Source organism: Sphingomonas pituitosa NBRC 102491 (assembly GCF_001598435.1).
GTDB classification, from domain to species: Bacteria; Pseudomonadota; Alphaproteobacteria; order Sphingomonadales; family Sphingomonadaceae; genus Sphingomonas; species Sphingomonas pituitosa.
The window spans coordinates 1-57,453 of the sequence record NZ_BCYY01000023.1 but is presented as its reverse complement, the minus strand read 5'-3'; the positions used below and the strand labels follow the sequence as shown (position 1 = coordinate 57,453).

Sequence of the window (57,453 nt, the reverse complement as noted above, 5' to 3'; positions counted from 1 at the left end):
GCCGGCGGTGATCTTCTCCGGTCTGGCACTCTCGCCGGGCATGGACGCGGCATGGCCCTGGCTGACCGCGATCTTCGGCGGCCGGCAATCGGCGCGCTCGGTCCATTTCCTCGCGATGGGGGCGATCCTCGCCTTCCTGCTCGTCCACCTGACGCTGGTGCTGCTCGCCGGGCCGATCAACGAGCTGCGCTCGATGATCACCGGCTGGTGGCGCGTGCCTGCGGAGAAACAGCCATGATCCTGACCCGCCGCAACCTGCTCGTCGGCGCCGCGGCCGGCCTTCTCACCGGCTGCGACCGCTTCACCGACAGCCCCGTGCTGGCGAGCGCCGAGGAGGCGCACCGCTTCCTCCAGCGCGCGATCGGCCGCGGATCGCTCGCCACCGAGTTCCGCCCCGAGCAGCGCAGCCCGATCTTCCGGGTGAACGGCACCCACCATCCGAACACCCCCGAATACAACATCTGGGCCGGCACCCGCTTCGCCGACTGGCGGCTGAAGGTGGGCGGCATGGTCGCGCGGCCGATGCAGCTCACGCTCGACCAGCTTCAGCGCCTGCCGCAGCGCGCGCAGATCACCCGGCACGACTGTGTCGAGGGCTGGAGCGCGATCGGCAAATGGCAGGGGCCGCAGCTCGGCACGATCCTGCACGCAGCCGGAATCAGCTCGAACGCGCGCTACATCGTGTTCCACTGCGCCGATCGCTACGGCGATGGCGGCTATTATGAATCGGTCGACCTGATCGATGCCTTCCATCCGCAGACGATCCTCGCCTGGGCGCTCAACGACCGGCTGCTCGATGTCGGCCACGGCGCGCCGCTGCGGCTGCGGGTCGAGCGGCAGCTCGGCTACAAGCAGGCGAAATATCTGGTCGGCATCGAGGCGGTTGCCTCGCTCGCCGGGATCGGCAAGGGCAGGGGCGGCACCTGGGAGGATTCGAGCGGCTATCAATGGTATGCCGGAATCTGATCGGCGGAAACCTATCCCAAGGCAGGTTGTTTTGCAGCACGCCGAAACGCAATAGGGGTACGCCCGAAACAATCGTCGCATAGTGGAGCGCCATGGCCCTGATTGATCGCTTCCTCGACCGTGCCGTGAAGCGCGGCGAGCTCACCCTGATCCGACCCGACGGCAGTTCCCGTACCTTCGGCAGCCCCGATCCCGATCTCAAGCCCGTCACGATGCGCCTGTCGAAGGGCGCCGAGGGCCGTATCGTCCGCGATCCCGCGCTGGGCGCCGCCGAGACCTATATGGACGGCAGCCTGAACCTCGAGCGCGGTGACATCCTCGACCTGCTCAACCTGGTGACCGCGAACAACGCCTGGGAGAAGAGCAATGCGGTGCTCAACCCCTCCAAGCTGAGCCTCGCCGCCGGCAAGGTCGCCCACTGGCTCGGCCGCAAGAACATGGCGCGAAAGTCGAAGCAGAACGTCGCGCACCATTACGATCTGTCGGCGCGCCTCTACGATCTCTTCCTCGACGCCGATCGGCAATATAGCTGCGCCTATTACACCGATCCGGGCAACAGCCTGGAGCAGGCCCAGGCCGACAAGAAGGCGCATATCGTCGCCAAGCTGGCGATCGAGCCCGGCATGCGCGTGCTCGACATCGGCTGCGGCTGGGGTGGCATGGCGCTCTACATCCACGCCAAGACCGGCGCCGAGGTGCTGGGCATCACGCTGTCCGAAGAGCAGCTGAAGATCGCCCGCGAACGCGCCGAGGCGGCAGGCGTGGCGGACAAGGTGAAGTTCGAGCTGATCGACTATCGCGCGCTGGAGGGGCAGTTCGATCGCATCGTCTCGGTCGGCATGTTCGAGCATGTCGGCACGCCGCAATACCGCACTTTCTTTGCCAAGTGCCGCGCGTTGATGACGCCGGAGGGCGTGATGCTGCTCCACACGATCGGGCGTGCGGGCGGGCCGGGCTATACCGATGCGTTCACGCTGAAGTACATCTTCCCCGGCGGTTATATCCCCGCGCTGTCGGAAATCGCGCAAGGCTATGAGGGGTTGCGCTATTTCCTCACCGACGTGGAGGTGCTGCGCATGCACTACGGCCATACGCTCAAGGCCTGGTACGACCGCACCGTCGCCGCGCACGATGCAATCGTCGAACTCTACGACGAGCGCTTCTACCGGATGTGGACCTATTATCTCGCGGGCTCGTACGTGAGCTTCATGAACGGCGGGCTGGTCAACTATCAGCTGCAATTCTCGCGCTCGCGCACCGCGCTGCCGATCACGCGAGACTATATGCACGAGGCCGAGGCGAAGCTGACCGCCGGCAGCCGGTGATCCCGGCTGCCGGCGGCGCGGCTCAGAAGGAGAAGCGGGCCTGGAGACGGCCCGACCGCGCCGTCTGATAGCCGGTCACCTGCCGGTAATAGGGGCTGGCGACGCCGTTGCCGTCGGTCCCATATTCGTTGAAGTCGGTCTTGGCGTGCAGGTTGAACACGTTGAACACGGTGAGGTTCAGGCCGACCTTCGACTTGCCGATTGCGGTCTCCCAGCCGATCGACAGATCGTTGCCGAACACCCAGTCGCTGGTGAACACCGATCCGCGCGGGATCAGCTTCACCGGCGCATCGGCGGCCGGCGTGGTCGGGTCGGTTGCGATCTGGCCGTTCGACAGCACGCGGCAATAGAGCCCGGCAGCACCATAGGCGCGGGCATAGGGATCGACCGAGGCCGGCACCTGGCCGATACAGCCATAGTGGCGCGGTGACGTCGCCGAGGTGCTGAAGCCGATCGTCAGGTGTTCGGTCGGCGCATAGGAACCCCACAGCTTGAACACGTGGCGGCGATCGTTCGGCGAATAGCCATAGGTGCCGTTGGTCAGGCCCGGCTGGTCGAAGTCCGTCGTCAGGCCGGTGTCGCTCTGGCCGTTGTCGGTCTTCACCCCGCCCTCGTAATTGCCCTTGGTCCAGGACAGGACATAGGAGCCGTTGAGCTCGAAGCGGCCGTCGAAGTCATGGCCGACCTCGAAGGCGATCGCCTTGTAGGTGCGCTTCGCCTCGGGGTAGCCGAGGTCCTGCGCCGAGAAGGTCACGGTCCGCACCTTCGACTCGCCGTTGATCGGCGCGGCGAGTTGGACGGTGATTGGGCGGCCCGGGTTGATCAGGACATATTGGGTGAAGCCCGTCCAGGTCTTGTCGCAGCCGCTGATGTTGTTCTTCACGCAATAGTTGTTGACCGCACGGTCGATCGCGGCGTCTTCCAGCACTTCGTTGAGCTTGGTATACATGCCGTAGACGTTGAACCGCCAGCGCCCGATCCGCTTTTCATAGCCGAGGATGAACTCGTCCTCGGATTGCGGCTTCAGCGTCTGCGACACCGCGGCGCCCACCGCGACGGGCTGGCCCGATCCGGTGACGTCGCAATTGACCACCTTGTCGTCCGGGCAGGCCGCCGCGCCCGCATAGGAAACCGGCGCCCCCAGCGTGGGGATGCCGTCGGCGCCGATGCCGGCGAGCAGGTTGGTGCGGGTGTAGAAGGTCTCGCCGCCGGTAAGGCGGATGTTGGTGTTCGATGCGACCGGCAGGTACATGCGCGAGAAGCTGCCATAGACCTTGTCGGTTCGCGCGCCGAACGGATCGAGCGTGAAGCCCAGCCGCGGCCCGAACTGCGTGCCCGATTCGTAGAAGCGCGCGCCCGCCGAATTGTTGTTGGTGAACCGGTCGCCGCGCACGCCGAGGCTGAGGTTCAGCCGTTCGTTGAACAACGCCCAGGCATCCTGGATGTAGAAGGCCTCGTTCTGCGAGGTGAAGCTGCCGATGTTCGAATAGAAGGTCTGCCGCACATAATCGGTGCCGATCGGCAGGCCGAACTGGTCGCCCTGCTTGGCGCGGTAGATGTTGTAGCTATAGCCGAGGCCGGCACCGAGCGCGCGGTTATCCGAGGAAAGATCCTCGCGGTCATAGCCGAACTTGATGTGGTGCTTGCCGAACAGGCTCAGATTGATGTCGACGTCGGCGCGATAGAATTTGCGCACATCGTTGTTGATGCCGACACCACCGCCGGCGACGGTGAGCGCCTTGCCCGGATCGATACGCGCGTCGAACACCGAGGGGACGATCTTGGAATCGGCGTTGACGCTGCGGGCGCTGCTGTTGTTCTCGCCGCGGCCATAGGCGGCGGAGAAGGTCAGCCACTTGGTCAGGATGCTGGTGTAGCGCGCGACATAGTTGCTGCCGCCCGACTTGCCGTACGTGGCCCCGGCGAACGGCCCGTCGATCTGCCTGTCGCGATCGAAGCGGACCGTCGAGGTGCTGCCATAGGTCTGTGTGGTCGAATCACCCTTGGTGCTGAAATAGGTGAATTCGAGGTGGTTCTGATCGTTGATGTAGCCATCGATCTTGCCGCCGTAGAAGGGCGAGGCGGTGTGGTAGAAGGAGCGGGAGGTGCCCTGCTTGGTCTTGGTGTTCAGGTCATATTCGGTGCCCGCGCCGACGCTGTTGTTGTCGCGCGCCTGATAGAGGCCGAAGAAGAACAGATGGTCCTTCCATATCGGGCCGGAGAGCGTGGCGGTCAGCGACTTGGAATCCGCCGAGCCGTTGACATTGTCGGTGTAGATGGTGTCGCGGGTCTTCGAGCGCAGCGCGTTGGGATTCCAGTTGTACAGCAGCATGCCGTGGAATTCGTTGCTGCCGGACTTGGTGGTGGCATTGACGAAGCCGCCGGTCGAGCGGCCGAACTCGGCCGCATAGCCCCCCGTCTTGGTCTCGACCGTCTTGTAGAAGTCGTAGGGGACTTCGACCGGCGAAAGCCCCTTGCGGAAATCGGTGATGTTCAGCCCGTTGACGAAGAACGCGTTCTCCGAAACGGCGCCGCCGTTGAACGAGGTCTGGCCCGAAAAGGCGCTCGAGCCCGCGCTTGCGCCCGGCGCAAGCTGGATCGCGGCCTGCAGGCTGCGCGCCAGCGGCAGGCGCTGGCTGACTTCGGCGAGATCGAGGACCAGGCCGGTGGTGGTGCGGTCGAAATCGGCGGTGGCGACGCGCGAGCCCTTCACCACGATTTCGCTGCTGCCTTCGGGCGCGAGCGCGAAGATGTTGCCCGTGTTGTTCGCCGAGATGCGGACGCCCGCTTCCTCGTACCCCGGATAGCCTGCCGCGGTAATGCTGAAGCTGTATGAGCCCGTCTGCATCTCCGGCAGGCTGAAATTGCCTTCCTTGTCGGTGGTTGCGGTACGGGTGAAGCCCTGGTCCTCTGATTTGGCCGATACCGTCGCGCCGACGATCGGCTTGCCTTCGGGATCGACCACCCGGCCGCTGGCGCGGACGGTCGAATAGCCTTGTGCATGGGCCAGCGTCGGCACGAGTGGAAGGATCACCAGCGTCGCACCGGCGACGGACGCACGAAGAAGGCCGCGGCAGAGCCGCAGGCGAGCGTTGTTCATGATGGTACCCCTTGTTGGCCCGACCCCCGGGCAATATCCGCGTTCGAATGTTATACGGATATCGTATACAACATAATATGTATGCTTGTTGTCAAACGGAAACTTGCTTTATTAATCAATTGCATGGATGTGTATTGGTGCGCTGCAACACGTGAATCGGTCCGTTTTGGTATCTAATGTACCGTCGATGGCATCTGCGCGGCGGCCGCCCTGTCCTGCGGGACCCCGCCACAGTTGCACCCCGGGCGCGTGCGCCGTACAGGGCGCGCGTTCCCCCATTTCGGAGTCCCTGCCCCATGTCGGATAAGATCAATCGCGTCGTCCTCGCCTATTCGGGCGGCCTGGACACGAGCGTGATCCTGAAATGGCTGCAGCAGACCTACCAGTGCGAGGTCGTCACCTTCACCGCCGATCTCGGCCAGGGCGAGGAGCTGGAGCCCGCGCGCAAGAAGGCCGAGATGGCCGGTGTGAAGCCCGAGCACATCTTCATCGAGGACGTGCGCGAGGAATTCGTGAAGGACTATGTCTTCCCGATGATGCGCGCAAATGCCTTGTATGAAGGCCTTTATCTGCTCGGCACCTCCATTGCGCGCCCGCTGATCGCCAAGCGCCAGATCGAGATCGCCAAGCTGGTCGGCGCCGACGCGGTGAGCCACGGCGCTACCGGCAAGGGCAACGACCAGGTCCGCTTCGAGCTCGGCTATTACGCGCTCAACCCGGACATCAAGGTGATCGCGCCGTGGCGCGAATGGGACCTGACCAGCCGCACCAAGCTGATCGAGTTCGCCGAATCGCACCAGATCCCGGTGACCAAGGACAAGCGCGGCGAGTCGCCCTTCTCGACCGACGCGAACCTTCTCCACACCTCGTCCGAGGGCAAGGTGCTCGAGGATCCGTGGGAGGAAGTGCCCGACTATGTCTATTCGCGCACGGTGAACCCCGAAGACGCGCCCGACCTGCCCGAGACGATCACGATCGATTTCGAGCGCGGCGACGGCGTGGCGCTGAACGGCCAGGCGATGTCGCCCGCGACGCTGCTGACCGCGCTCAACGAGCTCGGCCGCAAGCACGGCATCGGCCGGCTCGATCTGGTCGAGAACCGCTTCGTCGGCATGAAGTCGCGCGGCATGTACGAGACGCCGGGCGGCACCATCTATCACCTCGCGCATCGCGGCATCGAGCAGATCACGCTCGATCGCGGCGCGGCGCATCTGAAGGACGAGCTGGCCCCGCGCTATGCCGAGCTGATCTACAACGGCTTCTGGTTCTCGCCCGAGCGCGAGATGCTGCAGGCTGCGGTGGACTACAGCCAGGAGAAGGTCACCGGCACCGTGCGGCTGAAGCTGTACAAGGGCAGCGTGATCGTCACCGGCCGCAAGTCGCCCTATTCGCTGTACAGCGAGAAGGTCGTGACCTTCGAGGACGACCAGGGCGCGTACGACCAGCGCGACGCCGCCGGCTTCATCAAGCTCAACGCGCTGCGCCTGCGCCTGCTCGGCCGCCGCGAGGGCTGAGTCCGTTGCGCCCCTCCCGCTTGCGGGAGGGGCGTTACCCCCGCACCGCCGCGCGATAGGCCCGCAGGCTGTCCCAGGCGTAGAGCGCACAGCCCGACCAGATCAGCGCAAAGGTGGCGAAGTGCACCGGCTGTACGGCCTCGCCGAACAGCAGAACCGCTTCCAGGAATTGCAGCGTCGGCGCGATATACTGGAGCAGCCCCATGGTCGCATAGGGCAGCCGCTTGGCGGCGGCGGCGAACAGCAGCAACGGGGTCGCGGTGACGACGCCGGCCGCGATCAGCAGCAGATCGATCCGTGTCGAGCCGCCGAACGCGGCGGTGCCAGTGTGGTTCGCCCAGAGCAGCACCGCCAAGGCCGGTGGCCCGAGCAGGAGCGTCTCCACGGTCAGCCCCCCCAGCGCGTCGATCGCCGCGACCTTGCGGAGCAGGCCATAGCCGCCGAAGCTGAGCGCCAGCGCCAGCGGGATCCACAGCGCCCCGCCGCCATGCAACGTCAGCAGCAGAACGCCCATCGCGGCCAGCCCGATCGCAATGCCCTGCCAGCGCCGCAGCCGCTCACCGAGCACCATCACGCCGAGCGCGACATTGACCAGCGGGTTGATGAAATAACCGAGGCTCGCATCGAGGACATGCGCGTGCTGGACTGCCCAGATATAGACCAGCCAGTTGATCGCGATCAGCGCCGCGCTGCCGAGCAGGAACAGCAGCGTCCGCCCGCGTGCGGCGGCGGCGATGCTCCGCACCCGGCGCAGCGCCACCACGATCACCGCGAGCAGCAGGAGCGACCAGAGCACGCGGTGCGACAGCACCTGCAGCGCCGGCACCGGTTGCAGCAGGTGCAGGTAGAGGGGCAGCACGCCCCACAGGCTGTAGGCGGCGATGCCGAGAAGAAGGCCGGCGCGATCGGCGCCCTGGGGCTGGGTCATGCATCGATCGATGCGCGCTGCTGCGCTGCAGCGCAAGCCGCGACGCCTCCAGATCCACACCGCGAGGTTCGAGGGATTGCGCAGGACATGCCGGGTGATAGGCTCGGGCCATTCTCTTGGGGGGAACCATGACCGATCACGATTTGGACGTGGCACATGCCGCGCCTGTTTCCACGCCACTGCTCGCCACGCTCGCGGCCATCGCCCTGCTGGTGGTTGCCGCCATCGCCGCGCCCCTGCTGTTGCCGCCGCAGCCGCTGCCGCTGCTGATCGGCGCCGGCGCTGGCGTCGGCCTCTTGCTGTGGATCGCGGTGCTGCTGACGGCGCTGCGCGGGACGAGCATGGCCTCGCGCGGCGGTGCGGCGCTGCTGCTGGTGGCGACCGGCGCCGGCGCCGGTCTCGTCGCCAACGGCCAGTTCCAGAGCCGCGCCCGCACGGATGCGAGCAGCTTCGCCGATGTCGAGCCTGCTGCCGACGGCACGTTGCGCTTCCCGGGTGATGCCACCAGCCGCGGTCCAATCTCCCGCCAGTTCGCTGCCGTTGCCGCTGCGGAGGCGGCCGCGCAGCAAGGCTATGGCGCGGCGCTCAAGCGGCTCGGCGCCGGCGCGCTCAACAGCCCCTATCTGCTGACCCAGGATCCGCACGCGATCACCGATTGCCGGGCGTTCTCGACGCTGCGTGCCACGACCGAAACGGACGGCGCCGCCCAGGCCGAGGCGCGCGCCAAGCTGCGCCAGGCGATCGCCGACGCGCGGCTGCCCGACGTCGCGAAGCGCGGCATCGCCACCATGGCCGGCACCGACGGCGCCGATCCGCGCCTCACCAACCGGCTGGCGATGCTCGATGCGACGCACCAGCTCTGCCAGCTGCTCGCCAAGCGGAGCTGGTTCAACGCGAACGGCCTGTTCGGCTTCCAAGTCGCCGCAGACGATACGGCGTATCGACAGATCCAGGATCAACGCCAGCGGCTGGCCGCCGAGGCGGAGCAGCTCGATCGCGGCGCGCGCGACCGGATGCTGGCGGGCCGCGAATCGGTGCGCGACGCGCTCAGCCAGTCGATCTTCTTCGCGCAGTAAGCGCGGTCAGGGGCGGATCGGCGTCGCCGCGTCCACCCCGGCCACCGTGGCCCAGGGCACCACGTCCCAATGGGTAACGATGCCTTCGGTCACATAGGGATCCTGCTCGGCAAAGGCGCGCGCCGCAGCCGAATCGGTGAACAGCAGCAGCGCGCTTTCCGGCGGGTCGCCGACTGCGCCGCCAAGGATCAACGTGCCCGCATCCGCCGCCGCCCAGGCAAGCGCGAGATGCGCCTCCCGCAAGGCACCCCGGCGCTCCAGATAGTCGGGCGCCAGGGTGTAGCGGAGCAGGAAGTGCGCCACGCTCAGTCGGCGAACAGCAGGACCGGCGTCTCCAGCAGCTTCTTCACCGCCTGGACGAAGCTCGCCGCATCCCAGCCGTCGACGACGCGGTGGTCGCAGCTGATCGACAGGTTCATCAGCTTGGCGCGGACGATGTCGTCCCCGTGGAAGACGGGACGTTCGACGATCTTGTTCGGGCCGATGATCGCCACTTCGGGCCGGTTGATCACCGGCGTCGTCGCGATGCCGCCCAGCGGCCCCAGCGAGGTGACGGTCAGCGTCGAGCCGCTCAGCTCTTCCGACTTGGCCTTGCCGGTGCGCGCGGCGTCGGCGAGGCGGGTGATCTCGCTCGCCAGCTGCCAGACATTCTTGTCCTGCGCATCGCGGATCACCGGCACCATCAGCCCCGCATCGGTCTGCGTCGCCATGCCGAGATGGAGGCGGCCATGGCGTGTGACCACGCCGGCCTCGTCGTCATAGCGGGCGTTGAGCATCGGGAAGTCGGGCAGCGTGCGGCACAGCGCCACGATCAGCAACGGCAGCAGGGTCAGCTTGGGGCGCTGGCCGCGATTGGCGTTGAGATCGGCGCGCATCGCTTCCAGCGCGGTGACGTCGATCTCGTCGACATAGGTGAAATGCGGGATGGCGCGCTTCGACGCGGCCATGTTCTCGGCGATGCGGCGGCGCATGCCGATCACCTTCACCGGCTGATCCTCGCGGGCGCGGCTGGCATGGGGCGCGTGATAGCCCTGGCCGCTGCCATAGCGCAGGAACGCGTCGAGATCGGCGTGGCGGAGGCGGTCGCCCTCGGCGGGCTTCACCTGCGCGAGGTCGATGCCGAGGTCCGCCGCGCGGGCGCGCACGGCCGGGGAGGCGAGGACGTGCGCCTTCTCCCTCTCCCCTTCAGGGGAGAGGGGCGGGGTGTGGGGCATGGCTTCCACGGGCGACGGTGCTGGTGGAGAGTCCCCCACCCCAACCCCTCCCCTGAAGGGGAGGGGCTTTTCTTCCGTCGCTTCCTCGACGCCGGGATTCTCGGCCTCGACCTGCTCCTCGACCGGCGTCTCTGCCTCAGCCGCAGCCTCACCCTCGACTTCGATCACCATCAGCGCCGAGCCGATCGGCACCTGGTCGCCCACCTCGCCGGCGAGTTCGACCACCACGCCGGAGACGGGCGATTCCATCTCCACCGTGGCCTTGTCGGTCATCATGTCGGCGACCTGCTGGTCCTCTTCGACCCGGTCGCCGATCTTCACGTGCCAGGCGACGATCTCGGCCTCGGCAATGCCTTCGCCGATGTCCGGCAGACGAAAGGTAAAACGAGCCATGGGCGTCAGTCCTTGAGGAGTTTGTTGAGCGCCTCGCGGATCCGCACGGGACCCGGGAAATAGGCCCATTCGAGGCTGTGGGGATAGGGCGTGTCGAAGCCGGTGACGCGGGCGATCGGCGCTTCGAGATGGTAGAAGCAGCGCTCCTGCACCAGCGCCGAAAGCTCGGCGCCGAAGCCGGAAGTGCGCGTCGCCTCGTGGACGATCATGCAGCGCCCGGTCTTCCTGACCGAGGCTTCGATCGCCTCGATGTCGAGCGGCACCAGCGTGCGCAGGTCGATGATCTCGGCGTCGACGCCCAGTTCCTCGATCGTCGCGGCGACCACGTGCACCATCGTGCCGTAGCAGAGGATCGTCACGGCCTCGCCCGGGCGCACCGTCGCCGCCTTGCCGAGTTCGACGCGGTAATGCCCCTCGGGCACTTCGCTCGCCGGATGCGCGGTCCAGTTCCTGGCCGGGCGATCATAATGGCCGTCGAACGGGCCGTTATAGATGCGCTTGGGCTCGAGGAAGAGGACGGGGTCGTTGTCCTCGATCGCGGCGATCAGCAGGCCCTTGGCGTCATAGGGCGTCGACGGGATCACCGTCTTGATGCCGGAAACGTGCGTGAAGATGCCTTCGGGCGACTGGCTGTGCGTCTGCCCGCCGAAGATGCCGCCGCCATAGGGCGAGCGCACCGTGATCGGCGCGGTGAAATCGCCGTTCGAGCGATAGCGCAGCCGCGCCGCCTCGGAGACGAGCTGGTCGAGCGCGGGGTAGATGTAATCGGCGAACTGGATCTCGGGCACGGGCCTGAGGCCATAGGCGCCCATGCCGATCGCCACGCCGATGATGCCGATCTCGGTGATCGGCGTGTCGAACGCGCGGGTCTTGCCGTATTTGGCCTGGAGCCCGGCGGTCGCGCGGAACACGCCGCCGAAATAGCCGACATCCTCGCCCATCACGACGACCTGGTCGTCGCGCGCCATCATCACGTCCATGGCGGAGTTGATCGCCTGGATCATGTTCATGCGGGGAGCGGCTGCTTGGCTTGGCTGCATCGTCTTTTCATCACTCATGGGTCAGCCTCCCCGCACGATGAAGCGGTCGCCCGGCGCCGCCTGGTAGGCGGCAAGCGCCGCGCGGGCCTTGCCGTCGCCCCGGCCATGGGCCGCGAGGAACAGGCGCGCAGGCGGGAGTGCGCGCGCGAACACGGCATCGGCACCACCGACCAGTTCGTGCCCGGCCCCATCCAGGACGAGGCCGTATTTCGCCTCGGCAGGTGCGGTTTCGATGGGAAAAAGATGATCGGCGGGATCGGTCACCAGGCCCGGTACGGTGTCGGCGGTGCCGGTGACGATCATCGCAGGAACGGCCAATGTGGCATAGGCCTGAGGCTGGATCAGCCCCGGAATCTTGCCCGGTGTGGAGAAGCCCAGCACCGCGTGGACGGTAGGAGCGCGATAGCTGCCGATCTGCGGGAGTGCGCCGCCCAGGCACAGGGCCGAGAGCGTGCCGAAGCTGTGGCCCACGGCTACCACCGGCAGCTTCGGATAGCGCGCGGCGGCATGATCGATCGCAGCATTCAAATCGGCAAGGCGCTCGGGAAAGCTGGCCGCCCGGCTGAATGCGGCGCGATCGGGATGGTGCATCGAATCGACGTGCAGCGGGGCCAGCACCACATAGCCCTGCATCGCCAGCTCGGCGCTCAGCCGCGCATAACGTTCCGGCCACGAGCCATGGCCGGTGGAGAACAGGGCCACACCGATGGGCTTGGCCCGCGCGGCACGCGTCACGATCAGCCGCGTCTGCCGCTTGCCTACGGGGAGCGGCAGGTCTTCGGTAAGGACGGTTATATTCCCAGCGGCCAGCACCGGCCCGGCCATGCCGAGCGCGAGCCCGGCGGCGAGCAGCGCACGGCGGTCGATGGGGGCGCTCATATGCCCGCGGCCTTGCGCTCGGCGATCATCTGGTCGCTCTGTTCCTTCAAATGCCAGGGCATGTGCTCGAACACGCCTTCGAACATGGTCTCGAACGGCTGGTGCATGCCGTGGCCGAGGATGCCGTTCTTCTCGGCCTCCTTCTGGGCGCGCTTCACCGTCTCGGCGAGTTCGAGGTCCATCGCCGCCTGGCGTTCCTCGTCCCATTCGCCGAGACCGATCAGATGGTCCTTCAGCCGCCGGATCGGATCGCCGAGCGGCCAGGCATTGGTCTCGCCGGCCGAGCGATAGGCGCTGGGATCGTCCGAGGTGGAGTGGCCCTCGGCGCGGTAGGTGAAATGTTCGATCAGCGTCGGGCCCTGGTTGGTCCGCGCGCGCTCGGCCGCCCACTCCGTCGCGGCATAGACCGCCAGCGCATCGTTGCCGTCCACCCGCAGCCCGGCGATGCCATAGCCGATCGCGCGCGCCGCGAAGGTGGTCGCCTCGGCACCCGCGAAGCCGGAGAAGCTCGAGATCGCCCACTGGTTGTTGACGACGTTGAAGATCACCGGTGCGCGGTAGACGGTGGCGAAGGTCAGCGCCGAGTGGAAGTCGCCTTCCGCGGTCGACCCTTCGCCGCACCAGGTGGCGGCGATGCGGGTGTCGCCGCGCGCCGCGCTCGCCATCGCCCAACCCACCGCCTGCGGATATTGCGTGGCGAGGTTGCCGGAGATCGAGAAGAAGCCGGTCTCCTTCGACGAATACATGATCGGCAGCTGCCGGCCCTGCAGCGGATCGCCGCGGTTCGAGTAGATCTGGTTCATCATCTCGACCAACGGATAGCCGCGCGTGATCAGGATGCCCTGCTGGCGATAGCTGGGGAAGCACATGTCGTCGCCGGCCATCGCGAGCGCGGCCGAGACCGACACGGCCTCCTCGCCGGTCGACTTCATGTAGAAGCTGGTCTTGCCCTGGCGCTGGGCGCGGAACATGCGCTCGTCGAACGCGCGGGTGAGCGCCATGCTGCGCAGCATCTTGCGCTTGGCTTCCGCATCGAGCCGCGGATCCCAGGGGCCGACGGCGTTGCCTGCGTCATCGAGGACGCGGATCAGACCGTAGGACAGTTCGTGGAATCGATCGGCCGGCTCGGCGGTGTCCGGGCGGCGCGCGGCGCCGGCGGGGGGCACGACAAGATCGCTGAAATCGGCCTCGTCGCCGGGGCGAAAGCGCGGCTCGGGCACATGCAGCGATAGCGGCGGCAGGTTGGCGCGCGGGGCGTCCACCGTCATGGTCTCTCCATCAAATACGGCCGTGTCGCCACGGACAACGCACGGACTCGAATTGCGCGGACGTGTTATAAAATTTCAACGAGCCTGTCGAGATGGGTCAGCAGCGCTGGCCTAAAAATTTGGGACACGGAGTGCGATTGACTCCGTGCTGAATTAGAACAAAATAGGAACGAACGAGTCGGACCTGTCATCCATCCTCGAGCGAGTCGCCGTGCCCGATCCTGCCACTCTCGACCAGTTGCGCGCAATGCTCAGCGCCATCGACGGCACCGGATTCCGTCGCCGCCCGGTGCTGCCGTTCGGGCTGGAGCGGGTCGATTCGCGGCTGGCGGACGGGGGCCTGCGGCTCGACGCACTACACGAGATTTCGGGCGCCACGCCCGACCTGACCGACGATTGCGCCGCCACCACCTTCCTCGGCGGCATCGCCGCGCGCTGCTGGGGGCCGGTGCTGTGGGTGGTGCGGCGGCGCGACCTCTTCGCTCCCGGGCTGGCGCAGGTGGGGCTCGATCCCAAGCGGGTGATCTATGCCGAGGCGCGCGACGACGACGAACTGCTCGCGATCATGGAGGAGGGGCTGCGCCATCGCGGGCTCGGCGCGGTGATCGGCGAAGTGAAGCGCGTCGCCATGCCGGCGACGCGGCGGCTGCAATTGGTGGCGGAGGGCGGGCGCACGATCGCGTTGCTGCTCAAGCGCCATGCCCGCGAGGGGAGCGATCCGCTGGCAGCGCCGTCCGCCGCGGTGACGCGCTGGCGGATCGGCTGCGCGCCCTCGGCGCCGTTGCCGGTGGAGGGGGTGGGCCGGCCGCGCTGGGACGTGTCGCTGGCGCGGCAACGGGGGGGAGAAGCATTCCAACTCTTGGTGGAGGCCTGCGATGCAACGGGTCGCTGCGCTCTTCCTGCCCCACTGGTCGCTCGACCGCGTGCGGCGGGCGGAGCGGCGCGCGCCGCCGCCTGAGCGGGCGCACCCTCTTTCTCCCGACGCGCTCGGCCCGGTGCAGGCCATTGCCGCCGCCGAACAGGATGCCGCCTGCTCGGTGCAGCGCGGCGGCGGCTGGCGGCCGGGCGCGCGCTGGGCGCGGGGCGAACGCGACGCCGCGATCGCCGCGCTGCCCCCGCACCAGCGGCCGCCGCTGCGCGAGCTCGGCCGGCGCAGCGAGGCGGCGGACCCGGTCTTCAAGCGGATGCGGCCCGACGAGGGTGGCGCGATGGCGGGCGGCGGGGTGGTGCGGTTGCCGCTGGCGGGGCGCGATGCTGCGCCGTCAGTTGCGGCGTCTGCCCGAACCACCCTTGCACCGTCATCCCCGCGAAGGCGGGGATCCATTGACTCATCGGGCGAAGATGGCGCCGCAACGGCGCGGCGAATGGATCCCCGCCTGCGCGGGGATGACGGTGGGGGGCGGGGTGAGCGCCGGAGTCGCGCGCGGCCAGCATTGGCGGACGCACCCGATGCCCCCCGCGTCCTCTCCCGCCGCATCGGCAGCCGCAGCGCGGTAACCGCCGCCTGCCCCGCGGCAATGGCCGCAGGCATCCGCATCGGCATGGCGCTCACCCAGGCGCGCGCGCTGGTGCCCGAACTGCGCATCGACCCCGCCGACCCGGACGGCGACCATGCCGATCTCGAACGGCTGGCGCACAGCCTCGCCCGGCGCTGGTCGCCGAGCGTCAGTATCGCCGGCGACGACCTGCTGTTGCTCGACCTGACCGGCGTCGCCCACCTCCATGGCGGGGAGGCCAGAATGCTGCGCCGGCTGCACGCCCTGCTCGCGCGGACAGGCTTTGCCAGCCGGATCGCGGTTGCCGATACCGCCGGCAGCGCCCGGGCCTTGGCCCGGTTCCGTGCCAGCCCGCTGCTGTGCTGCCCGCCCGGCGAGCATGGCGCATGGCTCGCCCCCCTGCCCGTCGAGGCGCTGCGGCTGGAAAGCGATGCCACCGCCCTGCTCCAGCGGCTGGGCGTCGACAGCATCGGCCAGCTCGCCGCGCTCCCCCGCGCGCCTTTGGTCCGCCGCTTCGGCACCGTCATCGCCGCGCGGCTCGACCAGGCACTGGGGCGCATCCCGGAGCCGGTAACCCCGGTCATCCCGCCCGAGCCGATCGCCGTCACCCAGCGCTTCGCCGAACCGATCGCCACGCCCGAAGCGATCGCGCACTGGCTGGGCGACCTCGTCCGCCGCCTGGCCGAAGCGCTGGCGGAAGCGGGGCAGGGTGCGCGCCGGATCGGGCTGGTCGCCGACCGCGTCGACGGCGTGCCGCAGCGGATCGGCATCGGCCTCGCCCGCGCCAGCCGCGATCCTGCGCACCTGCTCCGCCTGCTTGCCCGCCGGATCGACAGCATCGAGCCCGGCTATGGCCTAGACGCGATGACGCTGCATTTGCTGCGCAGCGAACCGCTGGGTGCGCTGCCGGTGGACGAGCGGCTCGATGCCGAGACGGTGCCCGATCTCGCACCGCTGATCGACGCGCTGGCGACGCGGATCGGCATGGCGCGGCTGTGGCGGATGCAGGCAGTGGAAAGCGACGTGCCCGAGCGCTCGGCCGCGGCCCTCCCGCCGCTCGACCCGCCCGAGCGCGAAGCGCCGCCGATGAAGGCTGACGATGTCCGCCGGCTGGATCGCAACGCCCCGCTGCCGCCCTGGCATCCCGATTGGCCGCGCCCGATCCGCCTGCTGCGCCGGCCCGAACGGCTCGACCATGTCCTTGCCGAACTGCCCGACCAGCCGCCGCGCCGCTTCACCTGGCGCGGCGAGCGGCACGAGGTGGTCCGCGCCGACGGGCCCGAGCGGATCCATGGCGAATGGTGGAAGCGCGCCGCCGAGACCCATGCCACGCGCGACTATTTCCGCGTCGAGGACGAGCGCGGCCGCCGCTACTGGCTGTTCCGCCAGGGCGATGGCGAGCGTGGCGTCACCGGCGATCTCAGCTGGTACCTCCACGGCCTGTTCGGGTGAGCGCGGCCATGTATTCCGAACTCCAGGTCACCAGCCATTATTCCTTCCTGCGCGGCGCCTCCGCACCCTCCGAGCTGTTCGAAGCGGCGGCGGCGTACGGCATGCCCGTGCTCGGCATCACCGATCACAACAGCGTCGGCGGCATCGTCCGCGGGCTGGTCGCGGCGGAGGCGACCGGCGTGCGGCTGGTCACCGGCTGCCGGCTGGACCTGACCGACGGCACCGGGCTGCTGGTCTGGCCCGAGGATCTCGCCGCCTGGTCGCGGCTCACCCGGCTGCTCAGCATCGGCAAGGCGCGGGCGGACGCGCAGCATGGCGAAAAAGGGCAGTGCTTCCTCCATTGGGAGGATGTGGCGGGGCATGCCGACGGGCTGGTCGCGGCGCTCGTCCCCGGCATGGCGGACCCGGGCGACCCGGCGGCGCTGCGCTGGATGGCGGATCTGTTCGGGGATCGCGGCCATGTCACGCTCACCCGCCATCGCAGGCCGCAGGAGGCGGTGCGGCTGCATGCGCTGGCCGAGGCCGCCGCGGCGCACGGCCTGACCCCGCTCGCCACCGGCGACGTGCTGTACCATCATCCGGACCGGCGGATGCTGCACGATGTGATGACCGCAATCCGGCATACCACGACGGTCGACGATCTCGGCTTCCGCCGCGCCCGCAGCGCCGATCGCCATCTGAAGCCCCCGCACGAAATGGCGCGCCGCTTTGCGCCCTGGCCCGAGGCATTGCGTGCGGTGGAGGCGGTGGTCGAGCGCTGCAGCTTCTCCCCCCGCGAACTCGGCACGCTCTATCGCTACCCGGACGAAGTGGTGATGTCCGGCCGCAGCCCGCAGCAGGCGCTCGCCAAGCTCGCCCGCGACGCGCTTGCCGCGAAGTTCCCGGAAGGGCCGCCGCCCGCCTATGCCGAACTGCTGGAGAAGGAGCTGACGCTGGTCGAGACGTTCGGCTACGCGCCCTATTTCCTCACCGTCCATTCGATCGTCCGCTTCGCCCGCGCACAGGACATTCTCTGCCAGGGGCGCGGCAGTGCGGCCAATTCGCTGATCTGCTTCCTTCTCGGCGTCACCTCGATCGATCCCGTAGTGCACAAGCTGCTGTTCGAGCGCTTCCTCTCCGAAGACCGCAACGAGCCCCCCGATATCGACGTCGATTTCGAGCATGAGCGGCGCGAGGAAGTGATCCAGTGGATCTACGAGACCTATGGCGCGCGCCACGCCGCGCTCACCGCGGTGGTCAGCCGCTACCGCACCCGCGGCGCGGTGCGCGAGGTGGGCAAGGCGCTGGGCGTGCCCGAGGATGTGACCGCGGGCCTCGCCGGGCAGGTGTGGGGCTGGTCGAACGAAGGGGTGAGCGAGGCCGATGCCGCCGCGCTCAACCTCGATGCCAGCGAACCGCGGCTGGCGCTGACGCTCGACCTCGCCCGCCAGCTGATCGGCACCCCGCGCCACCGCTCGCAGCACCCCGGCGGCTTCGTGCTCGCCCAGGCGAATCTCGACGAGATCGTGCCGATCGAACCGGCGGCGATGGTCGACCGGCGGGTGATCGAATGGGAGAAGGACGATATCGAGACGCTCGGCCTGATGAAGGTCGACATTCTCGGGCTCGGCATGCTCGGCTGCATGCGGCGCGCGTTCGACCTGCTGGAGCAGCACAAGGGGGTGAAGCTCACCCTGGCCTCGGACGCGATGCAGGAGGACGATCCCGCCACCTTCGCGATGATCCAGAAGGCCGACACGCTCGGCACCTTCCAGATCGAGAGCCGGGCGCAGATGTCGATGCTGCCGCGACTGAAGCCCAAGATATTCTACGACCTCGTCATCCAGGTTGCGATCGTGCGGCCGGGGCCGATCCAGGGCGACATGGTGCACCCCTATCTGCGCCGGCGCGAGGGCAAGGAGCAGGTCGACTATCCGAGCGAGGAACTGCGCGACGTGCTCGAGAAGACCTTCGGCGTGCCGCTGTTCCAGGAACAGGCGATGAAGGTCGCCATCGTCGGCGCGGGCTTCAAGCCGGCCGAGGCCGATGCGCTGCGCCGGGCGATGGCGACGTTCAAGTCGACCGGCGGCGTCACCCATTTCCGCGAGAAGATGATCAACGGGATGCTGGAGAAGGGCTACACCCAGGACTTCGCCGAACGCACCTTCAAGCAGATCGAGGGCTTTGGCAGCTACGGCTTTCCCGAGAGCCACGCGGCGAGCTTCGCCAAGATCGCCTACGCCTCGAGCTGGATGAAATGCCACCATCCGGACATCTTCTGCGCGGCGCTGCTCAACGCCCAGCCCATGGGGTTCTACGCCCCCGCGCAGATCGTCCGCGACGCGCGCGAGCATGGGGTCGAGGTGCGCGCGGTGTGTGTGAACGACAGCGACTGGGATACGCGGGTGCTGGGGGCGGGGGAGGATCAGGGCCTCCTCCCCCTCCGTCTCGGCATGCGGGTGGTGCAGGGGCTTTCCGCGCGCGATGCCGATGCGATCCTCGCCGCCCGCGCCGAGCGGCCCTTCACCTCGATCGAGGATGTGTGGCGCCGTGCCCGCATCGCGCCCGCGGCGCTGGAGAAGCTCGCTTATGCCGACGCCTTCCGCGCCTTCGGCCAGGATCGCCGCCAGTCGCTCTGGGCGATCAAGGCGCTCGACCAGGCACCGCTGCCGCTGTTCGCGGGTATCGAGGGGCCGATCCAGGCAGCCGAGCCTGCCGTGTCGCTCGTGCCCCTCAGCGCCGGCCGCGAGGTGGTGGAGGATTACCGCGCCACCCAGCTGAGTCTCCGCGCGCATCCGCTCCACTTCCTGCGCGGCACGCTCGCCGCGCGCCGCATCCGCCCGTGCGGCGACCTCAAGACGCTGAAGGACGGCGCGCGGGTGGAAGTGGCGGGCATCGTCCTCGTCCGCCAGAAGCCCGGCAGCGCCAAGAGCATCTTCCTCACGCTGGAGGACGAGACCGGCATCGCCAACGCGATCGTCTGGCCGGCGCGGTTCGCGCTCTACCGGCCGATCATCCTGGCGGCACCGATGATATCGGTGCGCGGGCGCCTCCAGCGCGAGGGGGAGGTGCTGCACCTGATCGCCGAGACGATCACCGACCTCACCGAATTGCTGCGCAGCGTCGGCGCGCGCGACCTGCCGCGGATGACGATGCCCGGCGACGGCGCGACGTATGGCGGCACGATCGATTCGCGCGACCGCAAGATCACCCGCGCCGGCGATCCGGCGCACGCCTATCCCCGCCAGCGCACCCCCGAAAGCTGGCCGTCACGGCGCGAGGACATCATCCCGATCAAGTCGCATGATTTCCACTGATGGCCGACATCGAACACCGGCTGCTCTTCGCCTTCCGCCTCGCCGCGAGCGTGCGCAGCCTTGTGGCGGGCCATCGGGATGGCCTGGGACCCGCGGCGAGCATCGTCTCGGACGACCGCCTTCACATGACGCTGGCGATAACCAGCGACCATCCGCAGCTGCCATGTGCGGCCGCCGACATGTTGTGCGCGATCGGATCGAGCCTGACCGCATCCCCGATCGCGCTCCGCCTCGATCAGCTTTCGGGGGCTCGGGGCTCCATCGCGCTCCGTCCGGCCCGGCGCATAAAGGCCCTGTCCGAACTCACCGCCACGTTGAACCGGCGCATGGCTGCCGCCGGTTTGCTGCGGGATAAGTGGCGCTGCCACCCGCATGTCACCCTGCTCTACCGTGCGGGCGCACCCTTCAGCCGCCCCATCGATCCGATCTGCTGGACCGCTACCGATTTCGTGCTGATCCACAGCATCGTCGGCGCGACCCGCCATATCGAGCTCGGCCGCTGGCCCTTGATCGAGCGGCAGGGCAGCTTCGGCTTCTGATGCCACCCTGCCGCCCAGGATCAGTCTGCCGTCACCGTCTGCTCGATCGCGCCGAAGATCGGGTGATGCTTGTCGTCCTCCGCCCAGATGCGGATCGTGTCGCCGGCCTTGAGGAACGGCGTCTCGGCCGCCCCACGCAGGATCGTCTCGACGGTGCGTACCTCGGCGAGGCAGCAATAGCCCTTGCCGCCTTCGCCGATCGGCTTGCCCGGGCCGCCATCGGCGTCGCGGTTGGAAACGGTGCCCGATCCGATGATCGTGCCGGCGCCGAGCGCGCGCGTCTTCGCCGCATGGGCGATCAGCGTGCCGAAGTCGAAGGTCATGTCCTCCCCCGCCTCGACGCGGCCGAACGGCTTGCCGTTGAGGTCGACCATCAGCGTGCGGTGCAGCTTGCCCTCGCGCCACCAGTCGCCGAGCGCATCGGGCGTGACGAACACCGGCGAGAAGGCGCTGGCCGGCTTGGACTGGAAGAAACCGAAGCCCTTGGCCAGCTCGCCCGGGATCAGGTTGCGCAAGGACACGTCGTTGGTCAGGCCCACCAGCCGCACCGCCGCCAATGCTTCCTCGCGGCTCGCGCCCAGCGGCACGTCGCCGGTGACGACCACCACTTCGGCCTCAAGGTCGCAGCCCCAGCTTTCGTCCTTGAGCGGAATCGCATCGCGCGGGCCCAGGAACCCGTCCGATCCGCCCTGGTACATCAGCGGATCCTGCCAGAAGCTCTCGGGCAGCTCGGCGCCGCGTGCCTGCCGGACCAGCGCGACATGATTCACATAGGCCGATCCGTCCGCCCACTGATAGGCGCGGGGCAGCGGCGCCGCGGCCTGGCGCTCGTGGAAGCGCATCATCGGGATGGTCTCATGATCGAGATCGGTGGCCAGGTTGCGCAGATCGCCTTCCACCCGCTCCCAATCGTCCAGCGCCGCCTGCAGCGTGGGGGCAATGTGGCTGGCATCCGCGCACCAGGCGAGATCGTTGGAGACGACGACGAGCTTGCCGTCCCGTCCCTGCTTGAGGCTGGCTAGTTTCATTTGACACCATCTCCTTCGGCGGTCGCCATAGGGCAACTTCGCTCGCCACGGAACCGTAACCCGTTGCTACGTATTTTGCCCAGTCGCATTGACTTCGGGGTGGGCCATGATCAACGAATTGCACATGGGCTCGCCGCTTCGCTTTCTGGACCATGGCGGCGAGATGGCCGAGCGCATCCGGACATTCGACTGGACCGGCCATCCCTTCGGCCCGCCCGAACGCTGGTGCGAGCCGCTGCGCATCACTGTCGACATGATGCTGGCCTCGCGGTTTCCGAAAGCGCTCTACTGGGGCCCCGAGTTCCGGTTGCTCTACAACGATGCCTGGGCGCCGATCGCGGCGGACCGCCACCCCTGGGCGCTGGGGCGTGCCGGCGGCGAGGTGTGGGCCGAGATCTGGGACGTGATCAGCCCGCAGATCGAAGAGGTGGTCGCCACCGGCCGCGGCTTCGCCGTCTACGACCAGCTACTGCGGATAGCGCGCGACGGCGCACCCCGCGACAGCTGGTGGAACTACAGCTTCACGCCGATCCGCGATGGCGAAGGCCGGGTGCTGGGAATCCTCAACCAGGGGCACGAAACGACCCGCCTGGTGCTCGCCGAACGCGCCAAGGAAGCCGAGCTGGAGCGCCTGCGGGAATATTTCCAGCAGGCGCCGAGCGCCGTTGCCCTGCTCGAAGGGCCGGAGCACCGGTTCGTGCTGGCGAACCCCGCCTATCTGCAGCTGGTCGGCCGAGCGGCCGTGGTGGGGCAATCCGTCGCCGAGGCGCTGCCCGAGGTGGTGGAGCAGGGCTATGTCGATGTGCTTGATCAGGTCTATCGCAGCGGGACGCCCTATCGCGCCATCAATCGCGACGTGATGCTCCAGCGCCGTCCGGACGACGAACCGGAACGGCGCGTGCTCGATTTCGCGTTTCAGCCGATCAAGGACGGGCTGGGCACCTCCACCGGCATCTTCGTTTCCGCGACCGACATCACCGAGCGGGCGATCGCCGAGGAGGCGCTGCGCCGGAGCGAGGAGCGGCTGCAGCTTGCGCTCGATGCCTCCACCGGCATCGGCACCTGGGACTGGACGGCCGAGAGCGGACGCATCACCGGCGATGCGCGCTTCGCCGCGTTGTTCGGCATCGATCCGCAACGGGTCGCGACGGGCGGCGCCTTCGAGGCGGTACTCAACTTCATCCATCCGGACGATCGCGCCCGCATCGCCCTGGAGGTGCGCCGCGTGGTCGCCGAGCGGGCGCCGCTGAAGCTGGAGTTCCGGGTCGTGCACGCCGATGGCGACGTGCGCTGGCTGCTAACCCAGGGACGTTGCACGTTCGACGCCGAGGGGCGGCCCGTTCGCTTCCCCGGCGTCAGCTTCGACATCACCGATCGCAAGCTCGCCGAGGAAGCCGCGCAGGAAGCGGCCGAGGACCTCCGCTCCGCTACCGAGGCGCAGTCCTTCCTGCATGGCCTGGCCGAACGCCAGCGCACGCTGGAAACGCCGGACGCGATCATGGAGATCACCGCCGCCGAGCTGGGCGCGAGGCTGGGTCTCGCCCGCGTCGGCTTCTATCGCGTGGCTGGCGATTCGATCCATCTCGGCCCCTGCTGGACCGATGGCAGCCTCCCGAGATTTTCCGGCCAGTGGAAGCTGGATGCGGTGGCGCCGCTGGTCGAGCGCTATCGCCAGGGTCGCACCGTCACTTTCGACGACAGCCGCGCGGAATATCCGCATACCGAGCTGAGCAAGCTGTCGCCCTCGGCGATCGGGGTGCCGCTGCTGCGCGGCGGGCAATGGGTCGCGACCTTCTATGCCAACGGCGCCGGCGCGCGTGAGTGGAAGGCGGAAGAGGTCGCGTTCGTCGAAACCGTGGTGGAGACGACCTGGGACGCCGTTGAGCGTGCCGACGCCGTGCTGGCGTTGCGCGAAAGCGAGGCGCAGTTCCGCGCGATCACCAATTCGATCGATCACATGGTGTGGTCGGCCGATGCGGAGGGTGCGGTCGATTTCTACAATGACCGCTGGTACGATTATACCGGCGTGGAGCGGGGCAGTACCGACGGCCACGCCTGGAGCCGGGTGCTCCATCCCGGGGACCAGCGGCGCGCGGCGGCGGTGTGGGAACATTGCGTGCGTACGGGCGAGCTGTACCGCATCGAATATCGGCTCCGGCATCATAGCGGCATCTACCGGTGGGCGCTGGGGCGCGCGCAGCCGTTGCGGGACGAGCAGGGCCGCATCCTGCGCTGGTTCGGCACCAGCACCGACATCCAGGACATCGTCGACGCGCGCGAAGTCCTCGCCCGTTCGCGCGAGGAGCTGGAAGCTGCCGTGCGGGAGCGAACAGAGCGGCTGATGGCGGCCGAGGCACAGCTCCGCCAGGCGCAGAAGATGGAGGCCGTGGGCCAGCTCACCGGCGGTATCGCACATGACTTCAACAACATGCTGGCCGTGGTGATCGGCGCACTGGACCTGATGGAGCGCCGCGTCGCGCAGGGACGCACCGACATCGACCGCTATCTGATCGCCGCACGGGACGGTGCCAGCCGGGCGGCGGCGCTGACGCAGCGGCTGCTGGCCTTCTCGCGCCGCCAGCCGCTGGCGCCGACCGCGCTCGACGTGAACGACATGCTGGGCGGCATGATCGAGCTGCTGGTGCGGACGCTGGGCGAGGGCGTGGTGATCGAAACCCAATTCGCACGGCGGCTGGAACCGGTGGTCGCCGATCGCAACCAGCTCGAGAACGTCGTGCTGAACCTGGCGGTGAACGGCCGCGACGCGATGCCCGACGGCGGCACGCTGACGATCGAGACCGAACAGGTCGCAATCGGTGCCGAGCAGGCGGCGCGGTACGAGGTCGAAGCCGGCGACTATGTGGAGATTCGCCTACGCGACACCGGCGTCGGCATGCCGCCCGACGTCGCGGCGCGCGCCTTTGATCCCTTCTTCACCACCAAGGGGGTGGGGAAGGGGACCGGGCTCGGGCTCAGCCAGGTGTTCGGGTTCGTCCGGCAATCGGGTGGCCATGTCACGATCGAGAGCGCGCCCGGCCACGGTACCTGCGTGCGCGTCCTGCTGCCCGCCAAGCCGGAGGCGGTGCCCGCCCCTGCGGCCAGCAGCATTCAGGGCGACCTGCCGCGCGGCCGTGCCAGCGAAGTGATCATGGTCGTCGAGGACGAGGATCGCGTTCGCACCTATTCGGTCGAGGCGCTGCGTGAACTCGGCTACGGCGTGGTGTTCGCCCGCGACGGCATCGAGGCGCTGCGGCTGCTGGAGCGCGGACAGAAGGTCTCGCTGCTGTTCAGCGACGTAGTGATGCCCGAGATGAGCGGGCGCGAGCTGGCAGTGCGGGTGCGGGAACGGATGCCGGATCTGAAGGTGCTGCTCACCAGCGGCTATGCGCCCGATTCGCCGGACCCGGGCAGCGACGAGGCCATTCTTGCCAAGCCGTTTGACATTGCGGCGCTGGCGGGCGCGATCCGGGCCGCATTGGACGCCTGACGACAGGAAAGGCTTGACCTGGCGGGCGGGGTTCGCCATTCGCGCCGCGGCTTCGGGCGACGCGTCCGTTTTGACCAGCCCTGCCGCCGAGTCCTGTCGAAGGGCGGCCAGGGTCCGCCCGGCAGGCGGAGGACGTGTATCCATGGCAAATGTGGCAGTAATCGGCGCCCAATGGGGTGACGAAGGCAAGGGCAAGATCGTCGACTGGCTCGCCGAGCGCGCCGACGTGGTGGTCCGCTTCCAGGGCGGGCACAATGCCGGCCATACGCTGGTGATCGGTGAAAAGGTCTACAAGCTCTCGCTGCTTCCCTCGGGCATCGTCCGCGGCACGCCCAGCGTGATCGGCAACGGCGTGGTGCTCGATCCCTGGGCGCTCAAGGCCGAGGTGGAGAAGCTGCGCGACCAGGGCGTCGACGTGACCCCGGACACGCTGAAGATCGCCGATACCTGCCCGCTGATCCTGCCGTTCCACCGCGATCTCGACGCGCTGCGTGAGGATGCGAGCGGCGCCGGCAAGATCGGCACCACCCGTCGCGGCATCGGCCCGGCCTATGAGGACAAGGTCGGCCGCCGCGCGATCCGCGTGTGCGACCTCGCCAATCTCGATTCGATCGGGCCGCAGCTCGATCGCCTCGCCGCGCATCACGATGCGCTGCGCGCCGGCTTCGGCCAGCCGCCGATCGACCGCGACGCGCTGGTCGAGGAGCTGCGCGGCATTGCCGGCTTCGTGCTGCCGTTCGTGCAGCCGGTGTGGAAGATGCTCAACGAGGCACGCTCGCGCGGCCGCCGCATCCTGTTCGAAGGCGCGCAGGGCGTGCTGCTCGATATCGACCACGGTACCTATCCGTTCGTCACCTCGTCCAACACCGTATCCGGCACCGCCGCCAGCGGCAGCGGCATGGGCCCGGGCGCGGTGGGCTTCGTGCTCGGCATCGCCAAGGCCTATACCACCCGCGTCGGATCGGGCCCGTTCCCGACCGAGCTGGACAATGACGTGGGCGAGCGGCTCGGCACGCGCGGCCATGAGTTCGGCACCGTCACCGGGCGCAAGCGCCGCTGCGGCTGGCTCGACGCGGTGCTGCTGCGCCAGTCGGTCGCGGTTTCGGGCATCACCGGCATCGCGCTGACCAAGCTCGACGTGCTGGATGGCTTCGAGGAAATCCAGGTCTGCACCGGCTATCGCCTGAACGGCGAGGTGCTCGACTATTACCCGGCCAGTGCGCCCGACCAGGCGGCGGTGGAGCCGATTTACGAGACGATGGAAGGCTGGTCGGAATCGACCTTCGGCGCGCGCAGCTGGGCCGAGCTGCCGGCGCAGGCGATCAAATATATCCGCCGCGTCGAAGAGTTGATCCAGTGCCCGGTGGCGCTGGTCTCGACCAGCCCCGAGCGCGAAGACACCATCCTCGTCCGCGATCCGTTCGCCGACTGATACGAAGACGCCCGGCCCTCGGTGGAGGGCCGGGCGGTTCGCGGTTCGAGGCGAGGAACCGAAAGGGGGAAAGGTTCCTCTATCTCGCCCAGCGCTTAGCGGGGACGCTTGCGCTTCGGCTTGTCGCCGGTCTGATCGCCCGTCGTCGGGTCCGTCGTCGTTGCGGTCGGGTCGGTCGGCGCGGTCGTCGTCGTGGAAGAGGAGTCCGGCGTCGTCGTCATCGTGCCCGACCCGGTCGTGCCGCCGGGGGTGGTGGTAGCCGACGGATCCGTCGGCGACGTGGTCTGGCCCGGGGTCGTGCTCTGATCCATGGTGCCGCCCGGCGCCGTCTGGCCCGGCGTGGTCTGCTGCGCGAAGGCGGCCGGCGCGGCGATCAGCGTAGCAGCGGCGAGAATGGTCTTGATGTACATTACACGGCATCCTTCTGTTGATTATGCCAACGGAAGAATAACCATCTTGCCCGCCATAAGTCTCACCGACTGATTTCAATTAGCCGACTAAAAGGCACGGATCAGGGGCGAGTCGAGCGCAAGGTCAGCCGACCTGTGCACGGTGCAGCAATTTCTGATCGGCGAGCACCAGCGCCACCATTGCTTCCACCACCGGCACGCCGCGGATGCCGACGCAGGGGTCGTGGCGGCCCTTGGTGCGGATCTCGCTGGCTTCGCCGTCGCGGGTGACCGTCTCGACGGGGATCAGGATCGAGCTGGTCGGCTTGAACGCGACGCGCATCCGCACCGGCTGGCCGGTGGCGATGCCACCCGCGATCCCGCCGGCATGGTTGGCGAGGAAGTCCACGCCACCATCGCCGGTTGGCCGCATCGCATCGGCATTCTCCTCGCCGCGCAAGCCTGCTGCCGCGAACCCGTCGCCGATCTCGAAGCCCTTCACCGCGTTGATCGACATGCAGGCGGACGCCAGCTCGCTGTCGAGCTTGGCGTAGAGCGGCGCGCCCCAGCCGGCGGGCACGCCCGTCGCCTCGCAGGCGACGACCGCGCCCAGCGACGAGCCGTCCTTGCGCGCGGCATCGACCAAAGCTTCCCAGCGCGCAGCCGCTGCCGGATCGGGGCAAAAGAAGGGGTTGTTGCCGATCTCGGTCGCGTCGAAATTCGCATAGTCGATCGTGTCGCCACCGATCGCCTCGACCCAGGCGGTGATCGTCACTTCGGGGATGACCAGCCGTGCCACGCCGCCCGCCGCCACGCGCGCCGCCGTCTCGCGCGCCGAGGAGCGGCCGCCGCCGCGATAGTCGCGGAAGCCGTATTTCTGGTCATAGGCATAATCGGCATGGCCGGGGCGATAGGCCTTGGCGACCTCCGAATAGTCCTTCGAGCGCTGGTCGACATTGTCGATGTGCAGCGCGATCGGGGTGCCCGTCGTGCGGCCCTCGAACACGCCGGAGAGGATGCGGACCTGGTCCGGCTCCTGCCGCTGGGTGGTGAAGCGCGACTGGCCGGGGCGGCGGCGATCGAGGAACGGCTGGAGGTCGGCTTCGCTCAGGTTCAGCCCCGGCGGGCAGCCGTCGACCACGGCGCCGAGCGCTGGGCCATGGCTCTCACCCCAGGTGGTGAAGCGGAATACGCGACCGAAGCTGTTGAACGACACCGGCGCACGCCCTCCGTCTGGATCAAAACCGCCGGCCGTTTCGCAGGTGTCGCGTCGCGCTGCAACCCGTTCAGATGATCTCGAACAGCCCGGCCGCGCCCATGCCGCCGGCGGTACACATCGAGACGACGACATGGCGCACCCCGCGCCGCCGCCCCTCGATCAGCGCATGGCCGACGAGCCGGCTGCCGGTCATGCCGAAGGGATGGCCGATGGCGATCGCGCCGCCGCTGACGTTGAGCTTCTCGGGGTCGATGCCGAGCGAGTCGCGGCAATAGATGCACTGGCTGGCGAATGCCTCGTTGATTTCCCAAAGCCCGATATCCTCGACCTTGAGGCCGGCGCGGGCGAGCAGCTTGGGCACGGCGAAGACCGGCCCGATGCCCATTTCCTCGGGTTCGCACCCCGCCACCTGGAAGCCGCGATAGATGCCGAGGATCGGGCGCCCCTCGGCCTCGGCGATCTTGCGGTCCATCAGGATCTGCGCGGCGGCGCCGTCGGAGAGCTGGCTGGCATTGCCGGCGGTGACGTGGCGGCCTTGCGCCACGAAGGCGCCGTCCTTCCACACCGGCTTGAGACCCGCCAGCACCTCCGCGGTGGTGCCGGGGCGGATGCCCTCGTCCTGTGTCACGGTTACCGTCTCGCTGCCGGTACGGGCGCCCGCCTTGTCGAACACCGCCTTGGTGACGGTGATCGGCGCGATCTCTGTGTCGAATGCCCCACGGGCGAGGGCGGCGGCGGCGCGCTGCTGGCTCGTCGCAGCGAAGGCGTCCTGCGCTTCCCGCGAAATGCCGTAGCGCTCGGCGACGATCTCCGCCGTTTCGATCATCGGGATGTACGCTGCAGGCACCTCATCCGTGACGGATCGGTTGGCGTAGCGGGGCGCGTTGGCCATGGTGAGGCTGATCGATTCCATGCCGCCGGCGAGCGCGACGTCGATCTCGTCGGTCATGATCGAACGGGCGGCGAGCGCGATGGCGGTGAGGCCGGAGCCGCATTTCCGGTCGAGGCTGAACGCGGGCACGCTGTGCGGGATGCCCGCCGCGAACAGCGCCATCCGCGCCATGTTGGCGCCTTGCGTCCCCCATTGGTTGCCCATGCCGTAGAACACGTCGTCGATCCGCGCGGGGTCGATGCCGGCGCGCTCCACCGCCGCATTCATCACGTGCGCGGCCAGCACCGGTGCTTCGGTATCGTTGAAATAGCCCCGGCCCGCCTTGCCGATGCCGGTGCGGGCGGTGGAAACGATCGCGGCTTCGCGCATGGCACCCTCTCTTGCTTTCGAGTTTCGGGTACGCTTCCGCGATCGGCGGGCCGAATGCAACCGCCTCAGTCGCGGAACCGGGGCGCCCGCTTCTGCATGTTGGCCATCACCGCTTCGACCTGGTTGGGCGAGCGGAGCAGTGCCGCCTGTTCGACGCTCTCCGCCAGCAGCACCGCCGCGGCGTCGCCCTCGTGGTTGGCCAGCCGCTTGGCGGCGCGGATCGCGTCTGGGTTCCGGCCGGCAATGGCATGCGCGAGTGCGAGCGCCTCGGCGTGCGGATCCTCCGCCATCCGCGTGGCGAACCCCAGCACCTGCGCCTCCGCCGCGTCGAATTCGCGGGCGGTGTAGGTCAGCTCGCGCAGCACGTCGTCGCGTACCGTCCCGCGCCACAGCACGAAGCCGGCCATGTCGGGCACGATGCCCCATTTCAGCTCCATTACCGAGAAGCGGGTGGCCGGCGCCGCGATCCGGACGTCTGCGCCGCTCGCGATCTGCAGCCCACCGCCGAACGCCACGCCGTGGATCGCGGCGATCACCGGCACCGGCAGGGTGCGCCAGCCCCAGGCGACCTGCTGGAAGCTGTTGGCGAGCCCATGGCTGCGTGCCGCGAGATCGGTGCCCGCGCCGGCATTCGCCATGCTCGCCATGTCGAGCCCGGCGCAAAAGGCGCGGCCCTCACCCGACAGCACCACCGCGCGCAGGCCGGGCGTCTGCCCCAGCGTGTCGATCGCGCCGAGGATCCCTTCGAACATCGCAGGATCGAGCGCGTTCATCTTGTCGGACCGGGCCAGCCGTACATCGGCCACGCCGTCCTCGATCGTCCAGGTCACCCGCTCGCTCATTCCGCCATCCTCTCTCGTCCTGCGGCGAGTGTGGGGCGAAGCATTTGCGCGGGCAAGATGGGCAAGCTAGAAAAGCCGGTATGTCCCAGCCCAGCGATCCCGCGGTGCCGCCCCGGTTCGATCCGCGCATGTTCTTTGCGCTCCGCTTTCCCAACCATGGCAGCCGCCTGGGCGTCGCCTATCGCGACCATGGCGAGGACTGGTCCGAGCTCGAGCTGCCCTGGCGCGAGGATCTGGTGGGGCAGGCGGAAACCGGCGTGCTCGCCTCGGGGCCGATCCTCGCGCTGATGGACATGGCGAGCAGCGTCGCGGTGTGGCTGAAGGTGGGCAGCTTCCTGCCCCACGCGACGCTTGACCTGCGGATCGACTATCTTCGTCCCGCGCGGACCGGCCAGACGGTTCTTGGGCGCGCCGAATGCTATCGGCTGACGCGCTCGATCGCCTTTGTGCGCGGCCAGGCGCATGACGGCGATCCGGCCGATCCGCTGGCGCACGTCGCGGGAACGTTCATGGCGGCGGAGGGCTATTGGTGAAGCTGCCTCCTTATGCCGAGCTGCTGGGGCTCAGCGTCGAGCCGGGCGCCGATGCGCCGGTGCTGGTGATGCCGTTCTCCGGCGACGTGGTCGGGCGGCCCGGATTCCTGCACGGCGGGGCAATCGGCGGGCTGCTCGAGATGGCGGCGGTCGGCGCGCTGCTCCAGGCGCTGGAGGCCGAAGGCGGCGCGAAGGTGAAGCCGGTCAACGTCACGGTCGATTACATGCGCGGCGGGCGCGAGAAGGAAACGCGGGCCAAGGGCACGGTGACCCGGCTGGGCAAGCGCGTCGCCAATGTCGGCGCGATTGCGTGGCAGGATGACGAGGATCGGCCGATCGCGGCCGCGCGGATGAACTTCCTGATCGTGCGGTAAGTGAAATCCTCCCCCAGCCAGGCTGGAGGAGGATCTCCTTCACTTTTTCGGGCTCACCCGCATCAGCCAGCCGCCATCGCCCTTGGCGCCGTCCTGCAGCAGCCAGAGCGAGCCGTCCGGCCCCTGCGCAACGTCGCGGATGCGCATTCCCATGTCCCACTGGTCCGCCTTGCTGGCGCTGGTGCCGTCGAGCGCGATGCGGATCAGCGCCTGGCCGGACATCGCGCCCATCAGCAGCGAGCCCTTCCACTGCGGGAACTCGCTGCCCGTGTAATAGATCAGCCCCGAGGGCGAGATCGACGGCACCCAATAGGCCTTGGGCAGCTCATAGCCGTCGCCGGCCTTGGGCTTGGGAATCGGCTTGTTGTTGTAGTTCTCGCCGAACGAGACGTTGGGCCAGCCATAGTTGCGGCCCTTGACGATCAGGTTGAGCTCGTCGCCGCCCTGCGGGCCCATCTCGTTCTCCCAAAGATTGCCGGCCGAATCGAAGACGAGGCCATAGGGATTGCGGTGGCCGCTGCTCCAGATCGACGCCGGCGCCGGATTCGGCCCGTCGAACGCGAAGGGGCGGCCCTTGGCGGTCTTGGCCGCTTCGGTGTCCTCGGGCGGGTCGATCACCTGCACGGTAGTGGCGCCCACCTTGCCCGCGTCCGGATTGTCCGCGGCCGGCTTGCCGTCCAGCGTCAGGTGCAGGATCTTGCCGATCGCCTGGTTCGGATCCTGCGCAGGCGTAAAGCGCTGGCGCTCGCCCGAGGATAGGAACAGCGACTTGCCGTCGGGCGCAAAGGCGATCACCGCGCCGAACTGGCCGCCGTCCCCGTCGGCGCCCGAGCGGAACAGCACCTCGACATTGTCGAGTCGCGGCGCCATCGCCTTGCCGCGGGTGAGCTTGGCGCGGGCAAGCGCCAGGGCGCTGCCGTTCGCGCGCGGTTCCGAATAGGTGAAGTAGATCGTGTTGCTGCCGGCGAAGTCCGGTGCGGGCGCGACGTCGAGCAGGCCGCCCTGGCCGCCGGCCGCGACCTTGGGCACGCCGGTGACCGCCTGCGCCTTCTGGCCGACTTCCCAATATTGGAGCTGTCCGGCCTTCTCGGTTACCAGCGCCGCGCCGTCGGGCAGGAAGGCGAGTGCGAAGGGCGAATCGAAATCGGCGACACGCGTCGCGGTGAAGGGTACGCCGGCGGGCAGCGGGGCGGGCGTGCCGCTCGGCAACGGCAGCGGCGTGGGCGTGGGTGTCGCGCCGCCAGGCTGCTGGGCATTGGAATCCGGCGATGAGCAGGCGGCGGCGAACAACATGGGGATCAGCAGCAGCGATCGGGGCATGGGAATCCTCTCCGGCGATGGTTCGGCCGCGAACGCAGCCGGTTTTGCAACGCGTTGCAACGTCTTTCCTCGGCGAAAAGATGCAGGTGGCCTGGCCGCCCCCTTGCTCCGGTGGCAAGGATTGCGTATATCGCGGCTGCTTTTCTCGGACATCGTCAAACATGATCGAGGTCGGGGCCGCCAGGCTCCGGCGCCGAAGCTGCTTGATACCTGCTGGAGATGTGTGTGGCGAATCTCGCCGAACTGGCCAAGATGATCGAAACCGAAGCGCAGGCGCTGGGCTTTGCCCTGGTGCGCGTGAAGCTGTTCGGCGGCCAGAGCGATCCCACGCTGCAGATCATGGCCGAGCGCCCGGATACGCGGCAGCTGACGATCGACGATTGCGCCGATCTGTCGCGCCGCATCTCGGACCTGCTCGACCGACTGGAGGCCGAGGGCCGCGACCCGATCGACCATGCCTATCGCCTGGAAGTCAGCTCGCCCGGCATCGACCGGCCGCTCACCCGGCTGCAGGATTTCGCCGACTGGAAGGGCCATGAGGCCCGCATCACGCTCGCCGAGAAGCTGGATGGACGCAAGCAGTTCAAGGGCGATCTCGCCGGCATCGACGCCGAAGCCGGCAGCATCACGGTGGTAACGCAGGACGGCGCCGAGCATGTGCTGCCCTTCGCCGCGATCGAGGATGCCAAGCTGACGATGACCGACCGGCTGATCGCCGCCACCGCGCCGCTCTCCGTCGAGGGCGCCGACAAGATTATCGAAGTAGAAGGATAAGCCCGGATGGCCACCGCCATTTCTGCCAACAAGGCCGAGCTCATCGCGATCGCCGATTCGGTCGCGAAGGAAAAGCTGATCGACAAGGCCATCGTCATCGAGGCGATGGAAGACGCGATCCAGCGCGCCGCGAAGAACCGCTACGGCGTCGAGAACGACATTCGCGCGAAGCTCGATCCGGTGTCGGGCGATCTGCGCCTGTGGCGCGTCGTCGAGGTGGTCGAGCAGGTCGACGACTATTTCAAGCAGGTCGACCTGAAGGGCGCCGAGAAGCTCCAGAAGGGCGCGAAGGTCGGTGACTTCATCGTCGATCCGCTGCCCCCGATCGAATTCGGCCGCATCCAGGCGCAGGCTTCCAAGCAGATCATCTTCCAGAAGGTCCGCGACGCTGAGCGCGAGCGCCAGTTCGACGAGTTCAAGGACCGGGTGAACGAGATCATCACCGGTGTGGTGAAGCGGGTCGAGTTCGGCCATGTCGTCGTCGACCTGGGCCGCGCCGAAGGCGTGATCCGCCGCGACCAGCAGATCCCGCGCGAAGTCGTTCGCGTCGGCGACCGCGTTCGCTCGGTGGTGCTCAACGTCCGCCGCGAGAATCGCGGACCGCAGATCTTCCTGAGCCGGGCGCACCCCGAGTTCATGAAGAAGCTGTTCGCGCAGGAAGTGCCCGAAATCTACGACGGCATCATCGAGATCAAGGCCGCCGCCCGCGATCCGGGCAGCCGCGCCAAGATCGGCGTGATCAGCCATGACGGTTCGATCGATCCGGTCGGCGCCTGCGTCGGCATGAAGGGCAGCCGCGTGCAGGCCGTCGTGCAGGAAATGCAGGGCGAGAAGATCGACATCATCCCCTGGTCGCCGGACACTGCCACCTTCGTCGTCAACGCGCTGCAGCCGGCCAATGTCAGCCGCGTGGTGATCGACGAGGAAGAGGATCGCATCGAAGTGGTCGTCCCCGACGATCAGCTGAGCCTCGCCATCGGCCGTCGCGGCCAGAATGTGCGCCTCGCCAGCCAGCTGACCGGCAAGGCGATCGACATCCTTACCGAGGCGGATGCGAGCGAGAAGCGCCAGAAGGAATTCGTCGAGCGTTCGGAGATGTTCCAGAACGAGCTCGACGTCGACGAGACGCTGGCCCAGCTGCTGGTCGCCGAAGGCTTCGGCGCGCTGGAAGAAGTCGCCTATGTCGAGATCGAGGAGCTCGCGACGATCGAGGGCTTTGACGAGGATCTCGCGCAGGAACTGCAGAATCGCGCCCAGGAAGCGCTGGAGCGCCGCGAAGAGGCGAACCGCGAAGCCCGCCGCGCGCTGGGTGTCGAGGACGATCTCACCACCATGCCGTATCTGACCGAGGCGATGCTGGTCACGCTCGGCAAGGCGGGCATCAAGACGCTCGACGATCTGGCGGACCTCGCCACCGACGAGCTGGTCGAGAAGAAGCGTGCCGAGCCGCGCCGTCGCGGCGAGGATGCACCGCGCAAGGAGCCGAAGGGCGGCATTCTCGCCGAGTACGGCCTGAGCGACGAACAGGGCAACGAGATCATCATGGCGGCCCGCGCCCATTGGTTCGCCGATGAAGAACCTGCGGAAGCAGGCGAGGAGGACGCAATTGCGGACTCCGAGCAATGATACGCGCCGACTGACATCATCGTCATGGGCCATCGTCCCCTTCTGTAACGGGAGGGGCCGATGACCGACGCGGTTCGCACCTGCATCCTGTCGCGCGAGGAATCGCCGCGGGAAGGGCTGATCCGACTCGTGCTTTCGCCCGAGGGCGAAGTGCTGCCCGACATTCGTGCCAAGGCCCCCGGCCGCGGCGCGTGGATCTCCGTCGACAAGGCGGGGCTCACCGCGTCGCGCGACAAGGGCAAGCTCAAGGGCGCCCTGTCGCGTAGCTTCCGCACCGCCGAGATCCGCATCCCGGACGATCTGGAGGACCGGATCGCCGCCCAGCTGCAGCGCGCCGCGCTTGACCGGCTGGGGCTGGAGGCGAAGGCGGGCTATGTGGTGATCGGTGCCGAGCGGATCGAAAAGTCCGCGCGCAGCGGCCGACTCCATCTGCTGCTGCACGCATCCGACGCGCGCGACGACGGCAGCCGCAAGCTTGCCCAGGCGTGGCGGGTTGGCTCGGATCGGGAAGGTTCTGCCCTCAAGGGCTTAACATTGCCGGTCTCGCGCACCATATTGTCCTTGGCGTTAGGCCGCGAAAATGTGGTACACGCCGGACTCATCGACGCCCGGGCGGCGCAACGGACGAGCGAAGCGCTCGATCGCTGGCTGCACTTTATCGGACCCGAACCTGATCCCGTGTCTTGCGATTCCGAATCGCAAGGCGCATCGGCTTTGCCGTCCGCCGTGCCATTGACGACGAACACTATCGAGGAACTTGAGTAGCCGCATGAGCGACACCGAAAACGACAAGCCGAAACTGGGCATGCGCGCGCCGCTGGGTCTGAAGCGCACGGTGGAAACCGGCAAGGTGAAGCAGAGCTTCAGCCATGGCCGTTCCAACACCGTGGTCGTGGAGGTCAAGCGTCGCCGTGTCCTCGGCCCGCAGGGTGCGCCGCACGACGAAGCGACGCAGGCCCCTGCGCCTGCCGAGGCTGCGCCGGCTGCTCCTGCCCCGCAGCCCCAGGCCCAGGCACCCCGCCCGGCCGCGACGCCGCCGCGTCGCCCGATGGACAATCTGTCGCCGCAGGAGCGCCAGACCAAGCTGCTCCGCGAAGCAGAGGAACAGCGCATGACCGCGCTGGAGGAAGCCCGCCGTCGTGACGAGCGGATCCGTGCCGAAGCGCAGGAAGAAGAGCGTCGCCGCGTCGAAGAGCGTGCGCGTGCCGGTGCCGAAGCGGCCGCTGCGCCTGCGCCGGTCGAAGCCGCGCCTGCGCCCGCGCCTGTCGAGGCTGCGCCCGCACCTGCGCCGCAGCCCGAAGTGGTGGCTGAAGCTGCGCCTGCGCCCGCGCCGGTGGCGGAACCCACCCCAGCGCCTGCGCCGGTAGCACCGCAGCCGACGGCAGCAGCACCTGCCGCGCCGGCACCGCAGGCCGCAGCGCCCAAGGCAGCCACGCCGCAGCCGCCAGCACCCAAGCCCGCAGCCGCCCCGGCGGCGCGCCGGCCGGTGCCGCAGGGCCCGATCACGCTGCAACTCGATCGCTCGCTGCCCGCCCCGCGTCGCTTCACGCCCGTGCAGCGTCCCGAAATCCCCAAGCCGCAGCCCAAGCCCGAGCCGCAGGCTGCCGCGCCTGCCGCAGCAGCACCGCAGCCGCAGCAGCAGCCCGCGCAGAACCAGGCACAGCAGCGCCCCGGCGCCGGCGCCGGTGCGGGTGCGGCACGTCCCGCGCCGACCGGCCTCGCGCCGCGCCGTCCGGGTGCCGATCCGGCCAAGCCGTCGCGCGACCGCAAGGGCGACGATCGTCGCCAGTCGGGCAAGCTCACCGTCACGCGCGCCCTGGGCGGCGACGACGGTGCTCGCGCCCGCAGCCTAGCGGCGCTGAAGCGCGCCCGCGAGAAGGAACATCGCCGTTCCTATGGCGGCCCGCGCGAACCGCAGATCAAGCAGGTCCGCGACGTCGTGGTGCCGGATTCGATCACGGTGCAGGAACTCGCCAACCGCATGGCCGAAAAGGGCGCGGACCTGGTGAAGGCCCTGTTCAAGATGGGCATGATGGTCACGGTCAATCAGTCGATCGACCAGGATACCGCCGAACTGCTCGTCACCGATTTCGGCCACAACGTGCAGCGCGTCAGCGATAGCGATGTCGACATCCAGGTCGATACCGAGGGCGATCCCGAGGATACGCTGCAGTCGCGCCCGCCGGTCGTGACGATCATGGGCCATGTCGATCACGGCAAGACCTCGCTGCTCGACGCGCTGCGCGGCACCGATGTGGTGCGCGGCGAAGCAGGCGGCATCACCCAGCATATCGGCGCCTATCAGGTCACCCTGAAGGACAAGTCGAAGATCACCTTCCTCGACACGCCGGGCCACGAAGCCTTCTCCGAAATGCGTGCGCGCGGTGCCAACGTCACCGACATCGTCGTGCTGGTGGTGGCCGCGAACGACGGGCTGATGCCGCAGACGATCGAGGCGATCAATCACACCAAGGCGGCCGGCGTGCCGATGATCGTGGCGATCAACAAGGTCGACCTCGACAGCGCCAACCCGCAGAAGGTGCGCGAGCGTCTGCTCGAGCATGAGGTGATCGTCGAAGAGATGGGCGGCGACGTCCAGAACGTCGAAGTCTCGGCGCTCAAGAAGATCGGCCTCGACGCGCTGATCGAGAAGATCCAGCTCCAGGCGGAACTGCTCGAACTGCGCGCCAACCCCGATCGCGAGGCCGAAGGCACCGTGATCGAGGCGAAGCTCGACAAGGGCCGCGGCCCGGTCGCGACGATCCTCGTCAACCGCGGCACGCTGCGCGTGGGCGACGTGTTCGTCGTCGGCGCGGAGAGCGGCAAGGTCCGTGCGATGATCGACGACAAGGGCCGCCAGATCAAGGAAGCCGGTCCGGCGATGCCGGTCGAGGTGCTCGGCATCTCGGGCGTGCCGTCGGCGGGTGATCCGATGCAGGTGGTCGAGAGCGAGGCGCGTGCCCGCGAGGTCGCCGAATATCGCCAGGGCGTGCTGCTCCAGAAGCGCACGACGCAGGCGCCGGCGAGCCTGGAGAGCATGTTCTCCGCGCTCAAGGACAAGCAGGCGATCGAATATCCGGTGGTGGTCAAGGCCGACACGCAGGGTTCGACCGAGGCGATCGTGGGTGCGCTCAGCAAGCTGGGCAACGACGACATCCGCGTGCGCATCCTGCACTCGGGCGTGGGCGGCATCACCGAGAGCGACGTGTCGCTGGCAGCCGCCAGCGGTGCGCCGATCATCGGCTTCAACGTCCGTGCCAACGCCAAGGCGCGCGAGATCGCCGAGCGGAACAAGGTGGCGCTGAAGTATTACGACGTCATCTACGACCTGACCGACGAGATTCGTGCGGGCATGGCGGGCGAGCTGGGTCCGGAAGCGTTCGAAACGGTCGTCGGCCGCGCCGAGATCAAGGACGTCTTCTCTGCCGGCAAGCATGGCAAGGCGGCCGGTCTGCTGGTTGTCGACGGCTTCATCCGCAAGGCGCTCAAGGCGCGCATCACGCGCAACGACGTCATCATCTACACCGGCGAGATCGCCTCGCTGCGTCGCTTCAAGGACGATGTCGCCGAAGTGCGCGCCGGTCTCGAGTGCGGCGTGACGTTCACGCAGAACTTCGTGGACATCAAGGCGGGCGACTATCTCGAAACCTACGAAGTCGAGCTGCGCGAACGTACGCTGTAAGGGGCCAGGGCTGCCGACGGACACCTTTTGTTCCTGGACGGCCCAGCCTGTGATACGCTTCCTTTTCGGCTGCACCTGCGGCCGAAAAGGAGGTGATCTATTTGCAAGTGACCAATGTAGCGGTTCTGGTTCCGGGCGCTGCGACGTTTCTCGTCGCGCTGCTCGGGCTGGTGGTGAAGCTCATCGAGCTTAGCCGCACGTAATCCAGTGCGGGCTCCCGGTGCTGGAACGCCGGGGGCCCTATAGGATTTGAGCCCGGGCGCTGGAACACCCGGGCTCAGGAAGTGACTTGTTGCAAGTTCACAACGTAGCCTGTTCCATATAGCGAAAACCGGTCAGAATCACAACATGCGCCAGAACGACACCGATGAAACCCGCTCCGTCCGCGTCCTGCGCGTGGGCGAACAGGTGCGCCATATCCTCAGCGAGATCCTCCAGCGCGGCGACGTGCACGATGAGGTGCTGGCGAAGCACATGGTCTCGGTGACCGAGGTGCGCATGTCCCCCGATCTGCGACACGCGACCGTGTTCGTGAAGCCGCTGCTCGGCAAGGACGAGGAGGCGGTGCTCAAGGCCCTGCGCACCAATACGGCCTTCCTCCAGCGCGAAGTCGCCCACCGCGTAAAGATGAAGTACGCCGCCAAGCTCAAGTTCCTGGCGGACGAAAGCTTCGACGAGGGCAGCCATATCGACCAGCTGCTGCGCGCGCCCAACGTGGCGCGCGATCTGGCGGAGGGTGAGTCCGAGCAGGACTGATGCCGACGCGCCGAAGCGCGCACTGGACATCGACCGCCCTTTTGGTGTGATGCGCCGATGGCCAAGCTCTATTTCTACTATGCCTCGATGAACGCGGGCAAATCGACCACGCTGCTCCAGGCCGATTTCAACTATCGCGAGCGCGGCATGCGGACGCTGCTGTTCACCGCCGGCGTGCATGATCGCGGCGGGCATGGGGTGATCGACTCAAGGCTCGGCATCCATGCGGATGCCATTCCCTTCGACGCGGCGACCGACCTGCGCACGATCGTGCAGGATGCGCATTTCGCGACGCCGCTCGCCTGCGTGCTGGTGGACGAGGCGCAGTTCCTCTCCGCTTCCCAGGTCCATCAGCTGGCCGCGGTGTGCGACGAGGACGAGGTGCCCGTGCTCTGCTATGGCCTGCGCACCGACTTTCGCGGCGTGCTGTTCGAGGGCGCGGCGGCGCTGCTGGCGATTGCGGACTCGCTCGTCGAGATCAAGTCGGTGTGCGAGTGCGGCCGCAAGGCGACGATGAACCTGCGGGTCGATGCCGAGGGGCTGGCGGTGCGCGAGGGCGAGCAGCGCGAGATCGGCGGCAATGATCGTTATGTCGCGCTCTGCCGCCGCCATTTCGTCGAGCGGCGCGGCGCGATCGGCTGAAACGGAAAAGGGCGCCGCGAGGATCTCCCCGCGACGCCCTTCCCGCTATGAAGTGCGCGGGAGGCTTCCCGCCCCCCGCGCCTCCGATCAGAAGTGGAACCGGATCTCGCCGCCGATGATGCGCGGCTCGTTGATCATGCCGGTCAGGTTGTTGAAGTCGATCGCGCTTTGCGCACGGATCTGGTTGAGGATGTTGCGCGCGAAGGCCGCCACCTCATAGCCCTCCGGCGCGCGATAGCCGATGCGCACGCCGCCCTCGACCAGCGAACGTCCGCGGAACTCCTTCGCCTCGTAGAGGAAGTAGTTGATCTCGCTGCGATAGGCCCAGTCGGTATAGGCATAGACCTCGCCGCCGTTTGCCAGCGGCACGCCGTAGCGTGCGGTGGCGTTGAGCACGAAGCGCGGCGCCTGGGGCAGGCGGTTACCATCGATCAGGGCGACCCGCTGGCCGCCGATCGTCGTGGTCGGATCGGTGACGGTGCACAGCGCGCCGCACACACCCACCGCGAGCTTCGGATCGCGGATCTGGGTGAAGTTGTAGCTGCCGCTGGCGGTCAGATCGAGGCCGCGGACCGGGCGGTAGCTGAACTCGGCTTCGACGCCATAGCCGTTGACGTGATCGGCCGAGAGCAGCCGCGTCGAGTTGCTCGCGCCGCCCACCGCGGTCAGCTGCAGGTTGTCGGTGCGGTACCAGTAGCCGGTCAGCGCATAGTTCAGCCCCTTGGCCGGAAACGCGCCCTTGATGCCCGCTTCGGCCGACTTGGTGAACTGCTTGCCCGCGGTGGTCGGCACCGAGCCGAAGGTCACGCGGTCCTGGATCGCCGGGCCGAGATAGCCGGTGGCGAAGCGCGCATAGACGTTGACGTCGGGGGTCAGCGCATAGGTGGCGCTGGCGTCCCAGGTTACCGCCTCGCCCTTCACCTTGGTCTGGATCGGCAGGGTTAGGCCGGTGGTCAGCGGGCCGAAGCCGGTGATCACGTCGTTCTTGCGGTCATGCGAATAGCGCACGCCCGCGCGCAGCGTCAGCGCGTCGGTGGCCTTGTATTCGCCCGAGGCGAACACGCCGAAATTCTCGTTGATGTTCACATGGCCGATATTCTGGTTCTGCGCGCCGCCGCCCAGCGGATAGCCATATTCGCTGTAATCGAGATTCTGGTCGAAATAATAAAGGCCGGCCTGGCCGCGGAACGCGCCGAACTGGTCGGTGGCGAAGCGCAGTTCCTGGCTGAACTCCTTCGGCTGGGTGATGCCGCCGGTGTTCGAGTCACGAGAGGCATTGTTAAGCCCGAGGGCGGGAAGAGGATAGGTGTAGCTGTCGCCGCCGTCGACGTCGCCGGTGCTCTGCACCTTGGCGCGCTCGTACGCGGTGATCGAGTAGAGCGTGCCGATCCCGTCGAAATGATAATCGAGCTGCACGCTTCCGCCCCACTGCTCCAGCCACTGGCTGGTATAGCCGTCGAGCTTGACATGCTTGGGATCGAAGCCGGCCGAGAAGTTGTTCGAGCCCTGCTGGAACAGGCCGGCGCGGAACACGCGCGGCGTGCCCTCGAGGTCGCGGCCATGGACGTTGACCAGCGCGTTGAAGTCGCCGTTCGTATAGGCCAGCTGCACGCGGCCGGCGCGATCGGTATAGCCTTCCAGCTTGCGGTTCGCGACGCTCTGGGCGCTGGTGCTGTCGTTCACCACCCAGTTGTCGCGGTGCTGCACCAGGCCGGAAACGCGCAGGCTGAAGCCGCCCCCGAGCGGCGCGTTGAGCGCGAGATCGGCATTGACCGTGTTGTAGGTCGCCCAGCTGACGCTGCCCTTGGCTTCATACTGGTTGGTCGGGCGCTGCGATTCGAGCTTCACCACGCCCGCCGGCGTGTTGCGGCCGAACAGCGTGCCCTGCGGCCCCCGCAGCACTTCGACGCGCGCCAGGTCGAACGCCGGGAACGCCTTCAGCATCGGGTTCTCGAGCGCGACATTGTCGTACACCACCGACACCGGCTGCGCGGCGTTGGGGTCGAAATCGGTGTTGCCGAGGCCGCGGATGTAGAAGCGCGGGAAGGTGCGGCCGAACGAGCTTTCGATCTGCAGGCTGGGCGTGCGCGCCGACAGGAAGCGGATGTCCAGGCCCGACGAATTGAGCACGTCGAGCTTCTCGCCGCCGATCGCGGTGACGGCGACGGGCACGTCCTTGGCAGCTTCGGTGCGGCGCTGCGCGGTGACGACGATCTCGCCGCTATCCTGCGGCGCGGTCGCGTCGGGCTGGGCACCCTGGACGGGTGCGGGCGTTTCGTTGCTGGCGGCGGCGAGCGCCGAGGGCGCGGTGAGCGCGGCGCTCGCGAGCAGCAGCCCGCGAAGGAGAGCGGAGGTGGTCATGTTGAGTCGAGTCCCCGTGCAATGATGGGGCACCCTCTCCTGCACGATGTCACGATCGTTTCTTGTCGGTGTCGCTGATTTTGCGCGGGCCTGTAGCGGAAACGTCACCTCCATCAAGCTGTGCGATCGTTTGCTGGCACGGTTTGCTTCCACCTGTTGCAATAATGTCGTGGTTTGCGTGTGGACCGAAGCGCACCTATGGCGCGGCGATGCATGGCTGGATCCTCCTCGACAAACCTTTGGGCCTCGGCTCCACCCAGGGCGTGAGCGCCGTGAAGCGCGCGCTCCGCGAGGGCGGCTATGCCAAGGTCAAGGTCGGCCATGGCGGAACGCTCGACCCGCTGGCGACGGGCGTGCTGCCGATCGCGCTGGGCGAGGCGACCAAGCTCGCCGGACGGATGCTCGACAGCGACAAGGTGTACGACTTCACGATCCAGTTCGGGGTGGAGACGGACACGCTGGACGCCGAGGGGAAGAGCATCGCGGAGTCCGGCGTGCGGCCAAGCATGGCGGACCTCATGGCGGTGCTGCCGCGCTTCACCGGGCCGATCGAGCAGGTGCCGCCGGCCTATTCGGCGCTGAAGGTGGATGGTGCGCGGGCGTACGACCTCGCACGTGCAGGCGAGACGGTGCTGCTGAAGAGCCGGGCGGTGACGATTTATGGGTTGGTCGTAGTGCCTTCCCCCAACGACCGTCATCCCGGCGAAAGCCGGGATCCATTCGCAACTACGCTCGAAGCAACCACCGAAACGGGGACCCCAATGGATCCCGGCTTTCGCCGGGATGACGGCTTGGGGGCAGGGAGTGCGCCGGCGGCATCGGCAGACGCGCTGCTCCCGAAAATCACCCTGCGCGCCCATGTTTCCAAGGGCACGTACATCCGCAGCCTTGCCCGCGACATCGCGCACGCCCTTGGCACCGTGGGCCACGTCACCTATCTCCGTCGGATCAAGGCCGGCCCGTTCAGCCTGGATCAGGCGATTTCGCTGGACTTTTTGGCCGATGCCGCTAGGCAGCGTCGCCTTGAAGACATTCTCCTGCCGTTGAGGGCGGGGCTGGACGACATCCCGGCTCTATCCCTCACCCCCGATCAGGCAGGGCTGCTCCGTCAGGGGCGGGTCTTGGTCGGGATTGCCGCAGACGATGGCCAATATTTCGCGCTTTCCGGCGACACGCCGATTGCGCTGGTAGAGGCTGAAGCCGGACAGATCCGGGTCGTCCGCGGTTTCAACCTCTAAGCGATGTCGTAGGAAAACACATGTCGATCACGCAGGAGCGCAAGGAAGCGCTCGTCAAGGAACACGCTCGCAACGAGGGTGACACCGGCAGCCCCGAAGTGCAGGTCGCGATCCTCTCGGAGCGCATCGCCAACCTCACCGAGCACTTCAAGACCCACGCGAAGGATAACCACTCGCGCCGCGGTCTGCTGATGCTGGTCAACAAGCGCCGCAGCCTCCTGGACTATCTGAAGAAGAAGGACCAGGGCCGCTACGCAGATCTCATCGCGAAGCTCGGTCTTCGCAAGTAACCACGGAAAGGCGACCTTCGGGTCGCCTTTTTGTCATTCCGGTGCGATAACGCATCGGCGGTCCCCGGCGAATGGCGCCGGGGTCGAAACGGGGGATCCGGCAATACGGTCGGTCCCACGAGCCACATACGGCTCACGCATAGGCCCCCCGCGTGATTGGCACCGGGGAGTGAAGGAAACGACATGTTCGACAAGAAGACTGTATCGATCGAGTGGGGCGGCAAGACGCTGACTCTCGAAACGGGCAAGGTTGCCCGCCAGGCCGACGGCGCGGTGATCGCGACCCTCGGCGAAACCGTGGTGCTGTGCGCGGTCACCGCCGCCAAGAGCGTGAAGGAAGGCCAGGACTTCTTCCCGCTGACCGTCCACTACCAGGAAAAGTTTTCGGCCGCCGGTCGCATCCCGGGTGGCTTCTTCAAGCGCGAGCGCGGCGCCACCGAGAAGGAGACGCTGGTCTCCCGCCTCATCGACCGCCCGATCCGCCCGCTGTTCCCGGAAGGCTTCTACAACGAGATCAACGCCATCGCTCAGGTGCTGAGCTATGACGGCGAGAACGAGCCCGACATCCTCTCGATCGTCGCCGCCTCCGCCGCGCTGACGATCTCGGGCGTGCCGTTCATGGGCCCGATCGGCGCCGCGCGCGTCGGCTATCTCAACGGCGAGTACATCCTGAACCCGACCGACGCGCAGGTCGCCGAGGGCGAGCTCGATCTCGTCGTCGCCGCCACCTATGACGCGGTGATGATGGTCGAATCCGAAGCCAAGGAGCTTTCGGAAGAGATCATGCTCGGCGCCGTGCTGTTCGCGCACGACGCGTGCCGCGAGATCGTCAAGGCGATCGTCAAGCTCGCCGAGCAGGCCGCCAAGGATCCTTGGGAGATCGCGTCGTCGAACGACAACGCCAAGATCAAGGACAAGCTGAAGAAGCTGATCGGCAAGGACATCGCCGCCGCCTACAAGCTGACCGACAAGTCGGCCCGTTCGAACGCGCTGAACGAAGCGCGCGCGAAGGCGAAGGCGCAGTTCACCGAGGAAGGTCTGAGCCCCCAGGACGTCATGGCCGGCATCAAGCTGACCAAGAAGCTGGAAGCCGAGATCGTCCGCACCGCCATCCTCAAGGACGGCAAGCGCATCGATGGCCGCACCACCACGCAGATCCGCCCGATCGAGGCGGAGACGCACTTCCTGCCGCGTGCGCACGGCTCGGCCCTGTTCACCCGCGGCGAGACCCAGACCATCGCCACCTGCACCCTCGGCACCAAGGATGCCGAGCAGATGATCGATGGCCTGAACGGCCTCAGCTACCAGAACTTCATGCTGCACTATAACTTCCCGCCCTATTCGGTCGGCGAAGTCGGCCGCTTCGGTGCGCCGGGCCGTCGCGAAGTCGGCCATGGCAAGCTGGCCTGGCGCGCGCTGCACCCGGTGCTGCCGGCGAAGGAAGACTTCCCCTACACGATCCGCCTGACCAGCGACATCACCGAGTCGAACGGCTCGTCGTCGATGGCGTCGGTGTGCGGCGGCAGCCTCGCGATGATGGACGCCGGCGTGCCGATCAAGCGTCCGGTCTCGGGCATCGCCATGGGCCTGATCCTCGAGGGCAAGGATTATGCGATCCTGTCCGACATCTTGGGCGACGAGGATCACCTCGGCGACATGGACTTCAAGGTGGCGGGCACGTCCGAGGGCATCACCACGATGCAGATGGACATCAAGATCGCCGGCATCACCAAGGAGATCTTCGAGGCGGCGCTCAACCAGGCGAAGGCCGGTCGTGCGCACATCCTGGGCGAGATGAACAAGGCGCTGGGCGAAGCCCGCACCGAGCTTTCCGCCCATGCCCCGCGCATCGAGACCTTCACGATCGACAAGTCGAAGATCCGTGAAGTGATCGGCACCGGCGGCAAGGTGATCCGCGAGATCGTCGCCACCACCGGCGCCAAGGTCGACATCGACGACGAGGGCGTGATCAAGGTCAGCTCGTCGGATCCGGCGCAGATCGAAGCCGCGATCAAGTGGATCAAGGGCCTCGTCGAGGAAGCCGAAGTCGGCAAGATCTACAACGGCAAGGTCGTCAACCTCGTCGATTTCGGTGCGTTCGTGAACTTCATGGGCGGCAAGGACGGTCTCGTCCACGTCTCGGAGATCAAGAACGAGCGCGTCGAGAAGGTCTCGGACGTCCTGAGCGAAGGCCAGGAAGTCAAGGTCAAGGTCCTCGAAATCGATCCGCGCGGCAAGGTGCGCCTGTCGATGCGCGTCGTCGACCAGGAGACCGGTGCCGAGCTCGAAGACTCGCGTCCGGCCCGCGAAGCCCGCGAACCGCGCGGTGATCGTGGCGACCGCGGTGACCGTGGCGATCGCGGCGGTGACCGTCGTCGCGAAGGCGGCCGTGGCGGTGAGCGCGGTGGCGAGCGCGGCCCGCGCCGCGACCGTGGCGACAAGCCGCGCGGCGAGCGCAGCGAAGGCAAGGAAGACGGCGGCGACATCGGCCTGCCGGCATTCCTGACCGGCGATCGCGACTGATCGCAGGCGTTCCATACGGAAACAGGGAAGGGGTCCGGCGATGCCGGGCCCCTTTTCGTATCCGAAACGGCCCTGCTTTCTTTTGTCGCGCGCTGCGCTATGGTTGGACTCAGGGGGGAGACACGCAAGCGCACGCGCTAGAGACGGGAGGGCACGCCATGATGGCAACTACGACGATCGCCGAACTGCGGCACGATCACGAGATGATCGACATCCTCGCGCGGCGACTCTCCGGCCTTCTCGAAAGCGACGCGGCACCGGTGGAGCTGTCCACCGCGCTCGATCATCTGCTCAACTGCGTGGCCGACCACCTCGCCCGCGAGGACACCACCATCTACACGCTCACGCTCTCCGCCCAGCCCGGGATCTCGCGCAACAAGGTGGATCAGGTGCGGGAGGAGTTCGAGCGGCTGAAGGCCAACTGGCAGGACTATCTGCAGTTCTGGACGCCCGAGCAGATCGCCGCAGACCGCAAGGGCTTCGCCGATGCGAGCCGCGCGATGCTGCCGCGCCTGCGCAATCGGGTGAAGCTGGAGGAAAGCCTGCTGGTCGCTGCCGCGCTGCAGGGCGAGCCGGGCTTCCCGACGCGGCACTGACCCTGTGTGCAGATCGCCTGGCTACAATGCGCTGATGAACGAGGTTTGTGTGGAGCGAGGCTGGTGCGGGGGGATTGTTCAGGGCGAGCCTTCCCACGTCGATGATTTCATTCCGGAAGCGGGACCTGTGACCGCTGAACAGTTCGTCGAATGGCTGTTCCAGGCCGAGGGCGTCGATCCATCGTCCGATCCTGCCAAGTGGAGCAAACACAAGGACGGGCTGCGCGAGGCGTTCGTTCGTCATCTGGGCGCGGATCTGGTCGATGCCTCGGCGCTCAAATGGGATGTCGGCTGACGCCAAGTTGCGGGCGTCTCGATCTCGTGCAAGTTGTGATAACGACGCGGCATGGGAGTATCGCGGTGAGCAGAGTCGCGACGAAATTCTTCTTAATCACGGCCTTATTAGTTCAGATGGTTGGCATCTGCACCCTTCTTATCGCCGAATCCTCCAGCCCGACCTCCGATATCGCACTCTGGGTGGTGCTCGGAGCTGGGATTGTGGAGGTGGTTTTAGCTTTGCACACCAAGCGGCAAAAGGATGCGCTGACTGGCTGACTGCGCCCAACAGCGGACACTGCGGCTACCAACACGCCCGCTCCTGGCGTCGCGTAAGGCCCGGTTCAGGTTCGACAGAATGATATATGCGCGTCACGAGGAGAGCCGCCATGTTGATTGGAATCAACGTCATCATCGCAGCAACGGCGCTCGCCATCCAGGCTCCAGCCGCGCCGGAGCGAGCGACGCTGCTCCAGCTCAGCCTCGCCGCTCCGAAGGCTGGCGCTGCCGAGCACCAAAAGGCGATGCAGGAGGAGACCGCGAAGATCACGTCTTGCGCAGAGGGTCTCAAACTCATGGACCGGCTCAAAGCGCGAGGACTGCACGGGTCGCTCAGCGTCGCCGTGAAGACCAACGTACCGATTGCCGCGCTTCCAGCGCCTTTACGCGACGCTCTGTTGATGCGGCCAATCGGCCGAGCAACTCCCGTCTTCGGGGGCAGTAAGGCCTTTCGCGTGCTCATCCGGTGCGAACCGACATTTGTCATTCCGCTGCCAACGCCGCTGCCGCGGCAGCGATCGCGAACAATCTGACATCGGAGTGCAGGCGACCGACACTGCGTAGCGTCTGCTTCCCACCCAAATCCGGTCATCCTGCCAGCCGCCTGATGTCGGCGTATAACCGCGCCGGCACCATCTATTCCGCCGCCAGCAGGCTCGTCGCGCCGCCGAGATCGACCGACACCAGCCGGCTGACCCCGCGCTCCACCATCGTCACGCCAAACAGCCGATGCATCCGCGCCATCGTCGCTGCATTGTGCGTGACGATCAGATAGCGCGTCGCCGTTTCGCGCGTCATCGCCTCCAGCAGGTCGCAGAAGCGATCGACATTGGCGTCGTCCAGCGGCGCATCGACTTCGTCGAGCACGCAGATCGGCGACGGCTTGGTGAGGAACAGCGCGAAGATCAGCGCCACCGCGGTCAGCGCCTGCTCGCCGCCCGAGAGCAGGGTGAGCGACTGCAGCTTCTTGCCCGGCGGCTGGGCCATGATCTCCAGCCCCGCTTCCAGCGGATCGTCCGAGTCGATCAGCGCGAGATGCGCTTGGCCGCCGTTGAACAGCGTGGTGAACAGCCGGCGGAAATGCTGGTCGACCGCCTCGAACGCGGCGAGCAGCCGCTGGCGGCCCTCGCGATTGAGCGTGCCGATCGAGCCACGCAACCGGTGCACCGCCTGGATCAGCTCGTCGCGTTCCTTGGCGTTGGTGCCGAACGCGGCTTCCAGTTCGGCCAGCTCGGTTTCGGCGACCAGGTTCACCGGCCCCAGCCGTTCGCGATCGGTGCTCAGCTTTTCGAGTGCGGCGGATTCCTCCTGGGGGGTGCGTACGCCGGCCGGTTCGAAGTTCAGCCGCACCGGCAGCAGCGGTGGCGGGCATTCGAAGCGCTCGCCGGAGACGCGGCCCATTTCCACGCGGCGCAGGTCCTGGTTTTCGGCCCGGGCGGCGGCGCCCGCGCGGCGCTCGCGGGCTTCGGAGAGCGTCTCGCTTGCCTTGCGCAGCATGGCCTCGGCCGCGCGCAATGCAGCTTCGGCGTCGCGCTCGGCAGACTGGGCGGCGGCCGAGTCGCGCTTCATCGCGTCGTTGGATGCTTCGGCCTCGGCGAGCTGCGATGCGATCTGTGCGGGGCGGGTGGCGATCGACTCGCGTTCCTGCGCCAGGGTTGCCGCCCGCGCGTCCATTTCGGCCGACCTGCGGGTGGCGTCCGAGGCGCGCGCGGACCAGCTCTTCGCCTCGGCTGCCGCCGCGGATAGCCGCTCGCGTGCCTGCGCCAGGTCGCGATCGAGCGTGGCGCGCTCGGCGCGGGCGCTTGCCGCCGCGGCGCGGGCGGTGTCGGCCTCGCGGGAGCGCGCCGCCACCTTCGCGCGCGTTTCCGCCCCGTCGGGCAGCGCCGCCTTCGCCGTTTCGGCGCGCCCGACCTCGGCGCCGGCCTCCTCGGTCTCGGCGGCGACGCGGGCGCGGCGGGTCTCGAGATCGGCGCGCTGCGCCTCCAGCCGTTCGAGCTGGCTCGCGGCGCGATCCTCGGCGCGGGTCGCCTCGCGCATGGCGAGGTCGGCCTGGTCGAGCCGCTTGCGATTTTCGGCGGCGCTGCGTCGGGCGTCGGCGATGGTCGCTTCGATCCGGCTGAGGGCTGCCGCCGCCGCTTCCAGCGCGGCCTGCGCCGCCGGGCGCGCCCGCTCCAGCGCGGCGAGCCGATTGACCCGTTCCAGCCGCTCCGCCGCCGCCGCGCCGCCCGAGCGGGCGCGATAGCCGTCCCAGCGGCGCAGCACGCCCTGCAGCGTCACCAGTCGCTGGCCGACGGCGAGCGGCTGGCCGCCATCGGTCTCGCACACCAGCACCTGGGCCAGGCGGCGCGCGAGTTCGGCGGGGGCGGTGACATGCTCGGCCAGCGGGGTGGTGCCGGCGGGGCGCGCGGGATCGGTGGGCAGCGACTCGGCGCCGCCCCAGTGCCGCTCGGCGGCGGCATCCAGCCCGGCTTCGAGATCGTCGCCGAGCGCCGCCGCCAGCGCGCGCTCATAGCCGGCGGCGACGGTCACCCGATCGAGCAGCCGGTCCTTGCCCGAGGGTTTGGTCGCCTTGGCGAGCGCGGCGGCTTCGCTGTCGATCTGGGCGAGTTCGGCATGTGCGGTCGCGCGCGCAGCCTGCGCACCATTGCGCGATTCGATCGCGGCGCGCTCCTCGGCATCGGCGCGGGTGAGCGCGTCGCGCGCCGCCTCCGCCTGGCGCTGCGCTTCCGCCCGCGCTTCGGCGGCACGGTGGCGCTCGGCATGGAGCGGCGCGGTATCGCCCAGCGCGCGGCCCTCGGCATCGATCCGCGCCTGGTCGCGCTGGCTGCGCTCGAGCCTGCCGCGGGCGGCGGACAGCGCCGCCTCGGCGACCCGCACTTCCGCCGCCTCGCTCGCCTGCTGTGCCAGCGCCTGCGATAGCGCGACTTCGGCGTCGCGGGCGCCGCGTTCGGCCTCGGCCAGCGCCGACTCGAGCAGCGGCACGCGCGCGCCCGTCTCGGCGATCCGCGCGTCCAGCGTCGCCTGTTCGGCGGTCAGTCGTTCGATCGCCTCGGCCGCGTCGCGCGCGAGGGAGGCTTCGCGCGAGCGGTCGGCCTCCAGCCGCCGGCTCGCCTCGGCCAGCTCGGCGATCCGGCGCTCCACGCCGTGGCGGGCGTTGCGGAGCGTCTGCAGCCGGTGCTGGGCATCGCTGGCGGCGTCGCGCAGCCGCAGCGACTCGGCGCGCAGCGTGCCCACCGCCTCGGTCGCGGCGTGCTGCGCCGCCTCGGCCTCGGCCTGCGCCGCGCTGCGTTCTGCGACCAGCGTGTCGGCCTCGGCCGCTTCCTTGCGCGCGACATCGGCGGCCATCGCCGCGTCGCGCCAGCGGGCGAAGATCATCCGGCCCTCGGCGACGCGGATGCGGTCGGAAAGCTCGCGATAGCGTTCGGCCTGCCGCGCCTGGCGCTTGAGCGCGGCGGCGCGCTGTTCCTGCTCGCCGATCAGCTCGTCGAGCCGGGTGAGGTTGGTCTCCGTCGCGCGCAATTTCTGTTCGGCGTCGCGGCGGCGGACGTGGAGGCCGGCGATGCCTGCGGCTTCCTCCAGCATCGCGCGGCGATCGCCCGGCTTGGCGGCGATGATCGCGCCGATCCGCCCCTGGCTGACCAGTGCAGGGGAATGCGCGCCGGTCGCGGCGTCGGCAAAGGCGAGCGCCACGTCCTTGGCGCGCACGTCGCGGCCGTTGATGCGATAGGCGGATCCGGCGCCGCGCTCGATGCGGCGGATGATCTCCAGTTCGTCCTGCTGCTCGGGCAGGTCGGCGACGATCGTCACTTCGGCGAAGTCGCGTTGCGGCCGGGTGGCGGTGCCGGCGAAGATCACGTCTTCCATGCCGGCGCCGCGCATCGACTTGGCGCTGGTTTCGCCCATCACCCAGCGCAGCGCTTCGAGCAGGTTCGACTTGCCGCAGCCATTGGGGCCGACGATGCCCGTCAGCCCCGGTTCGATCCGCAGATCGGCCGGGTCGACGAAGCTCTTGAAGCCCGTCAGCCGCAGCCGCTTTATCTGCATGGGGTTTGGTCGATCAGCGGGCGCCGGCCTTCTGGAGCAGCGGCTCCAGATCGGCCCAGCTGTTCACGTCGGTCTTCTGGCCGTTGATGAAGAAGGTCGGGGTCGAGTTCACGCCGTACACGTTGGCGCCGTCCGCATTGACCTTGGCGATCGTCTCGATCTGCTTCTGGTCGGCGAGGCACGCCTTGGCCTGGGCTTCCGGCAGGCCGCGCTGCTTCATGAAATCGACCATGCCCAGCGCCTGGGCGAAGCCGGCTGCGGCCTGGGGCGGCGGCATCTGCTGGATCTGGTCGAGCACCTGCGGGTTGGTCTGCTGCAGGCCCATGATCTTCTTCTCGAACTCTTCCTGGCCGGCATAGATCTGGTCCAGCGTCGGGAAGAAGGCGTCGGTCGGCACGCACTGGTTGAGCAGCGCGAGCGCGAGATCGGGCGCGCCGTGGATCAGGAAGTCGCGATATTCATAGCTGACCTTGCCGGTGGCGATGTACTTTTCGCGCAACGGGCCGACGCCGGTGGTGCCGAACTGGGCGCAGAACGGGCACATCCGCGAGCCATATTCGACCAGCTTGATCGGCGCGTTCGGATTGCCCTGGCGGAAGCCGTTGTCCTTGGTCTTCTCGACCATGTCGGTCCACTGCTTGCCGGCCGGGGCCGCGGCGCCGGCGACGGGCGCGGAGGCCTGCACGGCCGCGCTGCCATTACCGCCGCCGGCGGACTTGTCGCCGCCGTTGCAGGCGGCCAGCGCCAGGATGGGAAGGAGCACGAGGGCGAAACGCATGGAAGTCTCCGGGTTCAGAAAGGGTCAGGCGCCGGCGGCGCGCAGTTCGGGCTCGAGATAGGGCCAGGTGAAGGCGCGCACGCGGCGGCCGTTGACGAAGAAGCTGGGCGTACCGTCCACCTTGTACAGGTTCACGCCGTCCGCCTGGGTCTTGGCGATGCGCGCGATTCCCTTGGGGTCGGCGAGACACTGGCGGGCCTTCGCCTCAGGCAAGCCCTGCGTCTTGAGAAAGGCGATCATGCCCATGTTCTCGGCAAAGCGCGTCGCCATCTGTGCCGGCGGCAGCTTCTGCCAGGCCTCGATCGTCGCGGGCGTCTTGCTGAGCGCGATCAACCTTTCCTCGAACTTGGGCTGGTTCGCGTAGATCGCATCGAGCACCGGGAAAAAGCGCTGGGTGCCGACGCACTGGTTCAGCAGCGCGAGCGCCAGATCGGGCGCGCCGTGCACCAGATAGTCGCGATATTCGTAGCTGACCTTGCCGGTGGCGATATACTGGTCGCGCAGCGGCTTCATGCCCTGTTCGGCGAACTGGTAGCAGGTCGGGCAGGTGCGCGAGCCATATTCGACCAGCTTGATCGGCGCGTTGGGGTTCCCCTGGCGATAGCCGCCTTCGGGCGTCGCGACGACGGTGGTCAGCCAGTTGGGCTGCGGGGCGGGGGCGGCACCGAGCGCGAACAGCGGCACCAGCGCGAGCATCAGGGTGAAAAGTCGCTGCATCATCTCAATCGATCCGGCCGAACACCGGATTTTCCTCCTGCGCCGCGACGCCCGCGGCAAGCGATTCGAGCACCGCGCGCAGCTCCGGGTCGGCGATGCCGCGCAGGCTGTCGCCCATCGCTTCGGACAGCGGCTTGAGGCTGGGGGGCGGGGCCGGCTTTGCCTTGGGCGCGCGCAGGTCGCCATGGCGCATCGTCAGCTTGGCGACGGCGGGGTAGCCGAAGAAACGGTTCACCCGCTCGATGATCTCGGGGGCGATATGCTGCATCATCGGGGCGAAGGCGCCCGATACGGTGAGCGCCAGCACGCCTTCCTCGCGCTTGCCGCGCGGGAAACGAATCGATTCGGGGGCGGAAACGCGGGCATAGCGCTCGCCGACGATCTCGCCCCAGCGACTGACGACCGCCGATTGCACGAAGCCGAACTTGCGGAACGCGGCGCCACCCACGTCGGGCAGCAACTCGGACACCGCGCGGACGCGGTTCGAGCGCTGCGGCGCGGGGCGCGGCTGGCGGGTGGTGGTACGCGGGGGCTTCGTCATGTCGGGTCACCCATGCCATAGGCGGGGCGTGCCCGACAACGCTCCTGAATCGATCGCCCCCGCGCTTCTAGCCTGGTACGACGCCAATGCCCGCCGCCTCCCCTGGCGCGCGCCACCTGGCGCCAATGCGACCGACCCGTATCGCGTCTGGCTGTCGGAGGTGATGCTGCAGCAGACCCAGGTCGCCACGGTCATCCCCTATTTCGAGAAATTTACGTCGCGCTGGCCGGGTTTCGCGGCGATGGCGGCGGCCGAGGATGCCGATGTGATGGCCGCCTGGGCGGGGCTCGGCTATTATGCCCGCGCCCGCAACATGCTCGCCTGCGCCCGCGAGGTGGCGCGGCTGGGCGACCTGCCCGATACCGAGCCTGGCTTGCGCGCGCTCCCCGGCATCGGCGACTATACCGCCGCCGCCATCGCCGCGATCGCCTTCGGGCGGCGGGCGGTGGTGGTCGATGCCAATGTCGAGCGGGTGGTGACGCGGCTGTTCGCGCTTGCCGATCCGCTGCCGGGGTCGCGCCCGGCGATCCGACGGCGCACCGACACGATCACCCCCGATGCGCGCGCCGGCGATTTCGCCCAGGCGATGATGGACCTTGGCAGCGGCATCTGCACCGTCCGCGCGCCGAAATGCCTGCTCTGCCCGATCGCCTTCGGCTGCACCGCGCGGGCGGACGGGAATCCCGAAACCTATCCGGTCAAGGCGAAGAAGGCGCCCAAGCCCCAGCGCCACGGCACGATGTTCTGGCTGGAGCGGGACGACGCGGTGCTGCTCGTCCGCCGGCCGGACAAGGGGCTGCTCGGCGGGATGCGCGCGCTGCCGACCGGGCCCTGGGTCGAGACACCATCGGGCATGGCGGAGGCACCGGCAGCCGCACCGTGGCGGATGTTGAACGAAACCGTGCGCCACGGCTTCACCCATTTCGATCTCGAGGTCGCGCTTGCGACTGCAACAATCCCCCGCCATGCAGTCGCACCCCCAGGCGAATGGTGGCCGATCGCCGACATCGAGTCGGCAGGCCTGCCCACCGTTTTCGCCAAGGCGGCCAAAGCGATACGGAGACTGCGATGACGGCCAAGCGAGTGTTCGGACTATTCGGGGCGATGGCGCTGCTCCAGGCGCCGCTGGTGCAGGCCCAAACTGCGCCCAGCCAGGTCCAGAGCTTCGCGCGCCAGACCATCGCCTCGGGCAAGGTGCCCGGCATCGTCATCACCTATGCCAAGGGCCAGGCGCCCGCGACGATCGTCGCAGACGGCCGCATGTCCGACGAGCCGACATCGCCCAAGGTCAATGGCGACACGCTGTGGCGCGTCTATTCGATGACCAAGCCGATCACCGGCATCGCCGCGATGATCCTGATCGAGCAGGGCAAGCTCAAACTCGACCAGCCGATCAGCGACTTCATTCCGGCGTTCAAGGAGATGAAGGTGCTGGTCGATCCGGCCAAGGACCTGACCAGCCGCCCCGCGACCAGGCCGATCACGGTCCGCAACCTGCTCACCCACACGGCGGGTCTCGGCTACAACATCATCACCAAGGGGCCGTTGCTCAACGAGTATAACCGGCTCGGCATCAACCCCGCCCAGGTGAGCGATTCGTTCGAGGCGACCGCGCGCCCCGTACGCCCCGCGACGCTGGAGGCGTTCGCCAACCGCACCGCGACCCTCCCGCTGATCGCCGAGCCGGGCGCCAAGTTCAGCTACTCGATCGGGCTGGACGTGCTCGGCCGGGTGATCGAGGTGGCGAGCGGGATGCCGTTCGACAGCTTCGTCAACACCCGCATCCTTGCACCCCTCAAGATGACCTCCAGCTACTGGACCGTGCCGGCGGGCGAGGCGGGACGTCTGGCGACCGAATATACGCTAGTCGGCAGCAATCGCCTGCCGATCGATCCGGGCGCGACCTCGGTATACCTCAAGAAGCCGAGCTTTCCCTATGGCGGCGCGGGGCTGGCGATGTCGGCGCGCGACTATGATCGCTTCCTCCACATGCTGCAGAATGGCGGCGAACTGGACGGCGTGCGCATCCTCAAGCCGGAGACGGCGGCGCTCGCCATGTCCGACCTGCTGCCGCCGGGCGTCGACAAGACGATGCTCGCGGTGATGGCGCGCGATACCGGCGTGCCGATGGGCTTCGGCGCCGGTGGATCGGTGTTCCTTGCCGATCAGCCGGGCGGCGCGGGCAAGGGCACGTTCGGCTGGTCGGGCGCGGCGGGTACCTTCGCCTGGGTCGATCCCAAGAACCAGGTCCGCGCGACGATGATGGTCAACATCCTGCTCGCCGATCTGGGCCTCAAGGTGCCGGTGCGCACGGCCGTTTACGCCGATCTCGCCAAGTGATCACGCCAGGCTTCACCGGCGGCACGCTCGACCGCGACGACCGCGTCCGCCACGAACCCGAGCTGCTGGCGGCCGCGCTCGCCGATCCGCGCGCGCGGCTGCTGGTAATGGATGGGCTGGTGCCGCAGCTGGATGGCGAGGGGCGGCTGGTCTGGACCGGGCTCGACGCCGCTACGCAGCCGCTGCTGTTCCTCGGTTTCATCGAGGGCGAGCCGCGCTTCGTGCAGACGCTGGTGCCCGGCACGCCGCTGCCGCCGGGCCGCCCGCCCGAGCTGTCGGCGATCCTCGACGCGTTCCGTGCCGAGGATGCCGCGAACTACGCGGCCGCGCGCAGCCTGATCGACTGGCATGCGCGCAACGGCTTCTGCTCCCGCTGCGGCACGCCGACCGACATCTTCCGCGCCGGCTGGGGCCGGCTTTGCCCCAATTGCGGCACGGAACATTATCCGCGCGTCGACCCTGTCGTGATCATGCTCGCGGAACATGGCGACCGGGTGCTGCTCGGCCGCCAGCCGAGCTGGCCGCCACATCGCTACTCGGCGCTCGCGGGCTTCCTGGAGGTGGGCGAGAGCGTCGAGGATGCGGTGCGCCGCGAGACGCTGGAGGAATCGGGCGTGCATGTCGGCAAGGTCCGCTATGTCGCCAGCCAGCCCTGGCCCTTCCCCTCGCAGCTGATGATCGCGTGCATCGGCGAGGCGCTCGACGAGGACATCGCGATCGACGTGCACGAGCTGGAACATGCCGGCTGGTTCGATCGCGCGCAGGTGCGCCAGGCGCTGGCACGCGATCCGGAAGCGCCGTTCCTTGCGCCGCCGGGCTATGCGATCGCCTACACGCTGCTCAAGGCCTGGGCCGAGGGGGCCTAGGTGTACCCCAATCCTCCCCCTGGCGGGGGAGGATGAGGATAGACTTACGGCCGAGCCCTAGCCTGCGGATAGGTCCCCAGCAGCCGTACCCATTTGGTGTGGAAGCCCAGTTCCTCGAGCGCCCGGAGGACTGCCGGGTCCTCGGGGCTGCCGACGATGTCCGCGTAGAATTCGGTCGCCGCGAAGCTCGCCTCGCGCTGGTAGCTTTCCAGCTTGGTCATATTGACGCCGTTGGTCGCGAAGCCGCCCAGCGCCTTGTAGAGCGCGGCGGGGATGTTCTTCACCTCGAAGATCAGCGAGGTCATGTACGGGCCTTCGCCGGTAACGGCCGGTGCGTCCCGCGACAGCACCACGAAGCGGGTCATGTTGTGCGCGGCATCGGCGATGTCGCTGGCGAGGATGTTCAGTCCGTACAGCTCCGCCGCATGGGCAGGCGCGAGCGCCGCCACCTTGGGGTCGCCCAGTTCCGCCACCATTGCGGCGGCGCCGGCGGTATCGGGATAGGCGACCTGCGCGATGCCGTGCGCCTTCAGCCAGTGGCGGCATTGGCCGAGCGCCTGGGGGTGGCTCATCGCCTCGCGCACGCCGTCGATGGCGCCGGTGCCCATCAACGTGTGGCGGATCGCGAGGAAATGCTCGCCGATGATCGACAGGCCGGATTCGGGCAGCAGGAAGTGGATGTCCGCCACGCGGCCGTGCAGCGAATTCTCGATCGGGATCATCGCGCGGTCGGCGCGGCCCTCCTTCACCGCG

48 protein-coding genes (1 of these 48 only partly in view) are annotated in these 57,453 nt (G+C 68.1%); 29 read left to right on the top strand and 19 right to left on the bottom strand.

What is annotated here, in order from left to right:
- The 3 genes from SPI01S_RS17300 to SPI01S_RS17290 all read left to right on the top strand — a co-directional run.
- Positions 1-238, top strand: partial view of a cytochrome b/b6 domain-containing protein gene (locus SPI01S_RS17300; protein WP_066725545.1) — the final stretch only. 485 nt of this gene lie to the left of the window's left edge; the window shows 238 of its 723 coding nt (coding positions 486-723); the start codon falls outside the window, past its left edge; it ends in the stop codon at positions 236-238.
- A complete protein-coding gene (locus SPI01S_RS17295; RefSeq protein WP_066725484.1) occupies positions 235-966 on the top strand; it encodes a molybdopterin-dependent oxidoreductase in 732 nt (243 codons plus the stop codon). Before SPI01S_RS17300 ends, SPI01S_RS17295 begins: the two co-directional genes overlap by 4 nt.
- Before the next feature lie 92 nt (positions 967-1,058).
- A complete protein-coding gene (locus SPI01S_RS17290; protein WP_066725481.1) occupies positions 1,059-2,291 on the top strand; it encodes an SAM-dependent methyltransferase in 1,233 nt (410 codons plus the stop codon).
- A 22-nt stretch (positions 2,292-2,313) separates the two neighbouring features.
- On the opposite strand, the gene SPI01S_RS17285 is transcribed toward SPI01S_RS17290, so the two are convergent.
- Positions 2,314-5,391 (bottom strand): TonB-dependent receptor, encoded by a 3,078-nt coding sequence (locus SPI01S_RS17285; RefSeq protein ID WP_066725478.1) that lies wholly within the window; start codon positions 5,389-5,391, stop codon positions 2,314-2,316.
- Between the two features lie 296 nt (positions 5,392-5,687).
- Here SPI01S_RS17285 and SPI01S_RS17280 point away from each other — a divergent pair, with 296 nt between their 5' ends.
- Positions 5,688-6,905: an argininosuccinate synthase gene (locus SPI01S_RS17280; protein ID WP_066725475.1), complete on the top strand. Its 1,218-nt coding sequence runs from the start codon at positions 5,688-5,690 to the stop codon at positions 6,903-6,905.
- A gap of 34 nt (positions 6,906-6,939) precedes the next feature.
- On the opposite strand, the gene rarD is transcribed toward SPI01S_RS17280, so the two are convergent.
- Complete coding sequence (gene rarD, locus SPI01S_RS17275) at positions 6,940-7,833, bottom strand: EamA family transporter RarD (RefSeq protein WP_066725472.1); 894 nt, start codon at positions 7,831-7,833, stop codon at positions 6,940-6,942.
- A 128-nt stretch (positions 7,834-7,961) separates the two neighbouring features.
- Between rarD and SPI01S_RS17270 the strand changes: the two genes are divergently transcribed.
- Complete coding sequence (locus SPI01S_RS17270; protein WP_066725469.1) at positions 7,962-8,909, top strand: hypothetical protein; 948 nt, start codon at positions 7,962-7,964, stop codon at positions 8,907-8,909.
- Positions 8,910-8,915: 6 nt separating this feature from the next.
- On the opposite strand, the gene SPI01S_RS17265 is transcribed toward SPI01S_RS17270, so the two are convergent.
- From SPI01S_RS17265 to SPI01S_RS17245, 5 genes are read right to left on the bottom strand one after another with little or no spacing between them, the layout of a single operon-like run.
- Positions 8,916-9,212, bottom strand: a complete 297-nt coding sequence (locus SPI01S_RS17265) for a YciI-like protein (protein WP_066725467.1) — start codon at positions 9,210-9,212, stop codon at positions 8,916-8,918.
- Positions 9,213-9,214: 2 nt separating this feature from the next.
- Positions 9,215-10,516, bottom strand: a complete 1,302-nt coding sequence (locus SPI01S_RS17260; RefSeq protein ID WP_066725465.1) for a dihydrolipoamide acetyltransferase family protein — start codon at positions 10,514-10,516, stop codon at positions 9,215-9,217.
- A 5-nt stretch (positions 10,517-10,521) separates the two neighbouring features.
- Positions 10,522-11,526 carry an alpha-ketoacid dehydrogenase subunit beta gene (locus tag SPI01S_RS17255; RefSeq protein WP_066725463.1) on the bottom strand — a complete coding sequence of 335 codons (1,005 nt, stop codon included), beginning with the start codon at positions 11,524-11,526 and terminating at the stop codon, positions 10,522-10,524.
- 51 nt (positions 11,527-11,577) lie between these two features.
- Positions 11,578-12,435: an alpha/beta hydrolase family protein gene (locus SPI01S_RS17250; protein ID WP_066725460.1), complete on the bottom strand. Its 858-nt coding sequence runs from the start codon at positions 12,433-12,435 to the stop codon at positions 11,578-11,580.
- Entirely contained in the window at positions 12,432-13,703 is a 1,272-nt protein-coding gene (locus SPI01S_RS17245; protein ID WP_066725457.1) for a 3-methyl-2-oxobutanoate dehydrogenase (2-methylpropanoyl-transferring) subunit alpha, read from the bottom strand. Before SPI01S_RS17245 ends, SPI01S_RS17250 begins: the two co-directional genes overlap by 4 nt.
- A 247-nt stretch (positions 13,704-13,950) precedes the next feature.
- Between SPI01S_RS17245 and SPI01S_RS17240 the strand changes: the two genes are divergently transcribed.
- The 4 genes from SPI01S_RS17240 to SPI01S_RS17225 are packed head-to-tail and all read left to right on the top strand — an operon-like array spanning position 13,951 to position 20,486.
- Positions 13,951-14,661 (top strand): ImuA family protein, encoded by a 711-nt coding sequence (locus SPI01S_RS17240; protein ID WP_066725454.1) that lies wholly within the window; start codon positions 13,951-13,953, stop codon positions 14,659-14,661.
- The gene (locus tag SPI01S_RS17235) at positions 14,579-16,651 is read left to right on the top strand and encodes a Y-family DNA polymerase (protein ID WP_245653644.1); all 2,073 of its coding nucleotides are present in this window, start codon (positions 14,579-14,581) and stop codon (positions 16,649-16,651) included. The genes SPI01S_RS17240 and SPI01S_RS17235 overlap by 83 nt, the downstream gene beginning before the upstream one ends.
- An 8-nt stretch (positions 16,652-16,659) precedes the next feature.
- Complete coding sequence (locus SPI01S_RS17230; protein ID WP_066725541.1) at positions 16,660-19,947, top strand: error-prone DNA polymerase; 3,288 nt, start codon at positions 16,660-16,662, stop codon at positions 19,945-19,947.
- Positions 19,947-20,486 carry a 2'-5' RNA ligase family protein gene (locus SPI01S_RS17225; RefSeq protein ID WP_066725451.1) on the top strand — a complete coding sequence of 180 codons (540 nt, stop codon included), beginning with the start codon at positions 19,947-19,949 and terminating at the stop codon, positions 20,484-20,486. The genes SPI01S_RS17230 and SPI01S_RS17225 overlap by 1 nt, the downstream gene beginning before the upstream one ends.
- Positions 20,487-20,506: 20 nt before the next feature.
- On the opposite strand, the gene SPI01S_RS17220 is transcribed toward SPI01S_RS17225, so the two are convergent.
- Entirely contained in the window at positions 20,507-21,514 is a 1,008-nt protein-coding gene (locus tag SPI01S_RS17220; protein WP_066725448.1) for a fumarylacetoacetate hydrolase family protein, read from the bottom strand.
- Between the two features lie 106 nt (positions 21,515-21,620).
- On the opposite strand from SPI01S_RS17220, the gene SPI01S_RS17215 reads away from it, so the two are divergent.
- On the top strand, positions 21,621-25,001 hold the full coding sequence (locus SPI01S_RS17215) for a PAS domain-containing protein (RefSeq protein ID WP_245653643.1): 3,381 nt from the start codon (positions 21,621-21,623) through the stop codon (positions 24,999-25,001).
- Positions 25,002-25,143: 142 nt separating this feature from the next.
- A complete protein-coding gene (locus SPI01S_RS17210) occupies positions 25,144-26,433 on the top strand; it encodes an adenylosuccinate synthase (protein WP_066725446.1) in 1,290 nt (429 codons plus the stop codon).
- 95 nt (positions 26,434-26,528) lie between these two features.
- Here the strand turns inward: SPI01S_RS17210 and SPI01S_RS17205 are convergent, their stop codons facing one another.
- From SPI01S_RS17205 to SPI01S_RS17190, 4 genes are all read right to left on the bottom strand, one after another.
- Positions 26,529-26,843: a hypothetical protein gene (locus tag SPI01S_RS17205; protein WP_066725444.1), complete on the bottom strand. Its 315-nt coding sequence runs from the start codon at positions 26,841-26,843 to the stop codon at positions 26,529-26,531.
- A 124-nt stretch (positions 26,844-26,967) separates the two neighbouring features.
- Positions 26,968-28,038: a chorismate synthase gene (gene aroC / locus SPI01S_RS17200; protein WP_066725442.1), complete on the bottom strand. Its 1,071-nt coding sequence runs from the start codon at positions 28,036-28,038 to the stop codon at positions 26,968-26,970.
- Positions 28,039-28,108: 70 nt separating this feature from the next.
- Positions 28,109-29,302 (bottom strand): acetyl-CoA C-acyltransferase, encoded by a 1,194-nt coding sequence (locus tag SPI01S_RS17195; RefSeq protein ID WP_066725440.1) that lies wholly within the window; start codon positions 29,300-29,302, stop codon positions 28,109-28,111.
- 65 nt (positions 29,303-29,367) lie between these two features.
- Positions 29,368-30,144 (bottom strand): crotonase/enoyl-CoA hydratase family protein, encoded by a 777-nt coding sequence (locus SPI01S_RS17190; protein WP_066725437.1) that lies wholly within the window; start codon positions 30,142-30,144, stop codon positions 29,368-29,370.
- 80 nt (positions 30,145-30,224) lie between these two features.
- On the opposite strand from SPI01S_RS17190, the gene SPI01S_RS17185 reads away from it, so the two are divergent.
- Positions 30,225-30,677, top strand: a complete 453-nt coding sequence (locus SPI01S_RS17185) for a PaaI family thioesterase (RefSeq protein ID WP_066725434.1) — start codon at positions 30,225-30,227, stop codon at positions 30,675-30,677.
- Complete coding sequence (locus tag SPI01S_RS17180; protein ID WP_066725431.1) at positions 30,674-31,051, top strand: PaaI family thioesterase; 378 nt, start codon at positions 30,674-30,676, stop codon at positions 31,049-31,051. Before SPI01S_RS17185 ends, SPI01S_RS17180 begins: the two co-directional genes overlap by 4 nt.
- A gap of 39 nt (positions 31,052-31,090) precedes the next feature.
- On the opposite strand, the gene SPI01S_RS17175 is transcribed toward SPI01S_RS17180, so the two are convergent.
- On the bottom strand, positions 31,091-32,371 hold the full coding sequence (locus tag SPI01S_RS17175; RefSeq protein WP_066725428.1) for a PQQ-dependent sugar dehydrogenase: 1,281 nt from the start codon (positions 32,369-32,371) through the stop codon (positions 31,091-31,093).
- A 219-nt stretch (positions 32,372-32,590) separates the two neighbouring features.
- Here SPI01S_RS17175 and rimP point away from each other — a divergent pair, with 219 nt between their 5' ends.
- From rimP to SPI01S_RS17145, 6 genes are all read left to right on the top strand, one after another.
- Positions 32,591-33,145, top strand: coding sequence for a ribosome maturation protein RimP (rimP, locus tag SPI01S_RS17170; protein WP_066725425.1), 555 nt, complete (start codon positions 32,591-32,593; stop codon positions 33,143-33,145).
- A 6-nt stretch (positions 33,146-33,151) separates the two neighbouring features.
- Positions 33,152-34,771 carry a transcription termination factor NusA gene (gene nusA / locus SPI01S_RS17165; RefSeq protein ID WP_066725421.1) on the top strand — a complete coding sequence of 540 codons (1,620 nt, stop codon included), beginning with the start codon at positions 33,152-33,154 and terminating at the stop codon, positions 34,769-34,771.
- A 60-nt stretch (positions 34,772-34,831) separates the two neighbouring features.
- Entirely contained in the window at positions 34,832-35,536 is a 705-nt protein-coding gene (locus tag SPI01S_RS17160) for a DUF448 domain-containing protein (protein ID WP_066725418.1), read from the top strand.
- Positions 35,537-35,540: 4 nt separating this feature from the next.
- Positions 35,541-38,453: a translation initiation factor IF-2 gene (infB, locus tag SPI01S_RS17155; RefSeq protein ID WP_066725415.1), complete on the top strand. Its 2,913-nt coding sequence runs from the start codon at positions 35,541-35,543 to the stop codon at positions 38,451-38,453.
- Between the two features lie 348 nt (positions 38,454-38,801).
- The gene (gene rbfA / locus SPI01S_RS17150) at positions 38,802-39,209 is read left to right on the top strand and encodes a 30S ribosome-binding factor RbfA (RefSeq protein WP_066725413.1); all 408 of its coding nucleotides are present in this window, start codon (positions 38,802-38,804) and stop codon (positions 39,207-39,209) included.
- 57 nt (positions 39,210-39,266) lie between these two features.
- Positions 39,267-39,851 (top strand): thymidine kinase, encoded by a 585-nt coding sequence (locus SPI01S_RS17145; protein WP_066725405.1) that lies wholly within the window; start codon positions 39,267-39,269, stop codon positions 39,849-39,851.
- 87 nt (positions 39,852-39,938) lie between these two features.
- Here the strand turns inward: SPI01S_RS17145 and SPI01S_RS17140 are convergent, their stop codons facing one another.
- Entirely contained in the window at positions 39,939-42,212 is a 2,274-nt protein-coding gene (locus SPI01S_RS17140) for a TonB-dependent receptor (protein WP_066725402.1), read from the bottom strand.
- Between the two features lie 209 nt (positions 42,213-42,421).
- Between SPI01S_RS17140 and truB the strand changes: the two genes are divergently transcribed.
- The 7 genes from truB (at position 42,422) to SPI01S_RS17110 (ending at position 47,947) form a co-directional block, all read left to right on the top strand.
- Complete coding sequence (gene truB / locus SPI01S_RS17135; RefSeq protein ID WP_174539124.1) at positions 42,422-43,450, top strand: tRNA pseudouridine(55) synthase TruB; 1,029 nt, start codon at positions 42,422-42,424, stop codon at positions 43,448-43,450.
- A 20-nt stretch (positions 43,451-43,470) separates the two neighbouring features.
- Entirely contained in the window at positions 43,471-43,740 is a 270-nt protein-coding gene (rpsO, locus tag SPI01S_RS17130; protein ID WP_066725397.1) for a 30S ribosomal protein S15, read from the top strand.
- 183 nt (positions 43,741-43,923) lie between these two features.
- Positions 43,924-46,263: a polyribonucleotide nucleotidyltransferase gene (gene pnp / locus SPI01S_RS17125; protein WP_066725394.1), complete on the top strand. Its 2,340-nt coding sequence runs from the start codon at positions 43,924-43,926 to the stop codon at positions 46,261-46,263.
- A 158-nt stretch (positions 46,264-46,421) separates the two neighbouring features.
- Positions 46,422-46,859 carry a hemerythrin domain-containing protein gene (locus SPI01S_RS17120; protein WP_066725391.1) on the top strand — a complete coding sequence of 146 codons (438 nt, stop codon included), beginning with the start codon at positions 46,422-46,424 and terminating at the stop codon, positions 46,857-46,859.
- A 127-nt stretch (positions 46,860-46,986) separates the two neighbouring features.
- Positions 46,987-47,154: a hypothetical protein gene (locus SPI01S_RS22425; protein ID WP_157084760.1), complete on the top strand. Its 168-nt coding sequence runs from the start codon at positions 46,987-46,989 to the stop codon at positions 47,152-47,154.
- 65 nt (positions 47,155-47,219) lie between these two features.
- Positions 47,220-47,414 carry a hypothetical protein gene (locus tag SPI01S_RS17115; protein ID WP_157084759.1) on the top strand — a complete coding sequence of 65 codons (195 nt, stop codon included), beginning with the start codon at positions 47,220-47,222 and terminating at the stop codon, positions 47,412-47,414.
- Positions 47,415-47,524: 110 nt separating this feature from the next.
- A complete protein-coding gene (locus tag SPI01S_RS17110) occupies positions 47,525-47,947 on the top strand; it encodes a hypothetical protein (RefSeq protein ID WP_157084758.1) in 423 nt (140 codons plus the stop codon).
- A 103-nt stretch (positions 47,948-48,050) separates the two neighbouring features.
- Here SPI01S_RS17110 and smc read toward each other — a convergent pair whose 3' ends face one another.
- Genes smc through SPI01S_RS17090 form a run of 4 tightly spaced genes read right to left on the bottom strand, consistent with a single transcriptional unit; the run spans position 48,051 to position 53,494 of the window.
- The gene (gene smc, locus SPI01S_RS17105) at positions 48,051-51,458 is read right to left on the bottom strand and encodes a chromosome segregation protein SMC (protein ID WP_066725384.1); all 3,408 of its coding nucleotides are present in this window, start codon (positions 51,456-51,458) and stop codon (positions 48,051-48,053) included.
- A gap of 13 nt (positions 51,459-51,471) precedes the next feature.
- The gene (locus SPI01S_RS17100) at positions 51,472-52,236 is read right to left on the bottom strand and encodes a thioredoxin domain-containing protein (RefSeq protein ID WP_066725382.1); all 765 of its coding nucleotides are present in this window, start codon (positions 52,234-52,236) and stop codon (positions 51,472-51,474) included.
- 24 nt (positions 52,237-52,260) lie between these two features.
- On the bottom strand, positions 52,261-52,956 hold the full coding sequence (locus SPI01S_RS17095; RefSeq protein WP_066725379.1) for a DsbA family protein: 696 nt from the start codon (positions 52,954-52,956) through the stop codon (positions 52,261-52,263).
- Between the two features lies 1 nt (position 52,957).
- Positions 52,958-53,494 carry a DUF721 domain-containing protein gene (locus SPI01S_RS17090; RefSeq protein ID WP_066725376.1) on the bottom strand — a complete coding sequence of 179 codons (537 nt, stop codon included), beginning with the start codon at positions 53,492-53,494 and terminating at the stop codon, positions 52,958-52,960.
- A 28-nt stretch (positions 53,495-53,522) separates the two neighbouring features.
- Here SPI01S_RS17090 and SPI01S_RS17085 point away from each other — a divergent pair, with 28 nt between their 5' ends.
- Genes SPI01S_RS17085 through nudC form a run of 3 tightly spaced genes read left to right on the top strand, consistent with a single transcriptional unit; the run spans position 53,523 to position 56,700 of the window.
- Entirely contained in the window at positions 53,523-54,566 is a 1,044-nt protein-coding gene (locus SPI01S_RS17085; protein ID WP_066725373.1) for an A/G-specific adenine glycosylase, read from the top strand.
- On the top strand, positions 54,563-55,834 hold the full coding sequence (locus tag SPI01S_RS17080; protein ID WP_066725370.1) for a serine hydrolase domain-containing protein: 1,272 nt from the start codon (positions 54,563-54,565) through the stop codon (positions 55,832-55,834). The genes SPI01S_RS17085 and SPI01S_RS17080 overlap by 4 nt, the downstream gene beginning before the upstream one ends.
- The gene (nudC, locus tag SPI01S_RS17075) at positions 55,831-56,700 is read left to right on the top strand and encodes an NAD(+) diphosphatase (protein ID WP_066725367.1); all 870 of its coding nucleotides are present in this window, start codon (positions 55,831-55,833) and stop codon (positions 56,698-56,700) included. The genes SPI01S_RS17080 and nudC overlap by 4 nt, the downstream gene beginning before the upstream one ends.
- 44 nt (positions 56,701-56,744) lie before the next feature.
- On the opposite strand, the gene SPI01S_RS17070 is transcribed toward nudC, so the two are convergent.
- The coding region (locus tag SPI01S_RS17070; RefSeq protein WP_066725362.1) for a prephenate dehydratase at positions 56,745-57,453 on the bottom strand (709 nt) is incomplete at its 5' end.

Bases quoted from the DNA above. Each gene is read 5' to 3' on its own strand.
- SPI01S_RS17080 (WP_066725370.1), top strand. From the start codon at position 54,563: ATGACGGCCAAGCGAGTGTTCGGACTATTCGGGGCGATGGCGCTGCTC.
- SPI01S_RS17240 (WP_066725454.1), top strand. From the start codon at position 13,951: ATGCTCAGCGCCATCGACGGCACCGGATTCCGTCGCCGCCCGGTGCTG.
- SPI01S_RS17220 (WP_066725448.1), bottom strand. From the start codon at position 21,514: ATGAAACTAGCCAGCCTCAAGCAGGGACGGGACGGCAAGCTCGTCGTC.
- rimP (WP_066725425.1), top strand. From the start codon at position 32,591: ATGTGTGTGGCGAATCTCGCCGAACTGGCCAAGATGATCGAAACCGAA.
- SPI01S_RS17195 (WP_066725440.1), bottom strand. From the start codon at position 29,302: ATGCGCGAAGCCGCGATCGTTTCCACCGCCCGCACCGGCATCGGCAAG.
- SPI01S_RS17185 (WP_066725434.1), top strand. From the start codon at position 30,225: ATGTCCCAGCCCAGCGATCCCGCGGTGCCGCCCCGGTTCGATCCGCGC.
- SPI01S_RS17280 (WP_066725475.1), top strand. From the start codon at position 5,688: ATGTCGGATAAGATCAATCGCGTCGTCCTCGCCTATTCGGGCGGCCTG.
- SPI01S_RS17250 (WP_066725460.1), bottom strand. From the start codon at position 12,435: ATGAGCGCCCCCATCGACCGCCGTGCGCTGCTCGCCGCCGGGCTCGCG.
- SPI01S_RS17140 (WP_066725402.1), bottom strand. From the start codon at position 42,212: ATGACCACCTCCGCTCTCCTTCGCGGGCTGCTGCTCGCGAGCGCCGCG.
- SPI01S_RS17225 (WP_066725451.1), top strand. From the start codon at position 19,947: ATGGCCGACATCGAACACCGGCTGCTCTTCGCCTTCCGCCTCGCCGCG.
- SPI01S_RS17215 (WP_245653643.1), top strand. From the start codon at position 21,621: ATGATCAACGAATTGCACATGGGCTCGCCGCTTCGCTTTCTGGACCAT.
- SPI01S_RS17100 (WP_066725382.1), bottom strand. From the start codon at position 52,236: ATGCGTTTCGCCCTCGTGCTCCTTCCCATCCTGGCGCTGGCCGCCTGC.
- rpsO (WP_066725397.1), top strand. From the start codon at position 43,471: ATGTCGATCACGCAGGAGCGCAAGGAAGCGCTCGTCAAGGAACACGCT.
- SPI01S_RS17260 (WP_066725465.1), bottom strand. From the start codon at position 10,516: ATGGCTCGTTTTACCTTTCGTCTGCCGGACATCGGCGAAGGCATTGCC.
- pnp (WP_066725394.1), top strand. From the start codon at position 43,924: ATGTTCGACAAGAAGACTGTATCGATCGAGTGGGGCGGCAAGACGCTG.
- truB (WP_174539124.1), top strand. From the start codon at position 42,422: ATGCATGGCTGGATCCTCCTCGACAAACCTTTGGGCCTCGGCTCCACC.
- SPI01S_RS17175 (WP_066725428.1), bottom strand. From the start codon at position 32,371: ATGCCCCGATCGCTGCTGCTGATCCCCATGTTGTTCGCCGCCGCCTGC.
- smc (WP_066725384.1), bottom strand. From the start codon at position 51,458: ATGCAGATAAAGCGGCTGCGGCTGACGGGCTTCAAGAGCTTCGTCGAC.
- SPI01S_RS17295 (WP_066725484.1), top strand. From the start codon at position 235: ATGATCCTGACCCGCCGCAACCTGCTCGTCGGCGCCGCGGCCGGCCTT.
- rarD (WP_066725472.1), bottom strand. From the start codon at position 7,833: ATGACCCAGCCCCAGGGCGCCGATCGCGCCGGCCTTCTTCTCGGCATC.
- SPI01S_RS17270 (WP_066725469.1), top strand. From the start codon at position 7,962: ATGACCGATCACGATTTGGACGTGGCACATGCCGCGCCTGTTTCCACG.
- SPI01S_RS17110 (WP_157084758.1), top strand. From the start codon at position 47,525: ATGTTGATTGGAATCAACGTCATCATCGCAGCAACGGCGCTCGCCATC.
- SPI01S_RS17235 (WP_245653644.1), top strand. From the start codon at position 14,579: ATGCAACGGGTCGCTGCGCTCTTCCTGCCCCACTGGTCGCTCGACCGC.
- SPI01S_RS17230 (WP_066725541.1), top strand. From the start codon at position 16,660: ATGTATTCCGAACTCCAGGTCACCAGCCATTATTCCTTCCTGCGCGGC.
- SPI01S_RS17290 (WP_066725481.1), top strand. From the start codon at position 1,059: ATGGCCCTGATTGATCGCTTCCTCGACCGTGCCGTGAAGCGCGGCGAG.
- nusA (WP_066725421.1), top strand. From the start codon at position 33,152: ATGGCCACCGCCATTTCTGCCAACAAGGCCGAGCTCATCGCGATCGCC.
- SPI01S_RS17095 (WP_066725379.1), bottom strand. From the start codon at position 52,956: ATGATGCAGCGACTTTTCACCCTGATGCTCGCGCTGGTGCCGCTGTTC.
- SPI01S_RS17145 (WP_066725405.1), top strand. From the start codon at position 39,267: ATGGCCAAGCTCTATTTCTACTATGCCTCGATGAACGCGGGCAAATCG.
- SPI01S_RS17255 (WP_066725463.1), bottom strand. From the start codon at position 11,526: ATGAACATGATCCAGGCGATCAACTCCGCCATGGACGTGATGATGGCG.
- SPI01S_RS17285 (WP_066725478.1), bottom strand. From the start codon at position 5,391: ATGAACAACGCTCGCCTGCGGCTCTGCCGCGGCCTTCTTCGTGCGTCC.
- SPI01S_RS17245 (WP_066725457.1), bottom strand. From the start codon at position 13,703: ATGACGGTGGACGCCCCGCGCGCCAACCTGCCGCCGCTATCGCTGCAT.
- SPI01S_RS17210 (WP_066725446.1), top strand. From the start codon at position 25,144: ATGGCAAATGTGGCAGTAATCGGCGCCCAATGGGGTGACGAAGGCAAG.
- infB (WP_066725415.1), top strand. From the start codon at position 35,541: ATGAGCGACACCGAAAACGACAAGCCGAAACTGGGCATGCGCGCGCCG.
- SPI01S_RS17120 (WP_066725391.1), top strand. From the start codon at position 46,422: ATGATGGCAACTACGACGATCGCCGAACTGCGGCACGATCACGAGATG.
- SPI01S_RS17160 (WP_066725418.1), top strand. From the start codon at position 34,832: ATGACCGACGCGGTTCGCACCTGCATCCTGTCGCGCGAGGAATCGCCG.
- SPI01S_RS17090 (WP_066725376.1), bottom strand. From the start codon at position 53,494: ATGACGAAGCCCCCGCGTACCACCACCCGCCAGCCGCGCCCCGCGCCG.
- SPI01S_RS17205 (WP_066725444.1), bottom strand. From the start codon at position 26,843: ATGTACATCAAGACCATTCTCGCCGCTGCTACGCTGATCGCCGCGCCG.
- SPI01S_RS17190 (WP_066725437.1), bottom strand. From the start codon at position 30,144: ATGAGCGAGCGGGTGACCTGGACGATCGAGGACGGCGTGGCCGATGTA.
- rbfA (WP_066725413.1), top strand. From the start codon at position 38,802: ATGCGCCAGAACGACACCGATGAAACCCGCTCCGTCCGCGTCCTGCGC.